The sequence below is a fragment of the Salegentibacter tibetensis genome (assembly GCF_020164485.1).
In the GTDB taxonomy this organism is placed as follows: domain Bacteria; phylum Bacteroidota; class Bacteroidia; order Flavobacteriales; family Flavobacteriaceae; genus Salegentibacter; species Salegentibacter tibetensis.
Genome location: NZ_JAIQZA010000018.1, coordinates 1 through 57671, shown reverse-complemented (window position 1 = coordinate 57671; position 57671 = coordinate 1). Strand labels below are relative to the sequence as shown.

The window sequence follows — 57671 nt, the reverse complement described above, 5'->3', positions numbered from 1 at the left end:
AAAATTGGGATAAAATTATAAATAGATGGAAATGAAAATGAAAGAGAGGGGTGAAAACAGTAAAGGAAACAGTGAATTGATGTTACAAGATAAGTTTCCCAGGTGCAACTTCGATAAAAGAAGATGGTCTTTGATTTTCTAAAGGAAATAGATAAAAAAGATTTTTTTATCTTTGAAAACAACATAAAAATGCGGTATGTCTTATATAGATTTTAAGGAAAGTTCAAGTCTTAACTGGGAAAAAGTTACAGAGGGTGTGGAGAAAAAAATTTTAAGAGCCGAGCCGGGAGAAAAAAGAGTGCTGTTACGTATTGCTGCTGGAAAATCGTATCCTAAACACGCTCACGATGTTCCCGATGAGGTTTTTGTTCTGGAAGGAATTTATGTAGATCCGGATGTGGAGAAAGGAAAGGAATTTGGACCTGGTTCTTATCTTTATTATTCTGCGGGTACTGAACATAATGCTACCAGTCCTAATGGCTGTACCATAATGGTTTGGAACAATTCTTAGAGCCTTAATAACCTTCATTTTATCTTAATTCAATATGCTATAGATGAAAAGTGCCGCCCTTAAAGTCTCATTAGCTCAAATCTTACCTGTATGGTTGTGTAAAAAACAAACTATAGAAAAAATAAAAGACCATGTAAATCAGGCGGGTAATATAGGATGTAATCTTATTGTTTTTGGTGAAGGTTTGTTGCCCGGTTATCCATTTTGGCTGGCTTTGGCAAATGGAGCAGAATTTAATTTGAAAATTCACAAAGAAATTCATGCGCATTACATCCGCAATTCAATAGGTTTGGAAGCTGGGGAGTTAGTGGTGCAGGGCGCTATTCCCGATTTGATGTAACTAAGTTGATGGTAAACCGGAAGCGACAATCTATTATAGAGATTAAAGATGGTGAAAAATGAGTCCTTTGATATTTGCGCGTAATATACTGTATATTCTATGACAATTTCCGGCCATTAAATCTAAAAGAATAACGAAATACGATTTTGGAAGAGATTAGGCGCTACGACCTTCACAGGAATAATCCATCAGAACTTCATTTTGAAATAAATGAAACTGAAGGCTATCTCAATAGAAATAAAGGAAAAGCTACCAAGCCTCACAGGCATAGTTTTTATCAGCTCATTTGGTTTAAAAATCCGGGGAAGCATTATGTAGACTATGAGGTAATAGAACATTCAGCCAATACATTCTTTTTTCTAAATATAGATCAAATCCATTATTTCTGTCCCGAATCTTCAAACAGCGGTTACCTGGTCCATTTTAATGATTTTTTTATTGAGCGGTTACATCCGGAGCTTATGGAGAAATTTTCTATTTCTATTTTCAATGAATTAGGGAAAAATCATATTACGCTTTCTGATTCTGAAGTAAAAAAACTCGCTTTGCTTATTATTAATATAGAAGAAGAACTTACCAAAAGAGATCATTCCTACCATGACCAGGTTCTCTATTATCTTTTGATAATTTTATTTGAGATTGAAAGACAAAAAAAAAGACAGGGGATGTTAAGCTTTGAAGCTGAAAAAGATTACTTATTGGCAATTTCCTTCAACCATCTGATCAAAAAGAAGATCGATTCCTTTCTGGGTATAGAAGAGTTTGCCTCTGAACTAAATACCAACAGTAAAAAATTGACTTCAATTTCTAAAAAATTTCTTTTAGATACCCCGGGAAATGTTATTAAAAAAAGAAAAATATTAGAAGCAAAAAGGATGTTGGCAAATCAAAGAATTTCAATTAAAGAGATAGCTTATTCGATAGGTTTTGACCAGCCAACCTATTTTACAAAGTATTTCAAAAAAGCCACAGGCTTTACTCCTAAGGAATTTCAAAATTCAATTCTTTAAATTACCATTACTTTCCGCTGTTTTACCACATAACTCATTCCAATTTTCGGAACTTACATCTAAATTAAAAAACATAAAAAAATGGCAAATCAAGCATTGATTATAGGTGGTACTACCGGAATGGGAAAAGCTACCGCAGAATTATTACTAAAGGATGGGATAGAAGTTATTATTATTGGCAGACCCAATAAAAACCTGGATAAAACCAAAGAAGAGCTATCATCTTTAGGAGAAGTAAAAACCATCGCTTTAGACCTTTCGAATTTAGCTTCTGTTCAGGATTTTTCGGGCTCTTTAAAAGATACTGCTCCTAATTTAAAATACCTCCTCAACGCTGCGGGTTATTTTAGTCCTAAGCCATTTTTAGAACATACAGAAGAAGATTATGATATTTACCATGACTTCAACAAAGCTTTCTTTTTTATAACGCAGGCTGCATCAAAAATAATGAAAGAGAACGGGGGAGGTTCCATAGTAAATATTGGATCAATGTGGGCAAAACAGGCAATTAAAGCCACTCCTTCCTCTGCATATTCAATGGCAAAAGCGGGATTGCATTCTTTTACACAACATCTAGCCATGGAGCTTGCAGAATATAAAATTAGGGTTAATGCTGTTTCTCCGGCTGTAGTTGTTACTCCTATTTACAGTTCTTTTATTGAAGAAGATAAAATTGAAGAAACTTTACAGGGCTTTAATGATTTTCACCCAATAGGAAGAGTTGGAAGGCCAAACGATATAGCTAAAACCATTCAGTTCTTACTACTCGATAATAGTTCCTGGGTAACCGGGGCTGTATGGGACATCGATGGCGGCGTTATGGCCGGAAGGAACTAGAGCTGTATTACTGTCTTTTTTACCCGGATTATGAAAGAGATTTTCTAATCAAAAGTCCGGGATTCTATGCCTGGGATTAAAGGAAATAAAATAAAATGGGAGGGGGACTTCCCATTTTTTATGTTTGATAATCGCCTGGAGACTTGTAGCTTTATAAAAAATGAAATCTTCAGGAGAATTAAATACATTGACTATGCAATTCATTCATTCAAATTTATCTGGTGCCGGGGCATGGAAGAATAACCTGTCCATTTTTTGTTTATGTTGGATGATGGCTTTATTGCTGTTGGGCGCCTGCCAGTCTAAAACCGATTCTGATTCTGAGCTTCTGAAAAAAGCGTTGGCTTACCATGATCCGGAGGGAAACTGGACAACGCTTAAAACACGCTTATATTTAAGCAGTGTTGATAAAACCGGCCAGGAGAAAAACTTTGAAATAGAGCTTGACAACTCCACAGGATATTTTGCCCACATCAGTCGTCAGGATGGTAAAGAAATAGTGAAAGGCTATGCAGATGGCAAAGAGTTTTACCTGTTAGACGGCAAGCAGGAAATAAGTGAAGAAGATCGTAAGAAGTACGAACTTACTTCTGAATCGCTGAAGTGGGTTCACAGTTTTTATCCGTACCTCTATGGGCTACCGATGAAACTAACCGATGAGGGTGTCAAAGTTAGGGAAGCTGGCAAGGTCGAGGAAATAGAAGGAAATAAATACAAGACATTAGAAGTAAACTTTGATCCATCTGTAGGCTCTGATAACTGGTTTTTCTATTTTGATTCAGAATCTAATGCAATGAAAGCATATCGCTTTAATCACGGAGAGCCGACGAGCGGGGAATATATTTTGCTGGAAGAGGAGGAAATTGTAGAAGGCATTAGAATGCCGAAAGTGCGAAAGTGGTATTGGAACAAAAACAATGAGTACATCGTCACCGACACTTTAATTAAATCTGAACCGTTGACCTCTTATAGGATTTAAATTGCCTTACGTAATTCTGTTCCGGAACTGAACTTCATTCTTTTCCAGCTTGCATGGACTCCAGCAGACAGACTGCTGCATCGCATGCAGCCTGATAATCTTAATCTATGGTTAAATCTCCTCCTTTATGTTTTCGCTAACAACTGGATGGTAGAAACTTTCAACAGTGCAAAGGCCGTAATTCAATTTACAGATATAGAAGCAGGTGTGGTCACCGGAAAAAACTCCTTAAACGGGTTACAGCTATTCAAATTTCTTACCACGAAGCCGAAGCGGGAAGTATTTATGCCATCACCAGGTGAAGGATGGAGCCGCGAAAATTACAGTAAACCCAGATCAATTCGATGAAGTTTCGTCAGATATGTAGATGAAAAATTTAAGTACAGCAGGGAAAAGGCTAGGATTATATCAAAACTGATAATTCAGAAGCTTGGTAGTCCTTTTTTATATTCTTTATTCATTATTTGAAATAAACTATGCCTCTTCAAAATACACGGTCAGGTGTTTACTCCATTGAATGAAGAAACAGTTAGTATTTAAAATTATACATCGTACATAAACCTCCTTGAAAAAATTGCTAAAAAACAGCAGTTAGAATTATTACAAATACCGGTCTTTATGGGGCTCGAAATAATGAATTTATTCCTCAATTTGCTCATGAAATGACAGCAGAAGATCTTGCTGAAATGTGGATTAATGAATACGAGAATGGCATTGATAAAACTTCTATTAAACCTGGATTTATTAAAATTTCTGTTGATAATTCTGATTCCCTAAGTACAATACACCAAAAATTAGTAAAAGCTGCCGCCCTTACTCATTTGGAAACAGGTTTAACTATAGCATCAGATGGGAACTCGAAGAGTTTATGGCCGCAATTGAAAATTCTTAAAGAAAATGGAGTTTCACCAAAGCCTAACGCAGAGCAGTTGAATGATATCAAAACAATGGTTGAAGATGGAGATATCAAGCCAATAGCAGATCTCATTTATTCTTTTGAAGATGGGATCGACGCCTATGAATACTTAGCTACCGGAAGAGCACAGGGGAAAGTAATCATAAGTTCATCCTAAATATTCCAAGGATTGGATAGAAATAGGTCACCGAATTGGTCTCGATTTATTTGAAATCTCTAAAATCAAAAAACCCCGTAAATCCTGGGATTTCGGGGTTTTTGATGCCATTTGATTGGCAAAAAGTGGAGTCGGAGGGGTTCGAACCCTCGTCCAAACAAGCAATTAAATTGCCTTCTACACGCTTAGTCTTCGTTTGGTTGTCGATGCAAAGCCGGCCGAAAACCACCAACTTTACACGTATCCTCACTTAGATTTTAGAACTACATCAAGGCCCTGCAGTTCCTAGAGTTACTTTATCGGTGCCTCAGGTGCGGGCGCCGTAAATCAAGGCTCCCGCGAGACATCTTGGCTCCCTACCTTGTAGGGACTAAGCAAATCCTACTGTGATTCGGATTATGCAGCCAAGGCGTAGTTATCTTCGCCGTTTAAAAAAGTGTGAAATATGAGATTTACGAGCTATATCCCAGCGCTCGACGTGCTTACAACTCAATTAGACTCGCTGTCAAAACCAAGTCGACCCCATAAATAAAGAACATTGTCATTCCCACAGCCTGTGCTGAATTCATTTCAGTAAAGGCGGAAATCCAGTCATTTCAGTTATTCTTAACTGATCTGAGCCTGCAAAGATACAATTTTAAATTCATATCTTTGAAAGACACTATCAAAGGAACAAAACCCATACCAGACATGATAAAATTTGCATTGATTAAAGAAGAAAAGACACCACCAGATAGACGCGTGGTTTTTTCTCCCAGTAAACTCAAGGAACTCGTAGAAAAGTTCCCCAAAGCAGATTTTAAAGTACAAAGTTCTGATATTCGAATCTTTACAGATCAGGAATATCTGGATGCCGGTTTTGAGGTTACAGAAGATATTTCAGATTGTGAGGTGATGTTGGGCGTTAAAGAAGTGCCTTTGCCTGCATTGATTCCGAATAAAAAATATTTTTTCTTTTCCCATACTATTAAAAAACAGCCGTATAACCGAGATTTACTAAGGGAGATTCTTAATAATAATATTGAGTTATACGATCACGAAGTTATTGTAAAAGAAAATGGAGCCAGGCTTATAGGATTTGGCCGTTACGCCGGGCTGGTAGGTGCTTATAACGGGTTTCGGGGAATAGGATTAAAAGAAGATTTATTTAATTTGCCTAAAGTAGAAAGCCTGCCAGATCTTGATGCCATGTTGGCAGAACTTGATAAAATTGAACTTCCTTCTATAAAAATAGTCTTGACGGGCAGCGGTAAAGTTGCAAAAGGTGCAAAGGAGGTTTTAGATCATATGGGAATTAAAAAACTGAATGTTACAGATTATCTTAAAACTGAAGATAAAGGACCGGTTTATTGTAATATAGATGTTTTAGAATATAACAAGAGAAAAGACGGCTCAAAGGGAAGTCAGGTGGAATTTTTTAAAGAACCCGGAAAATACGATTCCAATTTCAAGCGTTTTGCCGAAAACAGTGATCTATTTATTTCAGGACATTTTTATGGTGATGGTGCACCGGTATTTTTTACCGCTGAAGATGTTAAATCAAAAGATTTCCGTATAAAATATATCGCCGATATTTCCTGTGATATTAACGGTCCAATTGCCAGCACCATCCGTCCTTCAACCATCGCCGAGCCTTTTTATGGCTATAATCCTGAAACTGAATCTGAAGTAGATTTTCGGGAAAAAGACAGTATTTTAATAATGGCCGTAGATAATTTGCCTTGTGAATTGCCAAAAGATGCGAGCGAAGGTTTTGGTGAAATGTTTATGGAGCATGTGATTCGGGCCTTTTTTAATAATGATAAAGACGGCGTGTTAGATCGCGCCAGGATGACCCGGAATGGAAGATTAACCCCAAAATTCAGCTATTTACAGGATTATGTAGATGGTAAGCAATCAGAGCCAATTCCGCAAAATTCAGGGGCTGGTTCTGTCCAGTGATCTGATTTCTGCTTTGTATTCAGATGGTAAAATCAGCGATTTTAGAAATCCGTCTATTTTAATACTTCTGCTAATTTTATAGGCAGGGATAATAGGGCTTAATAAGGAAAATCTTCGCAGGTTTAAATAATCACGAACCTTGCGTGGGGTTATCAGTTTTTGTGTTTCCAGTAAAAGGTGGTAACGCAATGGTCCCAGATGTTTGCGGTATTGCTTGTAAAGGTCCCTTGTATATTCCCCGTACTGGAGGTTTTGCTCCAGATGCTCTTGCCTCATCTTTTCGAATTCCTTAAAATTTTGGGGCAGGTTTTTTAAATTCATTCTTTTGCCAACCCGCCAGAAGACATTAAAGACTTCCTCCTTTTCAGAAGGATTCAGTTTACGTTCCAGGATTTCGAAGGACATAATGGAATAACCTATAAGCATAAAAAGTACATCCCGGTAAGCCCAGTCTGGAATACTTTTTCCGCGTTTATTTTCCACTGAAGTGTGTATGGAACTTATATGATCTATTGCTTTTAGTGCAGACTGCTTTTCAGAAAAAACAATCTCCCGGGCATAACTAACTGTTGAAAAAAGTCTTCCCAGGGGATCCTTGGGTAGGCGACCAGTATAATAAAGCCAGTCTACGGCCTTATTGAGCGCAAATTCTGCTGAGGCACCGGCGAAAATAAAAAGAATGGTATCTCCTTTTCCCCAGATCTCACGCACGATCGATTTTTTGTCTACAAAGTAATCCATTCAGTTTAAATTTAATTTTCTGTAGCAGGATATCTAGCTCCCGGCGAAAGGAGTTCTGAAGATGCCAACAGCCAGTTCTGCCCAGATCACAAAAAATACTGCAAGAATGATTCCGCTGATAATAAGTCGGTTTTTGAAGCTTGAAACCTTCCTCAAAACGAAATCAATTCCCAGTCCGGTAACCAGGAGTAGGATTCCCATAATTATAAAGTCTGAAGCAGTCCATACCACTTCTGTGCTAAACTGCATGGCGATAAAGGGAATTAATAAAAGTGCACCTACGGTAAGTACGATAATTAAAAATCTTTTAGTTTTCATAATGATTGATTTAATTGATTAATAGTGGTTTTAAGTACTTTGAAATTCAAAGTGAAATGATAAAAAAATAGAATTATAGTTTTTGATTCTTTTGATTTAGCAAGTTTTCAATCGCGTCTATATGCTTTTTAAAATCTTTCCGGCCCGAACTGGTTGCACTGTAACGCGTATTGGGTTTTCGGTCTATAAAAGATTTTTCAACTGTTACATAACCTTCCTTTTCTAAAGCCTTGATATGGCTAGCAATATTGCCATCTGTAACCCCCAGTAGTTCTTTAAGACTGTTGAAGTCGGCAAAATCATTTACCATCAGTACACTCATAATTCCCAGGCGTACCCTGTGATCAAAGGCTTTATTTATATTACTTATTATATTCTTCATTAAGCATTTTTTCTGTCATACTTATTGTACATCCAGATACCGTAAACAATATGAAAAAGGCCAAAACCGACCGCCCAGAAATATAATCCATAGCTTAAAAACTGGGTAGCGATGAGGCCCAGGATCAAGTTTGAATATCCCAGACTTCTAAGATCGCTAAAGGTATACTTACTGGCGTGAATAAGGGCCAGCCCGTAAAAAATAAGCATACAGGGCGCTATAAGTCCAACGAGGCCATATTGTAATAAAACAAGACAGAAAATTCCGCCCGCGGTTAGAGGCGCAAAGAAGTTAATAAGCAATCGTTTACTGGTACTATCCCAAATTTTCTCTTCGCTATTTTTTGCTTTTCGGGTTGTGAGGAATACTGCTGTTCCAATCGCCAGAACAAGAACGGCGATGGCCACAAACAATAACTGCATAATTAATTCCCTGTTCATCGAGTCTGCAATTAGCATATCTACATCTGAATCCTGCTCCGATAATAAATCTTTTGCGATTACAGCTCCTATAATAGCATAAAAACCAGCAAAAACACCGGCGAGTCCACTTAAGGAGATAAAACGCGAGGACCGATTCATCATTTGTTTGATGTCGCTGAGGTCTTTAATATACTTTTCGTTCTCCATTATAAAGTACTTTGAAATACAAAGTAAAATAAAAAACTTCAATTATCATATAATATTATCAAAATATTAATTAGTCTAGTTAGTTTATTATTTATTCCGAACTTTATAAAAAATCAGAATTATGCGAACTCAAATTTTATTTATTCTCTCCTTTTTCATCTTTTCAGGATCCATCCTTTATAGCCAGGAGGTAAAAGTGATGAGCTACAACATCAAATTCGCTAACGAGACTGATGGTGCTAATTCCTGGTCTAAAAGAAAAGACCATATAACCAATCAGATAAAATTCTATGAACCTGAAATTTTTGGAGTTCAGGAAGCTTTGTTGAGCCAGTTAAAGCATTTCAAAGCCGAAGTGGATAATTATAAGTATGTTGGAGTAGGGCGGGACGATGGGAAAGAAGCAGGGGAGTTTAGTGCGATTTTCTATAATTCTGAAGAATTTGAAGTTCTGGAAGAAAATACTTTCTGGCTTTCAGAAACGCCTGAAAAAATTTCCGTAGGATGGGACGCCGCGATGGAAAGGGTTTGCACTTATGCAAAATTCAAAGAGAAAAATTCAGGAAAAACATTCTGGGTTTTTAATACGCATTTTGACCACGTAGGAGTAAAAGCAAGAGAAAACAGTGCAAAACTTATTTGGGAAAAAATTTCAGAATTAAATAATGAAAACCTACCGGTAATATTAATGGGCGATCTTAACCTTGAACCGGAAACCAGTGCAATTCAATTTTTAGCTAAGAAAATGAATGATTCTAAAACTATAGCCAAACTCGATTTTGGCCCCGAAGGTACTTTCAACGGCTATAATTTTAAAGAGTCGGTTACCCGCCGAATTGACTATATTTTTACCAGTAAAGGCGATATTGAGGTTAAAAAATATGCGATTTTAAGTGATTCAAAAGATCTCAGGTATCCTTCGGATCATTTACCCGTTTTCATTAACATAGAGTTTAAATAGGCAGAATCCGGCATTAAGCAGGGTCCTGTTTATGGTGCTTTCTATATGAGCGGTGAATTTGTGAGATTTTCAGGGGCTCTCACAGATTCAAGTTATTTTTATTTTGTTTTTTGAGGAATTAAAAAATCTTAGGCATCTTAAAACGTTAATCGATAATCCACATTTTTAAATTTCTGCAGAGAATTCTGATATCGCTTTCAATTTTAAAAGTTATTTTTGTTTCCCAAAAAAATCACAATGTTTAGTAAGAATAGGATGAACGGATTGGGGATTAATTTTCCCCGGTTCTTCCTGATAAATATCGCTTTTCTTTTTTTGTACGTTTTTCCTCCTGTTTATGGGCAGGAGAAAACCAAAAATGATAGTATCCCTGCGGTGCCAGAACAAGAAATGGAAGTGGTTTCTGTTTTTTTGGATTGCGACAGGTGCGATAATTCATTTATACGTCAGGAAATAAATTATATCAATTTTGCACGTGATCCAAAATTGGCCCAAATACATCTTTTTATAACAAGTAACACCACCGGCAGCGGTGGAAGACTATTTACATTATCTTTTATAGGTAAAAAAGAATTTGAAGGAACCGATAATACACTTTCTTATACTTCTACTCAATTAAACACACGGCAGGAAGAAAGAAGTGGGCTTACTACTATGATAGAGCTCGGATTGATCCCTTACGTAGCTCAAACCTCCCTTGCTAACTATATTAATATAGAGGTTTCAAATCGCCCTGAGCAGGAGGAAGAGGTAGAAGATCCCTGGAATAACTGGATATTTGAAGTTTACGGAGGATTATCATTTGAAGAAGAAACCAGTCAAAGTTCTCTCGATATTAGATACGGTCTTTTTGCCGATTATGTGACAGAAACCTGGCGTATTAGGCTCCGTCCATATTTTAATTATAATCAACGGGATTATATTAGAAATGAGGAACAGATTAGGAGTGTTATAAACAGGGATGGATTCCAGGGTAGAGTGGTGAGAAGCATTAGTGATCACTGGTCTCTTGGAGCATTTGCAAATATCAATATTAATACTTTTGAAAATATTAAATTTGGATATAGGGTAGCTCCGGCTATAGAGTATAGTTTACTCCCCTATAAACTGGCTCTGCGAAAGGAATATACTATTGCCTATAGTTTGGGCTACGTGGATCGTAAGTATTTTGAAGAAACCGTTTTTGATAAAACAGAAGAATCTTTATATAATCAGTCTCTCAAAATTGGAGTTCGAGTACTGGAACCGTGGGGATCTGTAAGAGCAGGTATTGAAGGCTCTCACTTTTTGCACGATTTAAGCAAATATAGAATTTCTGTCGATGGCCGGGTTTCATTGAGGGTTTTTAAAGGATTTTCGGTAGATTTCACTTCCAGCTATGATTATGTGCAAGATCAATTATCCCTGCCTAAAGGAGATGCTTCTCTGGAAGATGTATTACTGCAGCAAAGACAATTGGCTACAACTTATGGTATCTCTTTATCCGTGGGTCTTAGTTACAGTTTTGGATCTGTTTATAATAATGTTGTAAATACGAGGCTGTAACTTTAGATTAACCAATGCTTGTTGCAATTAGTTATTAAAATACATCAGATTATCTGCAGGTTTTAGAGGAGTTGGAATAGATAGAAAGATGTACTAGGTAGTTTTTGAAAAACCTCATCCTGAACCTGCCCGTCTGTTCAGGCGGGATTTATTCGGAGATCTAGCACAATAATTATTAGTGTCATATTAGAGTCCCGAAGCAATTTCGGGGCTGAAGTCTAAAACAATCTCAAAGTTTCGGGATAGCTTGACCATAATAATCTCTCGATTAGAATCACCAAACCTATTTAGAAACCCATAAAGGTAATTCAGGGTTTTCCCCAAATAGTTCTTCGGTCACACTTCCTACTAAAAGGTTGGAAATATTATTAGCACCTTTATCGGCCACGATTAAAACATCTACATCATTTTTATTCGCAAAATCCAGTAAATTACTTGCCACACTGGAATCTCTTCCCGGAATAATTCTGGAGGTTATTTCACCTTTAAAATCTAATTTGCTCATAAACTTTTCGCTTTTCTGCTTTGCATGTTTTTCAATTGTTGGGACCATATCTTTTATAGAAACATAGGGTGAAAACTGCACCGGTACCGAATAAACATGAGCTGCTGTTACGGGTGCCGAGGTAGCTTTTTGAAGCATTTGCGCTATATTGAATATTTTTCGGGATTCACGAGAAAAATCGGTGCCGGCCCAAATATTTTTAATTTCCGGGGGGAAATCCCTCGGGATAGATAAAATATCACATTTAAGCAGCCTAAGCAACTTATTGCTGATAACCCCGGTGCCTTTTTTATTATTCTTGTTTCCAACTATCACCAGATCTATATAATATTTATTAACGATATAACCTATCAGGGATTCGGTATAAGGATCTTCAGAAATAAGTACCTCCCAATCGGCTTTACTGCTAAAATGGGTTTCCACTTTTTCGTTCAGTTCATCTCCAATAAGTTCATCCAGGTTAATATCTTTTAACTGTTCTTCAAAAAGCGAAGAAATTTCATACTTCTTGATATTATGCACAAAATACATCTTATCAACCTTTAATTTATCGGCCAGGAAAGAGGCGTATTTTATAAGGGAATTGTCTATTTCTGAAAGGTCCAGGGCAACGAGAATATTAGTGAATTTTTCCATAATACCTGTTTTTAGTTTTGTTCTTTATTTTTTCCGAGATTTCTTTTTTTAACGATATCATTTACGATCTCCTCATAATTCTCTATTTCTTTTTGTTCTTTTTTATCCTTAATTTCAACAAGATCTTCCTTTAATCCTTTATACAGCGAGTAACACATAATTAGCAGGATAACCGCAAATGGTAGACCAGTTACAATAGTAGCTGTTTGTAAGGCCTGTAAACCTCCACCAATTAGGAGTACTGCCGCTACTGTACCCTCGGTTACCGCCCAAAATACACGTTGTCCCTTTGGAGCATCTATTTTTCCTCCGGAGGTTAAACTATCAATAACCAATGAACCTGAATCTGATGAAGTAACAAAGAAACCGGCAATTAGAATTACTGCCACAACATTTATTACCATGGAAAGCGGATAATCTTCAAAGAAAACGAAGAGGGCAGTGGCAATATCATCATTAACCGCATTTATTATACTCATATCTCCACCCAGAGCCTCCTGAACTGAAACACTGCCAAAGGCTGAAAGCCAGAAGAAGGTAACCAAAGAGGGTACTAATAAAACACCCAGTACAAACTCTCTAATAGTTCTACCCTTAGAAATTCGTGCAATAAACATTCCTACAAACGGCGACCAGCCAATCCACCATCCCCAGTAAAATACAGTCCAGTCGTTTTGCCAGGAACCACCGGTAAAAGTTTCGCTCCAGGTAGAAATTTCAATGAAATTGTATAAATAGCTTCCGGTGTTTTCAACAAAAGATCTAAAAATAAATACAGTAGGCCCCAGTATTAGTGCTAATCCCAGCAAAACCAGGGCAACCCTCATATTCCATTCGCTTAGAAACTTAACTCCTTTATCTACACCTAATACTACCGAAATTGTAGCAATAAGAGTAATTCCAGCAATCAAAAGGACCTGGGTGGTAATACCGCTGGGTACATTGAAAACGTGATCCAGACCTGAAGCTATTTGCTGCACTCCAAATCCAAGAGACGTTGCCAGCCCAAATAAAGTAGCTAAAACCGCGAAAATATCTATGGCATCTCCAATCTTTCCGTAGATTTTATCTCCTAAAAATGGATAAAAAATAGATCTGATGGTAAGGGGTAAGCCCCGGGTATAGGTGAAATAGGCAAGTGCCAGCCCAACTAAAGCGTAAACGCCCCAGGCGTGAAAACCCCAGTGTAAAAAAGTGAAATTCATAGCTTCCTGAGCTGCTGCTGCAGTTCCAGGTTCGGCGGTGGGCGGAGTGGTGAAATGCATTACAGGCTCTCCCACGCTAAAGAACAATAATCCGATTCCCATCCCGGCACTAAACAGCATTGCAAACCAGGAAAGTGTTTTAAATTCGGTTTTTGCTTTATGTCCGCCTATTCTAAGTTTGCCAAAGGGTCCCAGTGCGAGATAGATGAGAAATATTAAAAAAATATTTACACACAGAATAAAAAACCAGTCGGCATTATTGGCAACGGCGTTCTGAATATCTGAAAATGCTGATTCTGCCTGTTTCTCGAAAATAAGGGTCAAGGCGATACTCACAATGATAATAAAAGAGGAAATGAAGAAAACGGGTCCGTTTACTTCCAATCCAAATATTGATTTTTTCTCATCGCTTCTGGTAACTTTCTTTGTCATACAATTGGTTTTCAGAAATTAAATTAAAAATAGTAGCCTATATTGATGTTAAATCTTGCTTCCCATTTAGCATTGGGATTACCGGCTGCAAAATCATCTACAAAATTACCTCCCAACCAGGAATGATTGTACCCCGCAGCGTAATCTATATAAGTATATACCTGCCCCGCGGTAACCAATACTCCTGTAACGTTCATATAAGAGTCTGTAAAACTGCTTTTATGTTTTTGCATATAACCAAAATCGTTGTAGAATTCCAGGTTGGAAATAGGCCCCAGGTTTACTGGAACATTTCTGGAGATTGCGAGGGAATATAAATTAAAGTCGGCAGCAACCTGGTAGGGAGCACCATAAGCTCCAAAACTTAGGGCATCCCTGCTTTCTCCTTCAGCATTTATAGGATTGTGGGAAGCCGTTAAAGCCTGCGCTTTTAAATTCCAGCGGTTTTGAGTGATTTCGTAATGTGCGGCTAAACCGTAATGATTTCCGGTTTCCTGGGTGTCTAAATTATAAAGTCCGCCGTATTGTGCTGAAACCCCTAATCTATTTGCTGCTTTATTTCCAAATTTATAAACGAATTTTCCGTTAAATTGGTTCACTTCTTTGTTTCTGCCAACTACATCATAGGAATATCGGCTGGTGGAAGATTCGGTGTCACTTCCAAATCGTAATTCTTCAGAGTTTTTAAAGAATGCAAAGTGATATTCATATTTTACACCAGCGTGAATATATTTTACACCCATATCATGATCGTCTTCCAACCCCATATAATAAGTTAAGTTGAAGAACCAATTATGGGAGTTATATTGCTGAATGCCAAAAGGGACTTGCGTTAACCCAATCTGAATTTCGTCTATCTCGTTAAATTTATATCCCATCCATCCCTGTTTCATCACACCACCTCCAAAAGCATCAGAATAAAGACGATATTCAGCATTTAAGTAAACGCCTTTGTATTTCGCGTTAAAGTTTACTCTAAAGATATCGTAACCAAAATCACCACCACGGCTTTTTTGGCCATCCTTCCAGGAAGATAAGTTATAATTATAACGCAGCGCTCCGCCAACAGAAACTTCAGGTTCTTCCTGGGCTGTTAATGGAGCTATTATAAAAATACAGAAAATAGCCAAAAGTAGATTATAGGAAAAGGCACCCCGGTTCCTCATTAAGATTATTTTGATTGTTTAAATTTCAAATTAACTTAATTTATAATGAAAACTGGTTACTGGCTTAATGATTAACTTATATTTAATTATTAAATTCCTAACTAAGAGAGTTATAAGCTATATTTATCTACAAGTAGATATCAAAAATATTGCAGTTTTTATTGAAGTTTTCCCACTATTGATATTATACTGGTTCCAACTTTGTATCTGTTATTCGAGTGGAAAATTTGTTGGAAATCACCTGCTTTTCTTTAGAAAGAGAAAGCTTAGTTGCGAAAATTACTTTGAAAATTTATCAAACTAATTCTACTGTTTAAACCTATGGAAATCTCTATAATTTACTTACTGTCTTTCTTATCGCGACTAAATTGCTTAGTAATTTTTCTAAATGTTTTAAGTCTAACATATTAGCGCCATCACTTTTCGCATTTGCAGGATCAAAATGGGTTTCAATAAATAAACCGTCTACTTTATTTACCACGCCTGCACGTGCAATGGTTTCAATCATTTCCGGTCTTCCCCCGGTAACACCGCTGCTTTGGTTAGGCTGTTGCAATGAATGCGTGACATCTAAAACAGTAGGAGCAAATTCACGCATTGTGGGAATTCCTCTAAAATCTACGATCATATCCTGGTAGCCAAACATTGTCCCTCGATCGGTAACCATTACCTGTTCGTTATTACAGTCTGTTACCTTTGTCACGGCGTGTTTCATGCTTTCGGGACTCATAAATTGTCCCTTTTTTAGGTTGACCACTTTTCCGGTTTCTGCAGCTGCTACTACCAAATCTGTTTGCCTAACCAAAAAAGCAGGGATTTGCAGAATATCTACGTATTCAGCAGCCATTTTCGCGTCGCTTACTTCGTGAACATCGGTTATGGTTGGAATTTCAAAAGTTTCTGAAACTTTACGTAGGATTTTTAAGGCTTTTTCATCGCCAATTCCGGTAAAACTATCAATTCGGCTGCGGTTTGCCTTTTTAAAAGAACCTTTAAAAACATAAGGAATCTCCAGTTTATTGGTGATTTCCACCACTTTTTCGGCTATTCTAAGCGCCATTTCTTCGCCTTCAATAGCACAAGGGCCGGCAAGTAAAAAGAAGTTGTTGGAATCTGTGTGTTTTAGTTGAGGTATTTGGTCAAGTTTCATAAATAAGGAATTGAGATGACAAAGATAAAAGAATTAAGCGGTAGGAGCAATTCAAAAATTAGGTGTTTTCCCGAGTTTGATTTTTGTAAGATGACCCGAAATTCAAGAAGTTATTGTTGTAATTTTCCTTGTTAATTTTTAAAACAATGGAACTACAAAATCTTTTAATATCTGAACTTCAGCACGAAGTAGTAATCACTGAAAAATTTTTAAAGCGAATCCCACCGGATAAAATGGATTGGCGGCCACATAAAAAATCTATGAGCATACGGCAATTGGCAAATCATCTGGCTGAAATCCCGAGCTGGATTACCGCTACCATGGAAATGGATGAAATGGACATGGCCGGATATAAATCTCCGGATTTTGATACTGTTGAGGAAATGATTGAAGTATTACAAAATAATACTTCTGAAGCAGAAGCAGCTTTAAGAAAACCGGAAAAGGAATTTGAAAAAAACTGGAAAATGATCCAGGACGGAAAGGTTTTAATGGATATGCCTAAATACTCTGTGCTTAGAATGATGGTGCTTAACCAGTTGCCGCATCACAGGGCACAACTAGGGGTATGTTTTAGATTGCTGGATATTCCGGTGCCTGCTACCTATGGTCCCTCGGCCGACGAGAATTGAAATTGTTTTTAATTTCATAGCTTTGCAAAAATTTCAACTATGGGAGGATTAAAAGAACAATTTAGCAATTATTATACACCTAAGCGTTTGCTTATTAATGCGGTAATAATGACTGCAGCCACCATTTTCTTTATTTACCAAAGACCGGAAGAACCATTATTAAGCATTGGTTTTGGAACAATTGCCGCTATTTATTTTGGTTTTTTCGTTTACAAAAAGCTAAAACCCGCCTCCTAATTTCTCTGATTCTTTTGTTTTAGATTAACTTATTGATTTACAGTTTGTTTGTCCCTGGATATTTTATTTTGAATAAGTAGCATTAGATACTTGTTTCTTTAAAATAAGACGTACATTTGCAGCCTTAAAAATGAGGCGCTTATATGACAGCTATTAAAAACATCGCGATTATCGCGCACGTAGACCACGGTAAAACTACCCTGGTAGACAAAATTATGTATCACTGCCGTTTGTTCAGGGATAACCAGAACACCGGAGATCTTATCCTGGATAACAACGACCAGGAACGTGAACGTGGTATTACAATTACTTCAAAAAACGTATCGGTAGTCTATAAAGACACCAAGATCAATATTATTGATACTCCTGGCCACGCCGACTTTGGTGGAGAGGTAGAACGAGTATTGAATATGGCCGATGGGGTGCTATTACTGGTAGATGCCTTTGAAGGCCCAATGCCACAAACCCGTTTTGTATTGCAAAAAGCTATAGATCTTGGTTTAAAACCTTGCGTTGTAGTAAACAAGGTAGATAAACCAAACTGTACTCCAGATGAAGTACACGAAAAGGTTTTTGACCTTATGTTTGAATTGGGCGCCGAAGAATGGCAGCTTGATTTTCCAACTGTTTATGGTTCTGCTCTAAACAACTGGATGAGCGACGATCCTAACGAAAAAACAGAAAATATTGAACCGCTTCTTGATATGGTTTTGGAACACATTCCATCTCCTAAAGTACAGGAAGGTTCTCCGCAAATGCTTATTACTTCTTTAGATTTCTCTTCTTTTACCGGAAGAATTGCTATTGGGAGGGTTCAACGCGGGCATTTAAAAGAAGGAATGCAGGTTTCTTTAGTGAAGCGTGATGGTAGTATTAAAAAGACAAGAATTAAAGAACTTTTTATTTTTGAAGGTTTAGGCCGTAAAAAAGTAGAAGAAGTTCAGCTAGGTGATATTTGTGCTATTGTTGGTCTTGAAGGTTTTGAAATTGGTGATACCGTAGCCGATATTGAAAATCCTGAAGGTCTTAAAACCATCGCTATAGATGAGCCTACAATGAGTATGCTTTTCACAATTAACGATTCTCCTTTCTTTGGAAAAGATGGAAAGTTTGTGACTTCAAGGCATATTAAAGAAAGACTTACCAAAGAATTAGAGAAAAACCTTGCTCTTAGGGTAAAGGAAACCGATAGTGCCGATAAATTTTTGGTTTATGGCCGTGGAGTAATGCACCTTTCTGTTCTTATCGAAACGATGAGGAGAGAAGGTTATGAGCTTCAGATTGGTCAGCCACAGGTGATTATCAAGGAAATTGATGGTGAAAAATGTGAGCCGGTAGAAGAACTAACTATAGATTTACCTGAAGAAGTTTCAGGAAAAGCTGTAGAAATGGTAACGATGCGAAAGGGAGAAATGCTAAGCATGGAAACCCGTGGCGAGCGAATGATTATTCAGTTTTTGATTCCTTCAAGAGGAATTATAGGTTTGCGTAATCAATTGCTTACTGCTACGGCAGGTGAAGCTATTATGGCGCACCGTTTCAAGGAATATCAGCCATTAAAAGGGGGAATTCCACAAAGACAAAACGGTTCGTTGATCTCTATGGAACGCGGAAAAGCAATTCCTTATTCTATAGATAAACTTCAGGATAGAGGGAAGTTTTTCGTAGATCCGGGAGAAGAAATTTATGAGGGTCAGGTAATTGGTGAAAATTCACGTCAGGATGATATGGCGGTAAATATAACCAAGACCAAAAAACTTTCTAACGTACGTTCTTCGGGTGCAGATGATAAAGCTAAGATTGTACCTGCACTTAAATTTTCTTTGGAAGAAGCTCTGGAATACATTCAGAAAGATGAATATGTTGAGGTTACTCCAAGTCACCTAAGGTTGCGTAAAATCTACCTGACAGAAAACGAGAGAAAGAGAAATAAAATAGTTTAATCACTCAACTTTAAAGAGTTTGTTTGGATTGTCCTTTTCCGTCAACCTGAACTTGTTTCAGGTTCTAACATTTTAGATTCTGAAACGAGTTCAGAATGACGAGCTTGAGAACTTTTCAAACAAACTCTTCTTTTTTTATATGGAATTCCTGGGAATTAGTCTAACAGAATGGATAGGTTACCTGTCCTCTTTTTTCGTCGCGATTTCTTTCTTTATGAAAAATATCCTCAAGCTTAGAATTGTAAATAGCCTGGGCTGTATTTTCTTTATTATCTACGGAATTTTAATCAATTCCTGGCCGGTGATTATTACCAATGCGGTTATTGTAGGCGTAAATTTTTACTACCTTTTTATCAATAAAAAACCGCACAGGGTAAAAGCTGATGAGGTTCAGCCCTAAACAGATTTTTGAACAACCTCAAAAACACGTTGCCCATCACATTTTAAGGTTTTGGAAGGATATTTCAGCAATAAAGCATAATCGTGCGTAGCCATAAGGATGGTGTTTCCGTTTTTACTGATTTCCTGTAGCACTTCCATAACTTCTACTGAAGTTTGCGGATCAAGGTTGCCGGTAGGTTCATCGGCAAGGATGAGTTCGGGGTCATTTAAAAGAGCGCGTGCAATAGCAACACGTTGCTGTTCCCCGCCGGAGAGCTGATAAGGATATTTAAATCCTTTAGATTTCATCCCTACTTTATCCAGCACTTCATCTATTTTGCTATCCATACCTTTCTGGTCTTTCCAGCCTGTGGCTTTCAGCACAAAAAGCAAATTGTCTTTAATATTTCTATCGGTTAACAATTTAAAATCCTGAAAAACAACGCCAAGTTTCCTTCTAAGAAAAGGAATGTCTTTTTCCTTAAGCGTCCGCAAATTAAAATCTACTATAGTCCCTTCACCTTCATTTAGTGGTAAATCGCCGTAAAGAGTTTTCATAAAACTACTTTTTCCGGTTCCGGTTTTACCAATAAGATAAACAAATTCGCCTTTGTTTATGTGTACATCTACTTCAGATAAAATAAGGCTTTCACGCTGATAAATAGCAGCGTTCTTTAATTCCAGGACGGTATTAGACATAAAAGTTAAGGCTTTTCTTCAGTGTAAAAATATCGGTAAATATACATTTTTCAAAAGCCGCGGGTTTACTTTTTTTTACATTAACATAATTATCACTTTATATCGGCGTTAATAAAGCAAGGTTTAAATTATCTTTGAATCATCAACTTAAAAATCTATAAATGACACCTAACAAAATTATCCTGTTTGTTGTTTTAATATTCTTCTCTTTTCACGGAAATTCACAGCGGTCGGCCAATTATACTCACGATCTCGCTGAATTTAATAAAGCCCTTGAACTTTATAACAATCAGCAGTTTTTGGCTGCCCAAAACCTGTTCGATGAAGTTAAAGAGCAAACCGAAGACGAGAAAATTGAGGGAGATTGTGCTTACTATATTGCCAATGCGGCCGTAAGATTAAATCAACCCGGTGCCGATAGGTTAATGGAGCGTTTTGTAAGCCGTTATCCTACCAGCACAAAAACCAATTCGGCTTATCTTGATGTAGCCGATTATTATTTTCAGACCGGAAAATATTCCCTGGCCCGCAAATGGTACGATAAAGTTGATGAAAAGAGCATGAGCCGGGCAGACAGGGATCGCTATTATTTTAATAATGGCTATGCCTATTTCAGAGCAAAACAATATGATGAAGCTCGTAAGTATTTAGAAAGGGTTCGTAATTCTCAGGAATACGGTTCTCAAGCTAAATATTATATTGGTTATATGGCCTACGAGGGCGATGATTATGAACAAGCCAACGAATATTTTGAGGAGGTAAGTAGTAACGATCGATACAGTGAAGACCTTTCTTATTTCCAGGCCGATATGAATTTTAAACTGGGAAATTTTGAAGAGGCTATTAAACTTGCCAAAGAACAATTACAAAGTTCTAACCGCATAGAGCGTTCGCAATTAAATAAGATTATTGGTGAAAGTTATTTCAACTTAGAGCAGTATGAAGAGGCTTTGCCTTATCTAACCGAATATAGCGGGGACCGCGGGAGGTGGAATAATACAGATTATTACCAGTTGGGATATGCTTATTATAAACAAGGAGATTACGAAAAAGCGATCTCTGAATTTAATAAAATTATAGATGGGAGGAACGAGATCGCGCAAAACGCTTATTATCATTTAGCGCAATCTTATTTGGAATCCAATCAAAAGCAACAGGCCTTAAACGCTTTTAAGAATGCCGGAGAAATGGATTTCAATCCAAAAATCCAGGAAGATGCCTATATGAATTACGCTAAGCTGAGTTATGAGATTGGTAACAGTTATGAGAGTCCGTCCCAGGTTTTGATAAATTTTATTGAAAAATATCCAAATTCTGAAAACAGGGCGGCCATGGAAAGTTTGCTAATAGACTCTTTCCTTACCTCCGGAAATTTTGAAGAGGCTATGCGTTTGTTAGAAGACAATCGCAATTTCAGCGATAAACAAGCTTATCAAAAAGTAGCTTATTATTACGGACTTCAACTTTATGAAGATGGTGATTATGCAAAAGCTATAACTAATTTCGAGAAAGCGCTCTCTGAGCCCAGGGATCAACAGATAACTGCAAAAGCTACCTTTTGGAAAGCTGAAAGTGAATATAATATTAACCGAATAGATGAGGCAGTAATTGGCTACCGTGAATTTTCAGGGATGAATGCCGCACAGGGTACAGAGGAACTGGATAACCTGGATTATAACCTTGGATATGCATATTTTAAAAAGAATGAATATTCCAGAGCGATAGAATATTTTAAGCGTTATTCTGAAAATGGCTCTAATGATGTGGCCCGCCGGAATGATGCTTTGCTAAGACTGGGAGATACATATTTTGTAAGCAGCCAGTACTGGCCGGCAATTGAAGCCTATGATAAAGCACTTTCGCTAAGTGGAGAGAATGATTATGCTGCTTTTCAAAAAGCGATGAGCTACGGATTTATTGACAGAAGAGATACCAAAATTTCTGAACTTCGCAGCTTTATAAATCAGTATTCCCGTTCCTCTTTTAGGGACGATGCAATGTATGAGCTTGGAAACACTTATGTTTCAGCCAACAATACTAGCGAAGCTTTAACTTCTTACGATCGTTTAATCAGGGAAGTGCCACAAAGTGCGTTTGTACCCAAAGCGATGCTACGCCAGGCCTTGATTCATTATAATGCCGATAATGGAAACCGCGCGCTGGAAAGGTTAAAGAAAGTGGTTAGCGATTATCCAAATACACCCGAAGCCAAACAGGCAGTTTCTACCGCGAGAATGGTTTATGTAGATCTAGGCCGTACCGATGAATATGCCAGCTGGGTAAGAAATATAGATTTTGTTGAAGTAACTGATGCCGATTTGGATAACACTACTTACGAATCTGCCGAAAATCAATATTTTAATAATGAATATGACAGGGCGATTAGCGGATTTGAAAATTACCTGCAACGTTTTCCTAAGGGAATCCATTCTATAAACGCGAATTTCTATTTAGCGCAATTATATTTTAGAAATGGAAGCAAAGACAAAGCAGCAGCTAAATACCGTTTTGTAGCCGATAAACCTAAAAATGAATTTACCGAACAGGCACTTTCAAGGTTATCTGAAATCTTGCTGGAAAATGAAAACTATCGCGAAGCCGTTGGTTATTTGGAGAAGCTTGAAAAAGAAGCCAGCTCTGAGCAAAATGTAATTTTTGCACAATCTAACCTTATGAAATCTTACCTGGAATTAAATCAGCCGGAAAAAGCTGCTAATTACGCCGATAAGGTATTGGCTAATTCAGCATCAGATTCAGAAGCTAGAACCGATGCCCGTGTTATTGTGGCTCGTGCAGCTTTTGCTTCAGGAAATATGGGTAAAGCGAAAAGCGCATATTCCGAAGTGCAAAAAACAGCCAAAGGAGAATTGGCTGCCGAGGCTTTATATTATGATGCTTATTTTAAAAATGAAAGCGGAAACTTCGAAGCTTCCAATGCAGCGGTACAAATCCTGGCTAAAGATTTTTCCGGTTATAAACGTTGGGGAGCAAAAGGTTTGGTCTTAATGGCCGATAACTTCTACGAACTGGACGACACTTATCAGGCCACTTATATTTTGGAAAATGTAATTAAGAATTTCCCCAACTATCCTGAAATTGTACAGGAAGCAAAGCGGGAACTCTCCAGGATAAAGACAGAAGCGGCAAAAACCAATTCTTCAGTAGAAGCAAATAACTAATTCAACTTTCAATCTAACATTTAAGAATTTCTATATGCAAATGTTTTCAATAAAAAGAAGCCTGTTTTTAAGTACGTTTTTAATTAGTGGGGTTCTTTTTGCTCAGGATCCTATAGATAGCGAAACTGTAACGGTTATAAAGCCATATACCCCTACGGTGCAAGATGCTAACAAGATAAAGCAAACTCCCAGCCAGTCAGATTCTGTTAGGACAGAAAAAAGGCCGGTGCAATACAGTATATTTTCTGTTCCGGTGGCATCTACGTTTACTCCTGCGAAAGGACGTGCTACTACCGTAGAAAGGGAGAGACCGGTAAAGGTTTACGATAATTATGCGAGTCTTGGTTTTGGAAATTACGGTAACCTTCTAGCCGAATTTTACAGCAACCTGGAAGTAAGCCGAAGCGATAATTTTGGAATCTATTTAGATCATAATTCATCTCAAGGTGGTATTGAAGGAGTAGCACTGGATGATAAATTTTATGATACCGAATTAAACTTAAGCTATAATTCTAAAACACGTAATTTGGGATGGAAAACCGAAGTAGGGGCCCAGCACCAACTTTTTAACTGGTATGGATTACCGCAAAATGCTAATTTCAGTAATGCAGAAATAAATGCAATAAACCCTTCTCAGAATTATTTCTCAGCTTATGCAGGTGGGGAAATAGAACTTTACGATTCGTTTTTTGATAACGCAAAGGCAAAATTCAGACATACGGGTGATGCATATTCCACTGCAGAAAATCATTTTGATACCCGTGGTACTTTTGAAGTTAATATCGGTGATGAATTAATTACCACAAATATCTATACAGATATCGTAAATGGTCAAATGGGAGAGCAATTTCTGGCTACGGAAAATTATGAATATACCTTTATGAACTTTGGCATTAATCCCAGTCTATTAATTCTAAGGGACGACCTTACCTTAAATCTTGGTGTGGCTTTTTTCTATAGTCAGGATATTGAAAACAGCGATGGCAACTTTTATATCTATCCAAAAGTAACAGCAAGTTACAGGTTGGGCGGTGATTATTTTACGCCTTATGCCGGGCTGGAAGGTGGACTGCAACAAAACACCTATTACAGGTTTATTCAGGAAAATCCTTATGTATCTCCAAGCTTAGAAATTAGGCCAACCGACAATGAGTACAATGCGTACGTTGGGGCTAAAGGAAAATTGAGTAATAGTATTTCTTATAATTTTAAAACAGGCTATGAGTCGCAATTCAACAAAGCATTGTTTAAGCGAAATGCGCAGGCGAACGATTTAATGGCTGAAAATTATGCTTACGGGAATTCCTTTGAAGTAGTTTATGATGATGTAAAAACCCTGTCGGTTGCCGGAGAAGTAAATGTTGATGTAAACCGAAACTTTCGTCTTGGAATTAATGCTGAATACTTTAATTACAGCACAGACAACGAAGTAGAAGCCTGGAATCTTCCAGATTTTAAAGCCTCATTAAATGCCGATTACCAAATTAACGAGAAGTGGTACACAGGAGCTAACTTATTCTATATTGGCGAGCGTTTTGATCAGGAAAGGGTAGCTTCAGCAGGAGAACCAACAATGAGTACAGTTACACTTGACAGCTTTTTTGATGTGAATGCTCATTTGGGCTACCGCTTTAATGAAAGACTTTCGATATTTGCAAAAGGAAGCAACTTGTTGAACAATGATTACCAACGTTGGACAAACTTTAGGGTTCAGGGATTACAGGTTCTTGCCGGAGCAACTTATAAATTTGATTTTTAGTAAAAAAAATATTCATAAACTTTTAAAGAGGCTGTCTGAAAAGATCTGGTTTCGTCAAGCTGAACTTGGTTCAGCTTCTAACATATTTTGATTATCAACATCTTAGATTCTGAAACCAGTTTAGAATGACGATTTTATAAACCTTTTCAGACTGCCTCTTTTGCTTTATTCACAATATAATTTACGAGATGTGATTATGTAGAAGTCTTTATTTCAGTAGTCTAAGGGTATGTTCTATGTAAAATTCCTTAACAATAACACAACATTAGAAATTCAAAATTAACATTAGAACTAACTAATATTGTACCCAATTTTCAATATGGTGTTCTGTGAAGGCCAATTTTAAAAACAACAAATCTATTAAAACAGCTACTTAAATGGCAAAAGGCAGTAAGTTTCAACGTAGTGACCGGTCCCGTCCCTATTTGAACGTCCTGGACTTTATGGTTCAGGAAAAAACATTTCTATCGCTTATCATTGTTGGTATTATTGTAGCAGGAATTTCTACAGGTTATGGTCGTGCGGCGATGTGGGTTGGTTTTTTCTTCGCTGCTTATGCGGCTGTGGCCAACGACAGTATACAATCTCTGGGGACATTTATTGAAAGTAATAAAAATAAAAAGTGGTGGGTGCTTTGGTTGTTTACAGGGGGTATTTTTCTTGCAACCGTTACTTTTAGTTGGATTTATTATGATGGGGATGTTACCTATCAACGTCTTTTAAATCCCGATGGTACTTCAAATTATCCTCATCCTGAACAATTTAGTTTTTTCCAGGTAATCGCACCGCTGGTATTGTTGATTCTTACGCGTTTAAAAATGCCGGTTTCTACCACGTTTTTACTTTTGAGTGTGTTTAGTGCTGATACTTCAGGTATTACTTCGGTGGTATGGAAGAGTTGGACGGGTTATATCATGGCCTTTATACTTTCATTCCTGGTATGGTACCTTTCTTATAATTTTATTAAAAAATATTTTAAAAGCCGAAAAACCCACGTTGGTTGGACTATTGTGCAGTGGGTAGTTAGTGGTACTCTTTGGGCTGTTTGGGTAATGCAAGACGGTGCCAATATTGCCGTATTCCTACCTAGAGAACAAACATTAACTCAATTTATCATCTTTGCCCTAAGTATTTTCGCAGGCCTTGGCTTTCTATATTATTTACGTGGAGATAAAATCCAGGAAGTAGTAAGTGAGAAGGTAAGGATTTCTGATATTCGTGCAGCGACCTTAGTAGATTTAACTTATGTAATCCTGCTTATTTACAAGCTGTTTATTAGTACGGTACCAATGAGTACTACCTGGGTATTCCTTGGTATTATTGGGGGTAGGGAAATCGCGATAAGCCTGGCTAGAAATAAAAAAGGTAAAAAACATCGTATGAAAGCCGGTAGGATGATCTTTAAAGATTTCTCTTACGCGATGATTGGTTTATTTGTCTCTGTAGCACTGGCTGCTGCCGCAAACCAAAGTATTCGTGACCAGATCATTGATGCTATCTTTTAAGTCTGATAATTAAATAAACATACTAAAATGCGTCTTTAACGGGCGCATTTTTTATTTTTATCCAAAATTGAGAATAATGAAAAAAATATTACTGTTTAGTCTTTTTAGCATCCTGCTTATTTCCTGTAATTCTGAAGATAAAGAGAAAGCTGATCTTTTAGTTTTTAATGCTGAAATTTATACTGTAGACGATAATTTTAGTACTGCGGAAGCTTTTATTACAAAAGATGGTAAATTTCTTGAAATTGGTACTGCTGAAGCTCTTGAGGAAAAATATCAAGTGACAGAAAAACTCGATGCCGGAGGTAAAAGTGTTTTTCCGGGTTTTATTGATGCCCACGCCCATTTTTATCGCCTGGGTTTACAGCAGCAACGCGTAGATCTTGCTGGCACAAAAAGTTTTGATGAGGTGGTACAACGCATCGTTGATTTTCAGAATAAACGTAGTGTAGATTTTATTACCGGCAGGGGATGGGATCAAAACGATTGGGAAAACAAAGATTTTCCTACTAAAGATACTTTAGATCATTTATTTCCAGACACCCCAATTGCCGTAACCCGTATAGATGGCCACGCACTTTTAGTGAACCAGGCTGCTATTGATAAAGCCGGAATCACTACTGAAACCCCTTTTGATGGTGGCGATATTGAACAAAAAGACGGTAAACTTACCGGTATTATTATAGATAATCCTATGAGCCTAATTGCCGATGCGCAACCTGCACCATCTATAGAAGAGCAGGTGAATGCCTTACTTGACGCTCAAAAAATTTCTTTTGAATACGGCTTAACAACAGTTGTGGATGCCGGAATAGATCGGGAAACCATAGAGCTAATGGATAGCCTGCATAAAGAAGAAAGTCTAAAGATCAGGTTATATGCAATGATTAGTAATACTAAAGAGAATCTTGATTTTTACCTTGACAAAGACCCTATAAAAACAGAAAGATTAAATGTGCGCTCGGTTAAATTTTATGGTGATGGCGCACTTGGTTCAAGGGGTGCTGCTTTAAAAGAGGAGTACAGCGATCGTGCAGGCCACTACGGAGCTTTGCTTTCTCCGGTTGAAGATTTTAAAAAAACAGCAGAGCGTGTGGCTGCTTCAAAATTTCAGCTGAATACCCACGCTATTGGAGATTCTGCTAATTACCTGGTTTTAGAAACTTATGATGAGCTTTTAAAAGACGATAAAGATCGGCGATGGAGGGTAGAGCACTCGCAGGTTATAGATCCATCAGATTTTAAATATTTCAGCAAAAATATTATTCCATCTATACAGCCAACACACGCTACCAGCGATATGTATTGGGCTGAAGATCGCCTGGGGGAAGAAAGGATGCAAGGTGCATATGCTTTCAAGAAATTACTTGATCAGGCCGGTATCGTTGCTCTAGGAACCGATTTTCCTGTAGAAGAGGTGAGTCCGTTTCTTACTTTTTACGCTGCGGTGGCAAGACAGGATACCGATAACTATCCCGAAGGAGGATTTATGAAAGAACAGGCTTTATCTCGCGAAGAAACTTTAAAGGGAATGACGATCTGGGCGGCTTTCGCTAATTTTGAAGAAGACGAAAAGGGAAGTATAGAAGCAGGAAAATTTGCTGATTTTATAATATTGGATAAGGATATCATGAAAATTGAGGCTTCAGAAATCCCTGAAATTAAAGTTTTAGAGACTTACGTTAATGGCGAAAAAGTATACTAAACCGGTTACGCTAAAAAAGATATCTTTGCATCTTAAAAATATAAGAAAATGAACGACGGATTATATGCTAAATTTCATACTACTAGAGGTCTTATTTTAGTGGAATTGGAATACGAAAAAGTGCCCGGAACGGTAGGAAACTTTGTAGGTCTTGCCGAGGGTGAGCTGGAGAACGATGCTTTTCCGCAGGGTAAACCTTATTATAACGATCTTAAATTTCACCGGGTGATTCCTAATTTTATGGTTCAGGGCGGTGACCCGCAGGGAACAGGAGTTGGTGGTCCTGGTTATAAATTTGAAGATGAAATTCACCCCGATTTAAAACACGATTCCCCCGGAAAACTTTCTATGGCCAATGCCGGTCCCGGAACCAATGGGAGTCAGTTTTTTATTACTCATACCGAAACTCCCTGGTTAGACGGGAAACATACTGTTTTTGGCAGTGTGATTGAAGGTCAGGATGTAGTGGATAGTATTAAGCAAGGCGATAAGATTGAGAAGCTTGAGATCGTTAGAGCCGGGGATAATGCGCAGAATTTTAATGCTGTAGAATCTTTCAGGCAGTTTGATGGCGCTAAGGCCAAAAGAGAGGAAGCCGCAAAACAAAGGGAAGAAGAATTGCTTGGAAAACTATCCCAGGGTTTTAAAACCACAGAAAGCGGACTTCGATATAAAATTGAAAAAAAGGGAGAAGGCGCGAAACCGGAGAAAGGACAAACCGTTTCAGTACACTACAAGGGAATGCTTACCGATGGAAGTGTTTTTGATTCTTCTTATAAAAGAAATCAGCCGCTGGAATTTCCGGTAGGGGTAGGGCACGTAATCAGTGGATGGGACGAAGGTATTCTATTGCTAAATGTTGGAGATCAGGCCCGTTTTGTAATTCCTTCACATTTGGCTTACGGAGAGCGTGGTGCAGGTGGCGTTATTCCACCAAACGCAGCTTTGGTTTTTGATGTAGAATTGGTTGCGGTAAAGTAAGAAACCCACTAACCCCCAATGGGGGAATTTTTTAAATAGAAAAACACCTCACAGGTTTTTAAAACTTGCGAGGTTTTTTTTATATCCGTCATTCTGAATTTATTTCAGAATCTAGGTTCTTAAACTTACTTAGAATCCGGTTGTGGCGTCATTCTAAGGTATGGTTTTACCTCTTTAAAACCTTTAGGGAACATCTCTTTGGCATCTTCATTAGAAACCGAAGGGCTAATCACTACGTCTTCTCCCTGCTTCCAGTTAGCCGGCGTAGCCACTTTTTGGTAAGCAGTAAGTTGTAATGAATCAATTACCCTTAGTAGTTCATCAAAATTCCTACCGGTACTGGCAGGGTAGGTGATCATTAGTTTTATTGTTTTATCTGGACCAATTACATAAACCGAACGTACGGTTAGGGTATCATCTGCTTTTGGGTGGATCATCCCGTAAAGCTTAGAAACCTTTTTGTCCTCATCAGCGATAATTGGGAAATTCACCGTAGTGTTTTGAGTTTCGTTGATATCTTCAATCCAGCCTTTATGAGATTCTACCCCATCTACACTCAGTGCCATTACTTTGGTATTTCGGGCTTCAAATTTATCTTTATATTTCGCCACAGTACCTAATTCTGTAGTACAAACCGGCGTATAATCTGCAGGATGCGAAAATAAAATTCCCCAGCTATCTCCTAAATAGTCATAAAAATTGATTTTTCCTTCTGAAGTTTCAGCATCAAAATTTGGTGCTTTGTCTCCTAATTTTAATTCGCTCATAATGCTATATTTTTAGTGATTCAATATAAAATTAAAGAATAATTTTCAGTAGAAACCTACCAAACCAATAGGATTTGTTTGCATTGTGATAAAATTAACTGATAGCTGCTTTTTAAATTTCCGCTTGAAGATCTAAGAATATTAGGATTCGGGTGTGTATTTCCATTTTATATTACAGCCCATACTGGGCTTCTGATTCTCTGGAACTTTTTTATTTGAAAGTACAGCATCCATAGCATCACGCAGGTGTCGGCCATTAACCGGGATTCCATTTCCGGGTCGCGAATCGTCCAGCTGCCCGCGATAGATTAATTTAAGATCATCGTCAAAAAGATAGAAATCTGGTGTGCAGGCGGCTTTATAAGCCCGCGCCACTTCCTGGGATTCATCGAAGAGATAAGGAAAAGAGTATTGATGCCTCCTGGCAACCTCATTCATATTCTCGGGATGATCTGCAGGGTAGTTTTCTACATCGTTACTCATAATGGCAGCAAACCCAAATCCCAGTACGCGGTAGTCTCCGGCTAGTCTCACTATTTCCTCGTTTACATGTTTCACGAATGGACAGTGGTTACTTATAAACATAATTAAAGTACCTTTTTTACCCCTGATATCTGTTAGGGAATATCGATTATTTGTGATTACATCTATAAGGTTAAAATCGGGTGCCGGTGTACCCAGCTCTATCATATTTGAAGCGGTTCTGGCCATCTCTCTTTTCTTATAAATTTACAAATTCACTTCGGAATATGGACTTTTTTTCTAATTTGGATTAAAAATTAGACTATGAAAATTTCCTGGAAGGATTTTGAGAAAGTAGAAATGCGAATAGGAACCATTATGGAAGTTTCAGACTTTCCTGAAGCTAAAACTCCGGCCTTTAAAATGCTCATTGATTTTGGCGATGAAATTGGAATGAGAAAAACTTCGGCACAAATCACCAGGCGCTACAAAAAAAAAGATTTGCTCAACAGGCAAATAGTTGCCGTTGTTAATTTTCCGAAGAAACAAATCGCTAATATTATGAGCGAATGCCTGATTTTAGGAGCCGTAGGTGAAGGAAATGATATCGTGCTTCTCAATACAGATTTTAAAGTAGAAAACGGTTTACGTGTAGGCTAAACTAAATTGAGTTCCTGTTTTTTCATATTTATTCACATAAGCTCCAATGCAATGCGGTCTTATGAGGATAGATAAAGAAACTGGCTTCTTTCAGCTCATACGCAGTTTGAACTTATCATTTTGATGCTTATTCGTTTAAAAACCTAAAAACCAGGTTTCTTGTGGTTTCTGCAGATATCCAAAAGCCACTCCCATCACCGGGATCTGCCAGGGTTTCGGTTAATTTCCATTTCCTGGTAATTTCTTCTCCGGACTATTTATTAAAGTAATTGGTTCTATTATATAAATGCACACAAACAGTAATGCTTGCGTGCATATTATCAAATTTTACATCTCATCACCAAAAAAGATGGCATTCATTAATAATTTATTTGTTCCAAACCAGAAAGCCCTGAAGTTGGTATTATCGGTAAATAGAATAACGTTACCGCGTCCCATTCCTTTATGTTTAAATGGAACTGTACCTGCAATAGAATCTAATCTCGGTGCGCTAATATAACCGCTTAGCAACGGATCTTCAGTATACTGAATCGGGTTATTATAGCTTTGTTTATCGGCTTCAACAAAGATCGTGGTATTTCTAAAAAGTGGAAGTTTATCATTGGTATACCCAAAATTAACCGGGTGGGACCGATCTATATTCGCTTCAAAGATAGCGCCGCCAATTCCCTGTGCACCTCTAAAATCTCTTTGTTCTTCGAAACTAATATCTTCGGCTACCAGGCTGTCTTTCTTAATTTCCAGTTCCATAAAATCTTCCTTCTCAAAAAGTTGGGCGGCATTGCGGTAACCAATTAAAGTCCCCCCATCACGAATCCATTCTTTTAATTTGTCTAAATCTTTGCTTTTTAAAGCGCTGCTCCCGGAATTTGGAAGAATAATATCGGTATATCGGCTCAAATCTGCTCTGGAAAATCTTCTTGTGTCCAGTTTGGTGATTTTCATATCATAGCGCTGATCAAACAGATGCCAGATCTCACCGGCGTCGTAAGGAGTAATGCCTTCACCTACGATTAAAGCTACTTTTGCAGGTTTAAGTGCCCTAAATTGGTTACTTCCCAGGTTAACACCTTGTGTTAGGCCGGTGCTAATGGCATCGATTTGCACGTTAGATTTTTCTGCTACCTTTTGCAGAAATTCGTGCATTTCATCTGCATCCAATTCTTGATTTTGAACTGGTACTAAGATTGTTCCATAGTCATACTCTCTATTCGCTAAAGAAAAAGGCTGCATTCCCACTTTTGCACGGAGGCCTTTTTCCAGGATCATATTTAAAGCTTTTGGCGAATAGAAATCGTGCCATTGCATTACATAAGCATAACTGCTTTGCTCCGGTGACTGAATTTCCGGCTTTTGCAGATCTTCTATCTTTTTCCCGGCTTTATTCATCTTCACATCTTCAGCAAAATCAAGGTTGAAAGCCAGTGGAAGGGTCCAGGCCGAAATATCATAGAATAAACTGTCTTGAAATTCTGTTCGACGTTCAAACATAGCCTCCACCAATCTATGTTGACGCTGATTTTTAGGAACTACATAAGCAGAATTCTTTTTGAAATTCTTCCCATCAGTTTCAAAATCTTCTTCAATTTGGTGGATCTCTATTTTATGTTTCTCGAGTATTTTTGCTAATTCGTAAGCTGAAGAAGCATCCTTTTCACTTCCGAATACATAAGCACCATTTTCAGCAGAATTACGTGCGTTTTTATAAAAATTGCGCTGATAATTCAGGATGGTTTCGCGCATATTTTTAGCTGCTTCCAAAGTAGAAAGCGCAGCGGTAAATTGATTTCTAATGGTAAATGGGAAAGTAAGCACGCCGTTATCGGTCTCCTGGGCGTGACCACGGGAACTTCCCTGTTCAAAGAGAATTCCTATACTTCCGTTAATATCTGGGAAAGTAGAGCCTTTTCCATAGTAAAAATCGTCGTAGTTTTCTTCCGTATAATAAAAGGAGCCTAATTCGTCAAAAGCTTCGGCATGATAGGTCCCTATTTCCCTGGTAAGGTCCTGGTTAATATTAGGTGTAAGCGGGTGTGTTCTTGAAGGGATTCCTGGTTGGAAGAAAAAACTGGAATTGGAGCCCATTTCATGATGATCTGTCAAAATATTTGGCATCCACTTATGAAAAGTTTCAATGCGTGCCTGAGATTCCGGTAATTGAACCGGCAACCAATCACGGTTCATATCAAACCAGTAATGATTAGTTCTACCACCTGGCCAAATTTCGTTGTATTCACGATCTTGTGGGTCGGGATTTATATTCTCACTTTTATTAGTATTGGCCCAATAAGAAAAACGCTGTAAACCATCAGGATTAAAGGAAGGATCAAAAAGAATTACGGTGTTTTCCATCAATTCTTCTATTTCTTCACCTTCAGCCGCAGCTAGATAATACGCTGCTAGAAGCGCTGCGTTAGATCCACTGGCTTCATTGCCGTGAATAGAAAATCCCTGATTCACCACAATAGGCATTTCTTCGGTATTAAGAGAAGAAGCATTTTCCTGAGTGAGGGCAAGATGATTTTCTCGAATTTCCTCCAGGTTATCGTGGTTTTCTTCAGAAGTGATAGTAAGGAGAATTAGCGGACGACCTTCGTAGGTTACTCCCCGGTTTTCTATGCTGATTCTTGGAGAAACTCTGGCTAATTCCCTCATATAATTTAAAAGTAAATCGTGGGTAACATGCCATTCTCCAGGGATGTAACCAATAATATCTTGTGGTTTTGGGATTTCCTCATTGTAGCTCACATCTTGTGGGAGGTAATAATCCAGACTAAGATCTTCTTGCTGGGCAAATGAGTTAAAACAAATACAGAAAATAAGAAAGGGAAGTAGTTTTTGCATGATATTTTGTTTGGGTTGTAAATATAAAAAAACCGTCCGGAAAATATCTAGACGGTTTTATATAATCTTAAAAGTAATTTTTAAATGTCGTCGAAACTTACATCGGTAAATTTTTCTGGAGAAACTTCTTTAGAAACTCCGTTTTCAGATGTTTCATATTCTTTTTTGAAGTCCTTTTGGTGACGCTCGCTTATTACTTCTTCTCCTTTTTCATTAAGGATAAAATCGGTCATTTTCTGAAGAATTTCATTGAAACCAGCAAAATCTTCTTTATATAAATAGATCTTGTGTTTTTTGTAGAAAAAAGAACCATCATCGTTGGTGAATTTTTTGCTTTCGGTAATAGTCAGGTAATAATCGTCTGCACGTGTGGCCCTAACGTCAAAAAAGTAAGTCCTTCTGCCGGCCCTTAGCACTTTAGAGAATATTTCTTCTTTCTCCATCATTCCCTTGTCGCTCATAAAATAGATTCTTTAATAGTTTTGTTTTAGTACTGTTCAAAAATCTAAAAATTTTTAACATCTAGCAAAAAAAATTCACATTTCTTTTTCATTTAGCTGTTTTGCGTATAATTCTTTGTAATAGCCTTGTTGGTTTATTAATTGGGTATGAGAGCCTTGTTGAACAATTGCTCCGTCTTCCAGAATTATAATCTTATCGGCATTTTTTGCTGAAGAGATCCTATGGCTGACAATTATGGTAGTTTTCTCTTTTGAAATTTTAAATAAATTACTCAGGATTTCCTCTTCGGTTTCGGTATCTACTGCTGAAAGGCAATCATCAAATAGCAGGATTTTTGGATCGTGAATAATAGCACGGGCAATAGAAACCCGCTGCTTTTGTCCGCCGGATAATGTGATACCGCGTTCTCCTAAAACAGTGTCATAACCTTTGCTGAAACCAACGATGTTTTTATGTACCGATGCATTCTTAGCGGCTTCAAAAATTTCTTCGTCACTGGCATTTGTTTTCCCGAATTTGATATTGTTTTTTATGGAGTCGCTGAATAAAAATGCATCCTGAGGAACGTAACCAATGCTGTTCCTTAAACTATCCAGGTTGAGGTCTTGAATGTTTTTGCCGTCTAAACAAATCGCTCCCTTATCAACATCATATAGCCTGCCAATAAGTTCCAGGATGGTAGATTTACCTGCACCGGTCTTCCCAATAATAGCAAGTGTTTCCCCGCTGCTCACTTCAAAAGAAATATTTTTAAGGGCGGTGATATTCGTGTCATCGTAAGTGAAATTTACATTTTTAAAGGCAATGCTTCCGTGAATTTCATCGGGCGTTTCTTTTTGATTGGTGATTTCAGGTTTTTCATCTAAAAATTCGTTTATGCGTTCCTGAGAAGCATCAGCTTGCTGCACTAAAGAAGTCACCCAGCCAATGGAGGCAATGGGCCAGGTAAGCATGTTTACATACAGGAGAAATTCAACAATAACTCCAATATTTTGAATTTCGCCATTTATATATTGGTTACCACCAACATAAATTACCAATACGTTACTAATCCCTATTAATAACACCATAAGAGGAAAGAAAAAGGCCTGAACTTTTACCAGGTCAATATTTTTGTCCCGGCTTCCGTTGGCCAGGTCAACAAAATTATGATTGATCTGGTTTTCCATCCCGTAGGATTTTATCACGGCAATTCCGCTAAAGCTTTCCTGAGTAAAAGTATTAAGTCTGGAAAGATATTGCTGCACCACGGTACTGCGTTTATGAATGGCCACACTTATTTTGTAAATAGAAAATGCCAGAACGGGGAGCGGCGCTACCGTATATAAAGTAAGCTCTGGCGCTGCCTGAACCATAAAAATTAAAACAACAACGGTAGAGGTAAAAGTGGTGACCGTATACATAATGGCCGGGCCAAGGTACATTCGCACTTTGCTCACATCTTCGCTAATTCGATTCATCAGATCGCCGGTGCGGTTTTTTTTATAAAAATTAAGTGAAAGATCCTGGTAATGCTGGTAGATCTCGTTTTTAAGATCAAATTCAATATAGCGGGAAACCACAATAAAGGTTTGCCGCATTAAAAATGTAAGAAATGCCGCGACTAAAGTAGCTCCTATTATTAGCGCAATATTTATAGCGAGTTCAGTTTGGAGTACTTCCATTGTACTTATCTCGCCATTTATATATTGCTCTATCGCATCAGTAGAATCCCCGATTAAAGGAATATAATATAGAGCGAAAATACGGGCAACTATGGTTATTACAAGGCCAATTAATAATTTCCATTTATATTTCAGGAAATATTTATTGAGATGCTTAAGGTTTTTCATCTAAAGGGTAAAAAAGCTAGTTTTTGAGGATATGTTATTTTAACACGTTTTAAAAACCTCTTTGTTGAAATATTCTTTATTTTTGCATTGTGATTTTCAGAAATACGAAAACACTAATTTATAAAATGTAACAAGTTATGCAAGTTGATGTTCTAAATGCAAATGAACTTAAAAAGTCTGCACCGGTATTCGGTCAGCTCTCTTTTGACAACCACGAGCAAGTAGTTTTTTGCAACGACAAAGATACAGGTTTAAAGGCAATTATTGGTATTCATAACACGGTTTTAGGACCTGCCCTAGGTGGTACCAGAATGTGGAACTACAGCACTGAGTGGGAAGCATTAAACGATGTTTTGCGCCTTTCACGAGGAATGACTTTTAAAAGTGCGATTACCGGACTTAATCTTGGTGGCGGGAAAGCTGTAATTATTGGTGATGCTAAAACACAAAAAACTCCTGAACTTATGAGGAGTTTTGGACGTTTTGTAGATTCCCTTAGTGGAAAATACATCACAGCAGAAGACGTAGGAATGGAAACTGCCGATATGGATACCGTACGTGAAGTTACCAAATACGTAACCGGAATTTCTGAAGATAAAGGTGGTGCGGGAAATCCGTCTCCAATTACTGCTTATGGTGTTTTTATGGGGATTAAAGCCGCAGCTAAGCACAAATTTGGAAGCGATGACCTGGAAGGAAAATCTGTTTTGGTTCAGGGAATTGGTCACGTTGGTGAAACCCTTGTAGAACATTTAACTCAAGATGGCGCTAAAGTTTTTATTAGTGATATTAACGAAGAACGTCTTGAAGCAGTAAAAAATAAATACGGTGCCATTATTTATCAGGGCGCCGATGTATATGGAGCCGAAGTAGATATTTATGCACCTTGTGCCCTTGGAGCCACGATTAACGATGACACGGTAAACCGCATTAAGGCTAAAGTTATTGCAGGTGCAGCTAATAATCAATTAGCCGATGAGCTTACCCACGGAAAAATCCTTAGAGAAAAAGGAATTGTTTACGCTCCTGATTTTCTAATTAATGCCGGCGGAATTATAAATGTTTACGCCGAATTGGAAAATTACGATAAGAAAGAAATTATGCGTAAAACCGAAAATATCTACAATACTACGCTGGAAATTCTTTCTAAGGCAGATAAGGAAGATATGACTTCACACTTCGCAGCGCTTAAAATAGCGCAGCAAAGAATTGATGATAGAAAAAAACAGAATTTGAAGTAGTCAATTTCAAAAGTTTGGTATTTTTGCAGGGCGAAAGAATATTCTTTCGCCTTTTCTAATTCTAAAAAGTTCTTTTACACTTATGTTGACAAGAAGACATATTCGGGTTAAAGTAATGCAATCACTCTACGCCTTTAACCAAAGCCAAAACGACAACCTGGGAACCGAGGAGAAATTCCTGCTTAAAAGTATGGAAGAGATGTACGATCTTTTTCTGGTACAATTAAGCCTTATTGCCGAACTGAAAGGCCAGGCAGAAAACTTTTTAGAAAAATCTCAACAAAAGCACCTTGCCACCAGCGAGGATAAAGACCCAAATAAAAAGTTTGTTTCCAATGCTATTTTTGAAATCCTGGAGCATAATGAAAGTTTGCAGGATGCCTTAGAATCAAGAAAAATAACGCATTGGAAAAGGGATGATGATTATGTGCAAATTATCTGGCAGAAATTAAAGAAGAGCGAGCTCTATGAAAATTATATGGAAACTCGCGACTCCAGCTTTAAAGAAGATAAGGCGTTTATTGTCGCTATTTTTAAAGAAGTTATCGCTCCAAACGAAAAACTTTACGATTATTTGGAAGATGCGAAGCTTACCTGGATAGATGACCTTCCACTTGTGAATACTGCGATTCTAAAATTTCTTCAGAAATTAAAGCCGAATTCTGCTGAAAATATGAAGCTTGGAAAGCTTTATAAAAATGAGGACGATAAGGATTTTGCTAAAGAATTATTCAGAAAAACTTATTTGAATGATGATGTATTGGCCAAAGAAATGCTTGGTAAAACGCCAAACTGGGATAAAGACCGAATCGCAGAAATTGATATGATTCTTATTAAAATGGCGATTTGTGAATTTTTAAAATTCCCATCGATCCCGGTAAAAGTAACGATTAACGAATACCTGGAACTTGCAAAAGAATACAGTACCCCGAAGAGTAGTATTTTTATAAACGGAGTACTCGATAAACTCTCTAAAGAATATCAGGAAGATAACAAATTAAATAAAGTAGGGCGGGGCCTTATGTAGTCAATAAATTTTCTTATTTTTAAAAATTAAATTATAAAGTTCACAATTATGAAAAATGGAATCTTAATGTTAGCTGCAGTAGGTGCACTGCTATTTACTTCTTGTAAAGACAACAACAATAACGCCTCAGAAAAAGTTAAGGCTGAAAATGTAGAAAGCGCTGCAGAGCGTGATGCAAAGGCTACTGTCTATCCAAAAATGGAATTCGAAGAATCAGAACATGATTTTGGGAATATTCCTAAAGGTGAAAATGTAGAACATAACTTCACTTTTACCAATACTGGCCAGGCGCCATTGGTGATTACCAATGCGAAAAGTACTTGTGGTTGTACAGTACCAACCTGGACAAAAGAGCCAATTCAACCTGGAGAGTCCGGCGAAATGTTGGTTAAATTCAACGGTTCTGGGAATGGGCAGGTAACCAAAACGGTGACAGTTACTGCTAACACAGAAGCTGGTACAGAGCGTCTTAGGATTAAAGCCTTTGTAGAAACCGATGAAAACGCTAGCTAGTAAATGGATCAATTAACAAATTTTGCCCCAATAATATTAATGTTTGTAGTGGTGTATTTTTTTATGATACGCCCGCAAATGAAAAAAGCTAAACAGGAACGCAATTTTGCATCGGAATTAAAACGTGGTGACCGCGTGGTGACCAAAAGTGGAATGCACGGCAAGATCGTTGACTTTAGCGAAAAAAATAATTCAGTGATTATTGAAACCGGAGCAGGAAAAATAACTTTCGATCGTTCTTCCATCTCTATGGAAATGAGTAAAAAACTTAACGAGCCGGCAAAACCAGAAAAGGAAAGTAAGGCCAAAGCCATTAAAGAAAAGAAATAGTTTTTTCTGTTTTAAATAATTTAAATTCCCCGAGGCAAAACCTTGGGGAATTTTATTTTTAGAAGGCTGCTGTTTGCAAGTTTTAAAGGCGTCATTCTGAACTTGTTTCAGAATCTCCAATAATGCCTCCTGGGTTTGTCCAGGCAGTTTACTTATATTTATCTGCAGTCAATTCAGCAATTTTCACAATTACTTCAGTGGCTTTTTGCATACTTTCTACCGGTACATATTCATACTTTCCGTGGAAATTATGACCACCGGCAAAAATATTAGGGCAGGGCAGTCCCATATAACTCAGTTGAGCCCCATCGGTTCCCCCGCGAATTGGTTTTAATAGCGGTTCAACATTCACTTCTTTCATCGCGTCTTCCGCAATTTCTATAATATGCATCACCGGTTCGATCTTTTCCCGCATATTAAAATACTGGTCTGTAATTTCTACTGAAATACAATCACTTTCATACTGGGAAGATATCTCTGAAGCCAGGTCCTGTATCATCTCTTTTCGCGCCTTAAAGTGCCCTAAATCATGATCCCGAATAATGTATTCTAATACGGTTTCTTCAACATCACCTTTCATTTCGCTTAGATGAAAAAATCCCTGTCTGCCTTCGGTATGCTCAGGTGTTTCCATTCTTGGTAGCGAGTTAATAAAATCTACAGCAATATACTGGCTGTTCACCATTTTATCCTTGGCATAGCCGGGATGTACACCTTTCCCCTTAACGCGAATAATAGCTTTTGCAGCGTTAAAATTCTCAAATTCCAATTCACCAATTTGGCTGCCATCCATAGTATAAGCCCATTCTGCGCCAAATTTTTCAACATCAAATTTATGTGCTCCACGGCCAATTTCTTCATCGGGGGTAAATCCTATACGAATCTTTCCGTGAGGAATTTCAGGATTATCCAGTAAATACTGCATTGCGGTCATAATTTCGGTGATCCCTGCCTTATCATCGGCGCTTAAAAGACTGGTGCCGTCGGTGGTAATTATGGTTTGTCCTTTGTATTGTTTTAGATCATCAAAATACTCAGAAGACAAAATGATGTTTTTTTCTTTATTCAGAACAATGTCGTTACCATCGTAATCTTCGATGATTTGGGGTTTTATATCAGTCGCATTAAAATCTGGAGAGGTATCAAAGTGAGAAATAAAACCAATAACCGGTACCTGATGAGGAACATTCGCGGGCAATGTAGCCATCACATAGGCGTGATCGTCTATATTCACCTCTGCCATTCCCATTTCCTTTAGCTCTTCGGCTAATTTCCGGGCTAAAACCCATTGTTTTTCTGTGCTGGGAGTGGATTTGCTTTCTGGGTCGCTTTGGGTGTCAATTTTTATATAGGTAATAAAGCGATCTATGATGCGCTGTTTGTTAATCATTTTGCTAAGCTTTTATTATTCAAAATTTATAAGCTATTTTGTAAAATTAATAGTCCTGGCAAATATAAATTAACCCTTATATCTATTCTATAAACTTATGAAAAAAATAATATATTTTGTAGCGATTATTCTTCTTGTTTCTTGCAAAGAGGAGCAGCCTCTAGCAACGCTTAAATCTAAAGATAATCTTGGTTTTGTAGCAGACAGCGCTATGGTAGTTTCTGCCAAGGAAGAAGCTTCTTCAATAGGACTTTTCATTTTGCAGCAAGGTGGAAATGCTTTTGATGCTATGGTGGCCACCGAGATGGCTTTAGCGGTTTCCTATCCTTTTGCCGGAAATTTAGGTGGCGGCGGATTTATGGTATATCGAAAAGCAGATGGAGAAATCGGTTCGCTGGATTATCGTGAGAGAGCTCCCTACCTGGCAACTAAAACCATGTATCAGGATAAAGATGGAAATGTGCAGCCAGAGAAGAGTATGTTCGGAGCACTTGCCGTTGGTGTTCCGGGAACTGTAGCCGGTATTTTTGCCACTCACGAAAAGTTTGGATCCTTGCCTATGGAAGAAATTTTAAAACCCGTTATTGCCCTGGCTCAAAAGGGTTTTGTAGTGACCGAAAAACAAAATAACACCCTGGCCAGGTACCGGGAGCAATTTCTTCAGGAGAATAAGGATACTATCTTATTTGCAAAGTCCTACAATTCTGGTGATACTATTAAAAATCCTCAGCTTGCAAATACGTTAGAACGAATTGTTCAAAATGGGAAAGACGAATTTTATGGTGGAGAAACGGGGAAAAAACTGGTAGCATACCTTCAGGAAAGAGGAGGTATTATGAGTATGGAAGATTTAAAGGAATATCAAACTCACTGGCGCGATCCTATTGAAGTAAAATATAATGACCTTAAAATAATTTCTATGCCGCCACCATCGAGCGGGGGCATTGTATTGGGGCAAATCTTAAAAATGCTGGAATCTTATCCTTTAGATGAATTTGGACATAATTCACTAAAAAGTATACAGGTTTTAACAGAAGCAGAACGAAGGGCTTACGCCGATAGAAGTTTTTATCTTGGAGATCCAGAATTTTTTGATATTCCGGTAGAAACATTGTTAAGCGATGAATACGTTTCTGGCCGAATGGATAATTTTAGTTTTGAACAGGCTACTCCATCCTCCAGTATTAGTTATGGGGAAATTCCGGGGTATGAAAGCGATGAAACCACACATTACTCTATAGTAGATCAATTTGGAAATGCCATAGCGGTAACTACTACTTTAAATGGAGCTTATGGTTCTAAAATGTTTATTGAAGAACTGGGATTTTTTCTGAATAACGAAATGGACGATTTTAGCTCTAAACCCGGAGTTCCTAATATGTTTGGACTAATTGGAGCAGAAGCGAATGCGATAGCACCGGGAAAGAAAATGCTAAGTTCTATGACCCCTACAATTGTTGAAAAAAATGGCGAATTTTATATGAGTTTAGGATCTCCCGGGGGCTCTACTATTATCACTTCAGTTTTGCAAACTATTCTAAATGTTGAAGAATTTGGAATGAGCATGCAAGAAGCGGTTGATGCTCCCCGATTTCACCATCAATGGTTACCCGATGAAATCCTTTTTGAGCCAAGGGCATTTGAAGCGCAAATACTGGATTCATTAACGCAAAAAGGCTATAATATAAATGAAGGAGAATCCAGGATAATTGGAAAAGTAGACGCTATAAAAGTTTTGCCCGATGGGCGACTGGAAGGAGGAGCTGATAAAAGAGGAGACGATTCTGCCAAAGGTTATTGAGAGAATAAAAAAGAATTTTGCAAATATGCATGGGGAGATTAGAAGTTAGTTCCATTTTTTATACGAAAAACTGGAAGCCAAACGAAATAATTTTCCTTTTAAAAAGTGATTTATTTTTTACTGGATCTAAAATAATCTCTCAGAGATTTTCGGGCTTTTTAAATTAAGTTATTTTTGCCCAAACCAATAACCATGTACAAATCTTCACTTAGGCCTTTATTATTCCGATTTGACCCGGAATGGGTGCATCATTTTACCTTTAAAACCCTGAAAAAAATTGGCAAAACTTCTGCTTTTAGAAGTTATGTAAGAAAGGAATTTCAGGTGGTAGATCCACGCCTGGAACGAGAAGTTTTTGGTTTAAAGTTTAAAAATCCGGTGGGTCTGGCGGCGGGATTCGATAAAGATGCGAAGCTTTTTCAGGAATTGTCAGATCTTGGATTTGGGTTTATCGAAATTGGAACCGTAACCCCAAAATCACAACCCGGAAATGAGAAAAAGCGATTGTTCAGGTTAAAAGAAGATAGCGCGATTATTAACCGCATGGGTTTTAATAATGATGGAGTAGAAGCTGCGGTTGAACGTCTCAAAAAGAATAAAAATGTTTTGGTTGGTGGTAATATTGGAAAGAATAAAATTACGCCCAACGAGAATGCGGTAGATGATTATAAGATATGCTTTGAAGCCCTTTATGATTATGTGAACTATTTTGTGGTAAATGTTAGTTCTCCAAACACGCCTAATTTGAGGGAATTGCAGGATAAGGAGCCACTTACCAATTTGTTGAATACCCTGCAGAGCTTAAATGCTGAAAAGCCAAAACAGAAACCGATTTTACTAAAAATAGCCCCCGATCTTACCGAGTCACAACTTTTGGATATAATAGATATTGTGAAGGAAACGAAAATTGCCGGGATAATCGCGACAAATACAACTATTTCGCGCGAAGATTTACAATCTGAAAACAAGAACGAAACCGGCGGACTAAGCGGGAAACCTTTAAAAAATCGATCTACTGAAGTTATTCGATTTCTTTCTGAAAAAAGCAATAAAGCTTTTCCTATTATTGGTGTAGGAGGAATCCATTCTGCTGATGATGCTTTGGAAAAACTTGAAGCCGGGGCCAGTTTAGTACAGCTTTATACAGGATTTATTTACGAAGGACCGGGACTTATAAAAAAGATTAATCAGGCAATTTTAGCCAGAAGCACTAAATAAATGAAGAAATTCTACCTTAGTTTTTTATTGCTAGTTTTAATTAGCCTTGATGCCTATAGTTTCTCTGAAACAACTTCGGAAGTGACCCATACAGTAATTAGGAATGGAATTAGTTTAGGAACTGTGGTAGCTGCAGTTACTTCCTGGGCGCGAAATCGATCAGTTTTATTAATGATTATCCACGGATTTTTTAGCTGGTTTTATGTGATCTATTTTCTGCTTACAAGAAAGAAATCTGAAAGAAGATAAATTTTGTTAGAGCAACTTATTCCCTTTTTAACTGCATCGGCGATTCTGACCATCTCACCCGGTCCCGATATTATTTTCGTGATGGTACAGGGAATGGCAAATGGAAAGAAACATGGAGTTGTTACTGCTCTTGGTCTTGCTGCCGGAATTATAATTCATGCCAGTCTGGTAGCTTTTGGGGTCTCTGCAATAATTAAAAGTTCTGAAACCTTATTTTTTGTTATCAAACTTTTTGGCGCTGTTTATCTGCTCTACCTTGCCTGGCAGGTTTTTAGAAGCGATCCTGAAATCGCGTATTCTGCAAAAGGAATAAAAAAGAAATCATTGTTTTCCCTGTTTAAGCAAGGTTTTATAATGAACGTTCTAAATCCTAAAGTAACCATATTTTTCCTCGCCTTCTTTCCGGGTTTTCTTTGGGAACCGGGAGGGAACACTGTGATGCAATTCTATATTCTTGGTGCGGTTTTTATGCTTTTAACAATGCTGATTTTTGGAAGCGTAGCATTATTGGCCGGGAAAATTTCTACCTACCTTAAAAATCATAAACATTCCGGTGTGGTTTTAAAATGGCTGCAAATAGTGGTTTTTATAGGAATCGCTACTTTTATAATTATCTAAAAGATTTCAATATTAATTCATTACAAGAAATTTAGTGGGAGTAGTGATTAAATGCTTTCAATTAAATAAAATGAATTAATTTCTAAGGGTTTTTAAATATTCCTTAAAATACTATCTTTGAAGGTATGGATAAAATCAAGCTTATTGAGTGTCCGCGAGACGCGATGCAGGGAATTAAAACCTTTATTCCTACCGAACAAAAAGTGCAGTATATTCAGTCTTTATTGCGCTGCGGATTTGACACAATAGACTTCGGAAGTTTTGTTTCGCCGAAAGCCATCCCGCAAATGGCTGATTCTGCCGAAGTTTTATCCAAATTAGATCTTAGCACCACAAAAAGTAAATTGCTCGCTATTGTTGCAAATACACGTGGTGCCCAGGATGCTTCGGTACACGAAGAAATTGATTATTTGGGCTATCCTTTTTCTATTTCTGAAAATTTCCAGATGCGTAACACCCATAAAACGATCGCTCAATCGGTAGAAATTTTGAGTGAGATCCTTGAAATTGCCGAAAAGACAGATAAAGAAGTTGTAGCGTATCTTTCTATGGGGTTTGGAAATCCTTACGGTGATCCCTGGAATGTTGAAATTGTTGGGGAATGGACCGAGAAATTATCTGGAATGGGAGTAAAAATCCTTTCTTTATCTGATACTATTGGAAGCTCCTCGCCTGAAATTATCGAGTATTTGTTTTCAAATCTCATCCCAGAATATCCTGAAATTGAATTTGGGGCTCACCTTCATACTACGCCTACAAAATGGCATGAAAAAATTGATGCTGCTTACCAGGCAGGTTGCTGTAGATTTGACGGGGCAATTCAGGGGTTTGGCGGTTGCCCAATGGCTAAAGATGAATTAACCGGTAATATGCCTTCCGAAAAAATGCTTTCCTATTTCAATTCAAAGAAAGCCGATTCTAATATTAAAATGACCAGTTTTGAATCTGCTTATAATGAGGCCTCTAAAATCTTCTCTCAATATCAATAGAAACTTATCGGCGGAAAATAAATCTTTATTTAAAATTATTCTTAATAATGATTGGCGTAAATAAAATTCGTTTATATATTTGCAGCCTAATATTTAATCAGTCTAAATAAAGTAAAAATGAAAAAGATTTTAACAACTCTTGCTTTTAGTGGTTTAGCATTCACTTCATGTACCTCAGATGATTCAGTTAATCCAGACAATATTAAAGAAAACCAAGTTGAAGTTCCTGCTCAATATTCTTTTGAGCGCAATGGAGAATCAACTGTTGCTTACACCGGTCAAACCCAGAGATTACAGATGGTTAAGGAATTGTTTTCTTCATTCCAGGATTTTGATAATGCTACTCAAAACAGTTTGTCTAATATGTTTTCTAATGAAAACGATCCATTTACAAGAGCTGAGCTGAATGAAACTTCTAAAAGTATAAAAAGCAAAGTGGCTGCTTCAAGATTGTATTTTTCTACAAATACAGTAGCGAGTAATGAGATAAAAGCCGATTTTGAAGATTTTATAAGCATCCAGGCAAACGAGGTTTTTCCTAATGAAAATGAACTTGCATCTCCCGGGAAAGCAGGACAAATCGCAGCTGGATCTTCAGAGCGCTATATAGATGGAAAAGGTTTAGAGGCCGATCAGGCTTTTGCTAAGGGATTAATTGGCGCCCTTGTGGCAGATCAAATTCTTAACAACTATCTTTCTGTTGCAGTGCTTGACGAAGGAGATAACCTTCTTAATAATGATGAAGGAAATGTAGAGGAAGGAAAAAACTACACTACAATGGAGCATAAGTGGGACGAGGCTTACGGCTACCTTTATGGAGATGCTTCAATTCCTTCTGAAGACCCTAACACTGTTTTAAACGAAAGTGATGACATCCTTTTATTTAAATATTTTGGAAGTGTAAATAATGATAGCGACTTTGAAGGTGTTGCTGAAGAAACTTTTGAAGCTTTTAAGATCGGTAGAGCGGCGATTGTTGCCGGGGATTATGACCTTCGTGACGAACAGGTAGAAATTATCCGTGAGAACATTTCAACCGTAATCGCAGTACGTGCCATCTATTATTTACAGGCCGGTAAAAATCAATTGGCTGACGGACAGGATGGCGTTGCTTTCCACTCTCTTTCTGAAGGCTATGGCTTTATTTATAGCCTTATGTTTACTCATAACCCTGAAACAGGTGCTCCTTATATTTCAGCTGAAAAGGTAGAGAATTACCTGGAACAATTAATGGCAGAAAATGGATTTTGGGATGTAACCCCCGAAACTCTTGATGCTATTTCTGAAGATATTGCTGCTGCTTTCGATTTTAACGTGGAGCAGGCAGCTCAATAATTTTTTACAAACAAACAAATCAGGGTTGAAGAATTTTCTTTAATCCTGATTTAATTTCACAATTATGTCTAAAAATTTAAGATTCCCAATTTTAATTTTGCTGATTACTATGTTCTCTTGTAGTGATGCAGAAGACGACACAGGAGGCGATACTACCGATTCTTTTGATCGCGGGAAAATGCTACAAAATTGGGCCGATAATATTATTATTCCTTCTTTTGAAACTTTTGAAGGGATTACTCAAAACCTTGAAGAGAAAACTCTTGCCTTTACTGAAGAGCCTACTGAGGCAGGTTTAACAGAATTACGTAGCGCTTATGAAGAAGGGTACCTTGGATTTCAAACTGTTTCTTTATTTGAAATAGGAGAAGCCGAAGCAGTTAATTACCGTGCTAATCTAAACACATATCCATTAGATGCAGAGGGCGTAGAAGAAAAAATTTCTGCTGATGAGTATAACCTGGAATTACCTTCTTCTTATGATGAACAGGGATTCCCTGCACTTGATTATCTCCTAAACGGCATTGCTGAAAGCGATTCAGAAATAGTAGAATTCTATACTTCGCACGAGAATGCAGAAGTTTATAAAAATTATCTTGAAAGTGTTTCAAAAAGAATAAATGCATTAACTAGTGTAGTTCATTCGGGATGGAAGAATTCTTTTCGAGATGATTTTGTTGCAAATACAGGATCTTCGAGTACTGGCGCAGTAGATCGTATAACAAATGACTATGTTCTGTATTACGAAAAATTCGTTCGTTCAGGAAAAATAGGAATACCTGCTGGTGCTTTCACAGGAAATCCGGTTCCAGGAGCTGTAGAAGCATACTATTCACCTTCGCTGTCAAAAGATCTATATCTTACAGCGTTGCAAACCACTCAGAATTTCTTTAATGGCCGTCATTTCGACGGAAGCCAGGATGGTCCCGGATATGACGATTATTTAGATTACCTCAACACCATTAAAAATGGGGAGGATTTAAGCTCACTTATAAATGGGCAATTTGTTACAATTAATGAACAGGCCGCAGTGCTGGATAACAATTTTGTGAGCCAGGTTGAAAATAATAATAATGATATGTTAGCTGCTTTTGATGAGCTACAACAAAACGTGGTTTTGTTAAAAGTAGATATGATGCAGGCGCTTTCTATAAGTGTGGATTATGTGGATTCAGACGGCGATTAATACTTCCGTATGATTCAGTGGATTACATCTTATTTTAACCGAAATACCCAGGCCGCTCCTTTAGCGGTCTTTCGGGTTTTTTTCGGTTTTATGATGTTGGCAAGTATAGTAAGATTCTGGTTAAATGGCTGGATCGAAAAATTATATATCCTCCCAAAATTCTCATTTTCTTACTATGGCTTTGAATGGGTGAAACCTTTGGGCAATTTCACTTACGTCATTTTCATTATCTGCGGGCTTTCGGCCTTTTTTGTAGGGATTGGTTATAAATACCGGCTGGCCATCATCACTTTTTTTCTCAGCTTTACGTACATAGAGTTGATGGATAAAACCACCTATTTAAATCATTATTATTTTATTAGTGTATTAAGTTTTCTGCTCATTTTCCTTCCTGCAAACGCCTATTTTTCTGTAGATGCAAAGAAAAATCCCGGTATTGCTTTTCAAAAAATTCCTCGCTGGTGTATAGACAGTATTAAACTGCTACTCGGGATAGTTTATTTTTACGCAGGTCTGGCAAAAATAAATTCCGATTGGCTTTTAAAGGCTATGCCACTAAAAATATGGCTTCCTTCAAAATACGATCTTCCTTTTTTAGGTGATTTGCTGCAACAGGAATGGGTACATTATGCCTTTAGTTGGAGCGGGATGTTCTATGATCTTCTTATACCATTCTTGTTGTTATATCGCAGAACCCGGCTTTTTGCTTTTGTACTGGTAGTGATCTTTCACGTCTTGACCAGGGTGTTATTTCCTATTGGTATGTTCCCGTATATCATGATTGTAAGTGCTTTAATCTTCTTTGATTCAGGAATACATCATAAAATCCTGGAAAAGATCTCCCGTTTTTTCGGAATTGTAAAAGCCTATTTTGACAATGGTAGGGAACTAAATTTTTATCCGAAGAAAAAGAAATTCCTTTTAAGTTTTTTAAGCCTGTTTTTTATTGTTCAGTTGTTGCTTCCCTGGAGATATTTGCTATATCCCGGTGAGCTATTTTGGACCGAGGAAGGGTTTAGGTTTTCCTGGCGGGTAATGTTGATGGAAAAAGCGGGGTATGCTCAATTAAAGGTTGTGGATGGGGAAACTGGGAAACGTTTCTATGTAGATAATTCTGATTTCCTGACTCCATTCCAGGAAAAACAAATGTCCACTCAACCTGATTTTATTCTTCAGTACGCACATTTCCTTGCAGATCATTTTAAAAAGGACGGTCACGAGAATATCGAAATTTACGTGGAAAGTTATGTAGCGCTTAACGGAAGAAAAAGTACATCTTATATAGATCCTGATACTAATTTGTTAGAGGAGAAGGACTCCTTTAAGCACAAAACTTTTATATTACCATTCAATGACCAAATTAAAGGCCTTTAGTTTCTTTTGTTTGATATTTCTAAGCTTTACCGGGATTTATGCTCAGAGTCTAAGGGGGAAGGTGATTTCTTCTGAAGATAATTCTGGCGTTCCATATGCTGAAATTTATAATAAAACAACCGGAAATCTTACTCTTGCTGATGAAACCGGGAATTTTACTATTGCAGCTCTGCCCCCGGCGAATTATAAATTTGTAGTTTATAGTTTTGAATATCAGATTGAAGAAAGGGAAATTGAAATTACTGAAAATACCGAAGTGACATTTTCTCTTCAACCCCTGTCTGAGAATCTTTCTGAAGTTGTGATTACTCAACGCCGTGAAAAATTATTTGCCTTAAGAAGGCTGAAAGAAGTAGAAGGCACAGCAATCTACGCGGGTAAAAAAAGTGAAGTGGTGTTGATGGACAAAGTAACAGGAAATCTTGCCGCTAATAATGCCAGGCAAATTTATAACCAGGTTGTAGGACTAAATATTTATGACAATGGTGATGCGGGCTTGCAATTAAACATTGGTGGAAGAGGCCTGGATCCAAACCGCACCCAAAATTTTAATACCCGTCAAAACGGATATGATATTTCGGCTGACGTCTTGGGGTACCCAGAGAGTTATTATACTCCCCCACCGGAAGCTTTGAGCGAGATACAGGTGGTACGTGGTGCTGCATCACTTCAGTATGGAACACAGTTTGGTGGCCTTATTAATTTCAGGTTTAAAAAACCAAATCCTGTTAAGAAATTCGAATTTATCAGTCGGCAATCCGTAGGATCTAACGATCTTTTTACCAGCTTCAATAGTGCGAGTGGAACGGTAGGTAAGTTTAGTTACTACACTTATTATAATTATAAATCGGGAAATGGTTTTAGACCAAATTCCCAATATGAATCTCATAATGCTTTTGCGCATTTGGCCTGGAAATTTAGCGATAAAACTCAACTGAGTTTTGAATATACCTGGCTGGATTACCTGGCCCAGCAGCCCGGTGGTTTAACCGATGCTCAGTTTTATGAAAACCCCAATTACAGCAACCGTTCCCGAAACTGGTTTGATGTTAACTGGAATCTTTTCGCTTTAAAGTTTAAGCATGAGATTTCAGATCGAACAGATTTTAGTCTTAACCTTTTTGGGCTTGATGCTTCACGAAAAGCATTGGGATACCGACAAAACAGGGTTTCTCAACCGGATGATCCGGAAGAACCAAGAGAATTGTTATTTGATGCTTTCAATAATTGGGGTGCTGAAGCCCGACTGCTTACCCGCTATAATTTTCTAGGAGAAGAATCGGTATTTCTAATAGGAAGCAAGTATTATAATGCTGATAATATACAAAGACAGGGGCCCGGAACCGCTGGTTCTAATCCTGATTTTAGTTTTGCCACCTCATTATATCCCAATTATTCGCGACAGTCTCAATTCCAATTTCCGAATAAGAACCTTGCAATTTTCGGAGAAAATATTTTTCATCTAACTAAACGTTTCTCAATTACTCCCGGTTTTAGGTTTGAATATATACATACTCAAAGCGAAGGAAGCTTTAAGAATATTTTTACCGATCTGGCCGGGAATGTTCTGCAAAATGAAACAATTCCGGACGACCGGGATTTTGAAAGAGGTTTTGTGCTCCTGGGTGTAGGAGCTGCTTACAAATTTACTCCGCAGTCTGAAATCTATGGTAATTTCTCCCAAAACTACCGTTCAGTTACTTTTAATGATATACGGGTTGTAAATCCGGTTTTCCAGGTTGATCCTAATATTACTGATGAGGAAGGATTTACTGCCGATTTAGGCTTTCGCGGAAGATGGAAGGATGTCTCTTATGACGCAGGAATTTTTGGACTTAAATATAATAACAGGATAGGAGAGGTGCTTAGAGCAGAAGAAAGGGAGAATGCCTCGGGAGAAATGGTAGAGACAGGGCGTTTGGTGCGTTTCAGAGGGAATATAGGAGATGCCTTTATTTACGGAATTGAGACTTTTGGTGAATGGAATTTAAAGAATACTTTGTTTGGCGAGAACGGAGACTATCTTGCCAGTATTTTTCTAAATGCTGCTTTCACCAATTCTGAATACACTTATTCTGAGCAAACAAATGTTGAAGGGAATCAGGTAGAATTCATTCCTGCGGTAAACATAAAAACCGGGTTAAGCTTTGGTTATGGAAACCTATTGGGGAGCTTGCAATATACCTATCTTTCGGAACAATATACCGATGCTACCAATGCTTTGCAGGATAGACGGGATTCGCAGAGAGGCATTGAAGGCGAAATCCCCGGTTATGGTGTAATGGACCTGTCTTTATCTTATTCTTACAAGCGATTTAAACTGGAAGCAGGCATAAATAATTTATTGAACAACAGTTATTTTACGAGAAGAGCAACAGGTTATCCCGGTCCCGGAATTATACCGGCGCAACCATTAACCTGGTATAGTTCCTTGCAGTTTAGACTATAGAATTATAATAGCATTTAGAATAGTAAGATAGTCAGTCAAAAAAATAGCTAGATTTTATTTAAACCTATTCTAAATAATTATATTTGCTCAAAATTTTAAAAAACCGGAAAATGAAAAAAACGTTAGTTGGCCTTTTGGCATTAACCTTAATGTTCTCCTGTAAAAATTCAGAGGAAAAAAATAAAACTTCTGAAAATGAAAAGCAGGAAGTAAATGTTTATACGCACAGGCATTACGAATCTGACCAGGAATTGTTTGAAATGTTTGAAGAGCAAACCGGAATTACCGTTAATGTAATCAACGCCAATGCCGACGAGCTTATTCAAAAAATGAGTATGGAAGGAGAGCAGTCTCCAGCAGATGTACTTATTACTGTTGATGCCGGCAGATTAGAGAGGGCCAAAAGCAGCGATCTTCTACAGGCTGTATCTTCAGAAATTCTGGAAGAAACTATTCCATCCCATCTTAAGGATGCCGATAATCACTGGTTTGGTCTTACTAAAAGAGCCCGGGTTATTGCCTATGCTAAAGATCGGGTAGATGAAAGTGAATTATCTACTTATGAAGATCTGGCTTCAGATAAATGGAACGATAAATTGTTGATTCGTTCTTCTGGAAATATTTATAACCAGTCTTTAATGGCTTCCATAATGGTTCATAACGGCGAAGAAGAAGCCAAAGAATGGGCCGAAGCTGTGGTAGAAAATATGGCGCGCGCTCCAAAAGGAAACGATCGTGACCAGGTAAAGGCCGTTGTTGCCGGAGAGGGTGATCTTGCCATAGTAAACACCTACTACATAGGTAAAATGCTAAATTCTGAAGATCCTGAAGAAGTGAAGGCTGGAGAAGAAGTTAAACTTTTCTTCCCAAATCAGGAGGGGCGTGGTACCCACATTAATGTTAGTGGTGCCGGTGTAGCAAAATATGCTCCTAATAAAGAAAATGCGATTAAGTTTATTGAGTTTTTAATTTCTGAAGAAGCGCAGAAAATATTCGCGCATTCTAATTATGAATATCCAGTAAATGAAGCAGTAACTCCTGCAGCTTTATTACAGGAGTGGGGAGAATTTAAAGAAGACACGCTTAATCTATCTACACTGGGAGAAAATAATAAAAAAGCAGTAATGCTATTTGATGAAGCAGGCTGGAAGTAGTGACATATTCTCAATAAAATCAAGGTTAAGGCGACTTAAAAGAGATACTAATCGATGGTCAATTTTTACATTGGCCATCGTTCTTTTTATTGCCCTGCCGGTAATTGCCATTGCGGTAAAACTATTAGAAGGCCCGGGAGAAACCTGGTGGCACCTTGTAGATAACCTTCTGGCAGATTATATTGGGAATTCCTTTTTCCTGATTTTTACCTGTAGTTTTTTGGTGCTAATTATGGGGGTAGGTACCGCCTGGCTGGTGGCCCGTTTTGAATTTCCTTTTAGAAAACAGCTAGAATGGTTGCTTATTTTACCGCTGGCTATTCCTTCTTATATTGTGGCCTATGCCTACGCCGGTGTCTTTGATTATGGGGGAAGCCTCGAGCTTATTCTGAGATGGCTAAACCTTGAATTTGTTCGTATAGACATTATGAATAAATTCGGACTGGCTTTTGTACTTAGTATTTCACTTTTCCCTTATGTGTATGTGAGTTCGCGCGCGTTTTTTTTAAATCAGGCCGGGAATTTACTGGAAGCCTCAACAATGCTTGGAGTAGGGGAGTTTAAATCTTTTTTTAGATTAATGTTGCCCCTGGCAAGACCGGCAATTATCGCCGGACTTATCCTGGTTTTAATGGAAGTTCTAAACGATTATGGCGCTGCTCAATATTTTGGGGTTAATACATTTACCACCGGAATCTTTAGAGCCTGGTTTTCTTTAGAAGAGCCCGAAACTGCAGTCTACCTTTCGGCTTTGCTAATTTTTATTGTTTTTGCCCTTATTTTGTTCGAAAAGTGGCAGCGAAAAAACATACAGGTTACCGGAAATAAAGCCTCTGGGCGTACCCATAGAAAAATGGGAACCAAACCAATGGAATGGTTAAAATTTTTCCTGGTTTTGATTCCCGTAATCTTAGGATTTTTTATTCCGGTAGGTCAATTGATTTACTGGGCGTTTTTAACAGCAGAGAAAGTATTTGATCTCGATTTCATTATGCTCTCGCTACAAAGTTTTGGTATTGCTTTAATCACCTCTTTGGTCACTGTTCTTTTTGCAACTTTACTTATTTATTTTGCCAAATGGAGTAGTATAAATGGCATTAAAAGTATTTCCAGGTTAGGGATTTTAGGGTATGCTATTCCCGGTGCAGTTGTAGCCATTGGGATCATGATTCCTACCCTGGCCTTTGATAAATGGTTTATCAATACTATGGATACGGTTTTTGGCGTAAAAACCGGTTTTTTATTCAACGGAACCCTCGTGGCACTGGTCTATGCATATAGCGTTAGGTTTTTGGCGGTAGCTTACAACCCTATAGAGTCTACAGCTTTAAAAGTAAGTAATAGTATTCCAGATTCTTCTAAAATGCTGGGGGTGGGGAATTTTAAAACTTTTCTTAAGATAGAATTTCCACTTATTAAAACAGGAATTTTAAGTGCGGTGATCCTGGTTTTTATAGATGTTTTAAAGGAATTACCCTTAACTTTAATCTTAAAGCCATTTCATATTAACACACTTGCCGTGAAAGCTTTTGAGTATGCAAGTGACGAAATGGTAATGGAGGCTGCAATTCCTTCTTTATTTATTATCTTCACGGCCACCATCCCCGTGATATTTTTAAACAAACTATTGATAAAAGAATAAGATGCTAAGCATAAATTCCATTTCTAAAAGCTTCGATAAAGGCAAAACTTTTGCCCTACAGGAAGTTTCTTTTAATTTAAAAGAAGGGGATGTATGTGCTATTGTTGGGGAAAGCGGAAGTGGGAAAACCACCCTGGTTAGGCTTATTGCCGGTTTGGAACGGCCCGATCACGGTAGTATTATCCTCAATAATAAAGAGCTCTCTTCAGTAAAAAAACTTGTACCGCCCGAAAAGCGTAAAATTGGATTGGTATTCCAGGAATATGCCTTGTTTCCACATTTCGATCTTCTTAAAAACGTTAGCTACGGAATTTCCAAACTGAAAAACAAAAAAGAACGGGCATTGGAAATGCTGGATCTGGTAGGGCTTAGCGGTCTTGAAAAACGTTATCCGCATCAACTTTCAGGTGGGCAACAACAACGCGTAGCATTGGCCAGGGCATTGGCGCCAAATCCATCTTTGTTAATCTTAGACGAACCTTTCAGCAATCTTGATGCTATGCTTAGAATGCAACTGCGTAGCCAGGTGTTTGAGATTATCAAAAAAACCGGGGTTACGGCAATTTTCGTAACTCACGATACGCAAGACGCACTTTCTGTGGCTGATGAAATCCTTATACTTCAGCATGGAAAAGTGATCCAAAAAGACCAGGCTTCAAATTTGTATATCAAGCCTAATTCGGTTTATGTAGCCTCCCTCTTTGGAAATACCATTCAGCTTAGTAAAGAATTACAAACGGCTTTTGATTGTCCTTTGAATCCGAATTGTAACCACGCCATTCGCAATGAAAACCTTAGTATTAATGAAGAATGTGAGTATGTAACTCACGCCAGGGTATTGAAAAAAACCTTTATGGGAAATGCAACCCAATTGCTGCTGAAATTAGATAACGGGCATCAAATTTCGGTAGTAACCAAAGATACCAATGTGGCAGATCGTATAAAAATTGGTTTTAATTCTACTGATGTACTGGAGTTTGCCGGATAAAAGCTTCCGCAGTAATTTTCTGAATACTAAACAGTTTTAAGCCAGTTTTTGCTATAAAAAGCGTACATTTGCACGCAATTAAATCTTTAATTGCTATGATCGCACACGAATCCAAAATTTTAGGAGAAGGCCTTACTTACGATGATGTACTGCTTGTTCCCGCTTACTCTGAAATATTACCTCGAGAAGTAAGCATTCGCACAAAATTCACCAAAAATATTTCTATAAACGTTCCCATTGTTTCTGCAGCTATGGATACGGTTACCGAATCCAGAATGGCCATTGCTATGGCCCGTGAAGGAGGAATTGGTGTTTTACATAAAAATATGACTGCAGAGCAGCAAGCGCTTAAAGTTCGAAAAGTAAAAAGGGCAGAAAGCGGAATGATTATAGATCCCGTTACTTTGCCTATTACAGCTAATGTGAGCGATGCCAAAGGCAGTATGCGTGAACATAGTATAGGCGGAATTCCTATTGTAGATGAAGAAGGGAAATTGCTGGGAATTGTTACCAACAGGGATTTACGTTTTGAAAAAAATAACAACAGGCCAATCGCTGAAGTAATGACTTCAGAAAACTTGGTAACTGTTGCTGAGGGTACTTCTCTGGATCAGGCAGAAGATATTTTGCAGGAATATAAGATTGAAAAATTACCGGTTGTTAACGATAATTACAAGCTGGTTGGGCTTATTACTTTTAGGGATATAACCAAACTTACCCAAAAACCAAACGCCAATAAAGATAGCTTTGGAAGGCTTCGCGTAGCAGCCGCCATAGGTGTAACTGCTGATGCGGTAGATCGTACAGAAGCTTTGGTAAATGCCGGAGTAGATGCTATTATTATTGATACCGCCCACGGGCATACCAGAGGTGTGGTTTCGGTTTTAAAAGATGTAAAAGCAAAATTCCCAGACCTGGAAGTAGTAGTAGGAAATATAGCAACTGCTGAAGCCGCTAAATATTTGGTAGAAGCCGGAGCAGATGCGGTTAAAGTTGGAATTGGCCCTGGTTCTATTTGTACAACGAGAGTGGTAGCAGGTGTTGGTTTTCCTCAATTTTCTGCTGTTCTTGAAGTTGCTGCGGCACTTAAAGGAAGCGGTATTCCGGTTATTGCCGATGGAGGAATTCGTTATACAGGGGATATTCCAAAAGCTTTGGCTGCGGGAGCCGATTGTGTAATGCTGGGCTCTTTACTTGCAGGAACCAAAGAATCTCCGGGTGAAACTATTATTTACGAAGGAAGAAAATTTAAATCCTATCGCGGAATGGGATCGGTAGAGGCGATGCAAAAGGGCTCTAAGGATCGTTATTTCCAGGATGTGGAAGATGATATCAAAAAACTGGTGCCCGAAGGTATTGTAGGGCGTGTTCCGTATAAAGGTGAGCTTGAAGAAAGCATCCACCAGTTTGTCGGTGGCCTAAAAGCGGGAATGGGCTATTGTGGCGCTAAAGATATTCCAACGCTTAAAGAAAGTGCTAAATTTGTGAAAATTACTTCTTCAGGAATTCACGAAAGCCACCCGCACGATGTAACTATTACCAACGAGTCGCCTAATTATAGTAGGTAGACTGTTGTTTTGAATTAAAAAGACCCCACAGGTTTTCAAAACCTGTGGGGTCTACTATTTTTAATTGGTCTCAAAAAAGGGATTTAAACCCTGCAATTTTATTGCAGCACTTTAGTATTGCGAAAAAATCTATATTTTCGAGCTATGAGTTATCAACGAAAAGGCTCACACACAGTCAGTCATTTGACTT

The 57671-nt window shown here is 37.9% G+C and carries 50 protein-coding genes, 1 other RNA gene and 1 pseudogene; 36 read left to right on the top strand and 16 right to left on the bottom strand.

Annotation, left to right across the window (positions count from 1 at the left end):
- Positions 1-196 precede the first annotated feature (196 nt).
- From LB467_RS10825 to LB467_RS19190, 6 genes and pseudogenes are all read left to right on the top strand, one after another.
- Positions 197-511, top strand: a complete 315-nt coding sequence (locus LB467_RS10825; RefSeq protein WP_224474052.1) for a cupin domain-containing protein — start codon at positions 197-199, stop codon at positions 509-511.
- Between the two features lie 43 nt (positions 512-554).
- Complete coding sequence (locus LB467_RS10820; RefSeq protein WP_224474051.1) at positions 555-851, top strand: nitrilase-related carbon-nitrogen hydrolase; 297 nt, start codon at positions 555-557, stop codon at positions 849-851.
- 146 nt (positions 852-997) lie between these two features.
- A complete protein-coding gene (locus LB467_RS10815; protein ID WP_224474050.1) occupies positions 998-1861 on the top strand; it encodes a helix-turn-helix domain-containing protein in 864 nt (287 codons plus the stop codon).
- 81 nt (positions 1862-1942) lie between these two features.
- Entirely contained in the window at positions 1943-2698 is a 756-nt protein-coding gene (locus LB467_RS10810) for an SDR family NAD(P)-dependent oxidoreductase (protein WP_224474049.1), read from the top strand.
- A gap of 160 nt (positions 2699-2858) precedes the next feature.
- Positions 2859-3677 carry a DUF6503 family protein gene (locus LB467_RS10805; RefSeq protein ID WP_224474048.1) on the top strand — a complete coding sequence of 273 codons (819 nt, stop codon included), beginning with the start codon at positions 2859-2861 and terminating at the stop codon, positions 3675-3677.
- Positions 3678-4258: 581 nt separating this feature from the next.
- Positions 4259-4750: pseudogene (locus LB467_RS19190) on the top strand (phosphotriesterase family protein); the annotation flags it as partial.
- Positions 4751-4873: 123 nt separating this feature from the next.
- On the opposite strand, the gene ssrA reads toward LB467_RS19190, so the two are convergent.
- Positions 4874-5274, bottom strand: a transfer-messenger RNA (tmRNA) gene (ssrA, locus tag LB467_RS10795).
- 166 nt (positions 5275-5440) lie between these two features.
- Here ssrA and LB467_RS10790 point away from each other — a divergent pair.
- Positions 5441-6691, top strand: a complete 1251-nt coding sequence (locus LB467_RS10790) for an NAD(P)-dependent oxidoreductase (RefSeq protein ID WP_224474077.1) — start codon at positions 5441-5443, stop codon at positions 6689-6691.
- Here the strand turns inward: LB467_RS10790 and LB467_RS10785 are convergent.
- The 4 genes from LB467_RS10785 to LB467_RS10770 form a co-directional block, all read right to left on the bottom strand.
- Positions 6668-7432 (bottom strand): oxygenase MpaB family protein, encoded by a 765-nt coding sequence (locus LB467_RS10785; RefSeq protein ID WP_224474047.1) that lies wholly within the window; start codon positions 7430-7432, stop codon positions 6668-6670. The two genes, LB467_RS10790 and LB467_RS10785, sit on opposite strands and share 24 nt — an antisense overlap.
- A 33-nt stretch (positions 7433-7465) precedes the next feature.
- Positions 7466-7750, bottom strand: coding sequence for a hypothetical protein (locus LB467_RS10780; protein WP_224474046.1), 285 nt, complete (start codon positions 7748-7750; stop codon positions 7466-7468).
- Positions 7751-7823: 73 nt separating this feature from the next.
- On the bottom strand, positions 7824-8132 hold the full coding sequence (locus tag LB467_RS10775; protein ID WP_224474045.1) for a winged helix-turn-helix domain-containing protein: 309 nt from the start codon (positions 8130-8132) through the stop codon (positions 7824-7826).
- Positions 8132-8761, bottom strand: coding sequence for a hypothetical protein (locus LB467_RS10770; RefSeq protein WP_224474044.1), 630 nt, complete (start codon positions 8759-8761; stop codon positions 8132-8134). The genes LB467_RS10775 and LB467_RS10770 overlap by 1 nt, the downstream gene beginning before the upstream one ends.
- Before the next feature lie 121 nt (positions 8762-8882).
- On the opposite strand from LB467_RS10770, the gene LB467_RS10765 reads away from it, so the two are divergent.
- Together LB467_RS10765 and LB467_RS10760 are read left to right on the top strand one after the other, a co-directional pair.
- On the top strand, positions 8883-9722 hold the full coding sequence (locus LB467_RS10765; RefSeq protein WP_224474043.1) for an endonuclease/exonuclease/phosphatase family protein: 840 nt from the start codon (positions 8883-8885) through the stop codon (positions 9720-9722).
- Positions 9723-9959: 237 nt separating this feature from the next.
- A complete protein-coding gene (locus tag LB467_RS10760; RefSeq protein ID WP_224474042.1) occupies positions 9960-11267 on the top strand; it encodes a hypothetical protein in 1308 nt (435 codons plus the stop codon).
- Between the two features lie 283 nt (positions 11268-11550).
- Here LB467_RS10760 and LB467_RS10755 read toward each other — a convergent pair whose 3' ends face one another.
- The 4 genes from LB467_RS10755 to kdsA form a co-directional block, all read right to left on the bottom strand.
- On the bottom strand, positions 11551-12408 hold the full coding sequence (locus LB467_RS10755; RefSeq protein ID WP_224474041.1) for a universal stress protein: 858 nt from the start codon (positions 12406-12408) through the stop codon (positions 11551-11553).
- A gap of 11 nt (positions 12409-12419) precedes the next feature.
- A complete protein-coding gene (locus LB467_RS10750) occupies positions 12420-14045 on the bottom strand; it encodes a BCCT family transporter (RefSeq protein WP_224474040.1) in 1626 nt (541 codons plus the stop codon).
- A gap of 23 nt (positions 14046-14068) precedes the next feature.
- Positions 14069-15211, bottom strand: a complete 1143-nt coding sequence (locus LB467_RS10745) for a hypothetical protein (protein ID WP_224474039.1) — start codon at positions 15209-15211, stop codon at positions 14069-14071.
- Positions 15212-15542: 331 nt separating this feature from the next.
- Positions 15543-16361 (bottom strand): 3-deoxy-8-phosphooctulonate synthase, encoded by an 819-nt coding sequence (gene kdsA / locus LB467_RS10740; protein WP_224474038.1) that lies wholly within the window; start codon positions 16359-16361, stop codon positions 15543-15545.
- A gap of 146 nt (positions 16362-16507) precedes the next feature.
- Here kdsA and LB467_RS10735 point away from each other — a divergent pair, with 146 nt between their 5' ends.
- The 4 genes from LB467_RS10735 to LB467_RS10720 all read left to right on the top strand — a co-directional run bounded on the left by LB467_RS10735 (position 16508) and on the right by LB467_RS10720 (position 19573).
- The gene (locus tag LB467_RS10735; protein ID WP_224474037.1) at positions 16508-16993 is read left to right on the top strand and encodes a DinB family protein; all 486 of its coding nucleotides are present in this window, start codon (positions 16508-16510) and stop codon (positions 16991-16993) included.
- A gap of 39 nt (positions 16994-17032) precedes the next feature.
- Positions 17033-17230, top strand: a complete 198-nt coding sequence (locus LB467_RS10730; RefSeq protein ID WP_224474036.1) for a hypothetical protein — start codon at positions 17033-17035, stop codon at positions 17228-17230.
- A 143-nt stretch (positions 17231-17373) separates the two neighbouring features.
- Positions 17374-19173, top strand: coding sequence for a translational GTPase TypA (typA, locus tag LB467_RS10725; protein WP_224474035.1), 1800 nt, complete (start codon positions 17374-17376; stop codon positions 19171-19173).
- Positions 19174-19312: 139 nt separating this feature from the next.
- Positions 19313-19573 carry a YgjV family protein gene (locus LB467_RS10720; RefSeq protein ID WP_224474034.1) on the top strand — a complete coding sequence of 87 codons (261 nt, stop codon included), beginning with the start codon at positions 19313-19315 and terminating at the stop codon, positions 19571-19573.
- On the opposite strand, the gene LB467_RS10715 is transcribed toward LB467_RS10720, so the two are convergent.
- Positions 19570-20253: a cell division ATP-binding protein FtsE gene (locus tag LB467_RS10715; protein ID WP_224474033.1), complete on the bottom strand. Its 684-nt coding sequence runs from the start codon at positions 20251-20253 to the stop codon at positions 19570-19572. The genes LB467_RS10720 and LB467_RS10715 overlap by 4 nt on opposite strands.
- 161 nt (positions 20254-20414) lie before the next feature.
- Between LB467_RS10715 and LB467_RS10710 the strand changes: the two genes are divergently transcribed.
- The 5 genes from LB467_RS10710 (at position 20415) to LB467_RS10690 (ending at position 29382) form a co-directional block, all read left to right on the top strand.
- Entirely contained in the window at positions 20415-23432 is a 3018-nt protein-coding gene (locus LB467_RS10710) for a tetratricopeptide repeat protein (RefSeq protein WP_224474032.1), read from the top strand.
- 40 nt (positions 23433-23472) lie between these two features.
- A complete protein-coding gene (locus LB467_RS10705; RefSeq protein ID WP_224474031.1) occupies positions 23473-25191 on the top strand; it encodes a porin family protein in 1719 nt (572 codons plus the stop codon).
- A 377-nt stretch (positions 25192-25568) separates the two neighbouring features.
- On the top strand, positions 25569-26696 hold the full coding sequence (locus LB467_RS10700; protein ID WP_224474030.1) for a hypothetical protein: 1128 nt from the start codon (positions 25569-25571) through the stop codon (positions 26694-26696).
- Positions 26697-26772: 76 nt separating this feature from the next.
- Positions 26773-28401, top strand: a complete 1629-nt coding sequence (locus LB467_RS10695) for an amidohydrolase (RefSeq protein ID WP_224474029.1) — start codon at positions 26773-26775, stop codon at positions 28399-28401.
- Positions 28402-28449: 48 nt separating this feature from the next.
- Positions 28450-29382, top strand: coding sequence for a peptidylprolyl isomerase (locus tag LB467_RS10690; protein ID WP_224474028.1), 933 nt, complete (start codon positions 28450-28452; stop codon positions 29380-29382).
- Positions 29383-29507: 125 nt separating this feature from the next.
- Here the strand turns inward: LB467_RS10690 and LB467_RS10685 are convergent, their stop codons facing one another.
- Positions 29508-30149, bottom strand: coding sequence for a peroxiredoxin (locus tag LB467_RS10685; RefSeq protein WP_224474027.1), 642 nt, complete (start codon positions 30147-30149; stop codon positions 29508-29510).
- A 141-nt stretch (positions 30150-30290) separates the two neighbouring features.
- Positions 30291-30860, bottom strand: coding sequence for a thioredoxin family protein (locus LB467_RS10680; RefSeq protein ID WP_224474026.1), 570 nt, complete (start codon positions 30858-30860; stop codon positions 30291-30293).
- A 75-nt stretch (positions 30861-30935) separates the two neighbouring features.
- Here LB467_RS10680 and LB467_RS10675 point away from each other — a divergent pair, with 75 nt between their 5' ends.
- Complete coding sequence (locus tag LB467_RS10675; protein WP_224474025.1) at positions 30936-31271, top strand: tRNA-binding protein; 336 nt, start codon at positions 30936-30938, stop codon at positions 31269-31271.
- A 327-nt stretch (positions 31272-31598) separates the two neighbouring features.
- Here the strand turns inward: LB467_RS10675 and LB467_RS10670 are convergent, their stop codons facing one another.
- The 3 genes from LB467_RS10670 to LB467_RS10660 all read right to left on the bottom strand — a co-directional run bounded on the left by LB467_RS10670 (position 31599) and on the right by LB467_RS10660 (position 36409).
- The gene (locus LB467_RS10670) at positions 31599-34115 is read right to left on the bottom strand and encodes a M14 family zinc carboxypeptidase (RefSeq protein WP_224474024.1); all 2517 of its coding nucleotides are present in this window, start codon (positions 34113-34115) and stop codon (positions 31599-31601) included.
- 80 nt (positions 34116-34195) lie between these two features.
- Positions 34196-34576, bottom strand: a complete 381-nt coding sequence (locus tag LB467_RS10665) for a PUR family DNA/RNA-binding protein (protein WP_224474023.1) — start codon at positions 34574-34576, stop codon at positions 34196-34198.
- Positions 34577-34651: 75 nt separating this feature from the next.
- Positions 34652-36409, bottom strand: a complete 1758-nt coding sequence (locus LB467_RS10660; RefSeq protein ID WP_224474022.1) for an ABC transporter ATP-binding protein — start codon at positions 36407-36409, stop codon at positions 34652-34654.
- Between the two features lie 137 nt (positions 36410-36546).
- On the opposite strand from LB467_RS10660, the gene LB467_RS10655 reads away from it, so the two are divergent.
- The 4 genes from LB467_RS10655 to yajC all read left to right on the top strand — a co-directional run bounded on the left by LB467_RS10655 (position 36547) and on the right by yajC (position 39520).
- The gene (locus LB467_RS10655; RefSeq protein WP_224474021.1) at positions 36547-37650 is read left to right on the top strand and encodes a Glu/Leu/Phe/Val family dehydrogenase; all 1104 of its coding nucleotides are present in this window, start codon (positions 36547-36549) and stop codon (positions 37648-37650) included.
- Between the two features lie 82 nt (positions 37651-37732).
- Positions 37733-38677 carry a transcription antitermination factor NusB gene (gene nusB, locus LB467_RS10650; protein WP_224474020.1) on the top strand — a complete coding sequence of 315 codons (945 nt, stop codon included), beginning with the start codon at positions 37733-37735 and terminating at the stop codon, positions 38675-38677.
- A gap of 48 nt (positions 38678-38725) precedes the next feature.
- Positions 38726-39190 (top strand): DUF1573 domain-containing protein, encoded by a 465-nt coding sequence (locus LB467_RS10645; protein WP_224474019.1) that lies wholly within the window; start codon positions 38726-38728, stop codon positions 39188-39190.
- A gap of 3 nt (positions 39191-39193) precedes the next feature.
- Complete coding sequence (yajC, locus tag LB467_RS10640; RefSeq protein ID WP_224474018.1) at positions 39194-39520, top strand: preprotein translocase subunit YajC; 327 nt, start codon at positions 39194-39196, stop codon at positions 39518-39520.
- A 148-nt stretch (positions 39521-39668) separates the two neighbouring features.
- Here yajC and pepT read toward each other — a convergent pair whose 3' ends face one another.
- Positions 39669-40910 carry a peptidase T gene (pepT, locus tag LB467_RS10635; RefSeq protein WP_224474017.1) on the bottom strand — a complete coding sequence of 414 codons (1242 nt, stop codon included), beginning with the start codon at positions 40908-40910 and terminating at the stop codon, positions 39669-39671.
- A 97-nt stretch (positions 40911-41007) separates the two neighbouring features.
- Here pepT and ggt point away from each other — a divergent pair, with 97 nt between their 5' ends.
- The 13 genes from ggt to guaB all read left to right on the top strand — a co-directional run bounded on the left by ggt (position 41008) and on the right by guaB (position 57481).
- The gene (gene ggt / locus LB467_RS10630; protein WP_224474016.1) at positions 41008-42711 is read left to right on the top strand and encodes a gamma-glutamyltransferase; all 1704 of its coding nucleotides are present in this window, start codon (positions 41008-41010) and stop codon (positions 42709-42711) included.
- Between the two features lie 192 nt (positions 42712-42903).
- Positions 42904-43929, top strand: a complete 1026-nt coding sequence (locus tag LB467_RS10625) for a quinone-dependent dihydroorotate dehydrogenase (protein ID WP_224474076.1) — start codon at positions 42904-42906, stop codon at positions 43927-43929.
- Entirely contained in the window at positions 43930-44178 is a 249-nt protein-coding gene (locus LB467_RS10620; protein ID WP_224474015.1) for a hypothetical protein, read from the top strand.
- A 3-nt stretch (positions 44179-44181) separates the two neighbouring features.
- Positions 44182-44796: a LysE family translocator gene (locus LB467_RS10615; RefSeq protein ID WP_224474014.1), complete on the top strand. Its 615-nt coding sequence runs from the start codon at positions 44182-44184 to the stop codon at positions 44794-44796.
- 125 nt (positions 44797-44921) lie between these two features.
- The gene (locus LB467_RS10610) at positions 44922-45785 is read left to right on the top strand and encodes a hydroxymethylglutaryl-CoA lyase (RefSeq protein ID WP_224474013.1); all 864 of its coding nucleotides are present in this window, start codon (positions 44922-44924) and stop codon (positions 45783-45785) included.
- Positions 45786-45902: 117 nt separating this feature from the next.
- A complete protein-coding gene (locus LB467_RS10605) occupies positions 45903-47120 on the top strand; it encodes a DUF4856 domain-containing protein (RefSeq protein ID WP_224474012.1) in 1218 nt (405 codons plus the stop codon).
- A gap of 64 nt (positions 47121-47184) precedes the next feature.
- Positions 47185-48306, top strand: coding sequence for an imelysin family protein (locus tag LB467_RS10600; protein ID WP_224474011.1), 1122 nt, complete (start codon positions 47185-47187; stop codon positions 48304-48306).
- Positions 48307-48315: 9 nt separating this feature from the next.
- Positions 48316-49680 carry an HTTM domain-containing protein gene (locus LB467_RS10595; RefSeq protein WP_224474010.1) on the top strand — a complete coding sequence of 455 codons (1365 nt, stop codon included), beginning with the start codon at positions 48316-48318 and terminating at the stop codon, positions 49678-49680.
- Positions 49658-52129, top strand: coding sequence for a TonB-dependent receptor domain-containing protein (locus LB467_RS10590; protein ID WP_224474009.1), 2472 nt, complete (start codon positions 49658-49660; stop codon positions 52127-52129). The genes LB467_RS10595 and LB467_RS10590 overlap by 23 nt, the downstream gene beginning before the upstream one ends.
- 110 nt (positions 52130-52239) lie before the next feature.
- Positions 52240-53283 carry a Fe(3+) ABC transporter substrate-binding protein gene (locus tag LB467_RS10585; protein WP_224474008.1) on the top strand — a complete coding sequence of 348 codons (1044 nt, stop codon included), beginning with the start codon at positions 52240-52242 and terminating at the stop codon, positions 53281-53283.
- A gap of 70 nt (positions 53284-53353) precedes the next feature.
- Positions 53354-54925 carry an ABC transporter permease gene (locus tag LB467_RS10580; RefSeq protein ID WP_317196365.1) on the top strand — a complete coding sequence of 524 codons (1572 nt, stop codon included), beginning with the start codon at positions 53354-53356 and terminating at the stop codon, positions 54923-54925.
- A 1-nt stretch (position 54926) separates the two neighbouring features.
- Positions 54927-55913, top strand: a complete 987-nt coding sequence (locus LB467_RS10575; RefSeq protein ID WP_224474007.1) for an ABC transporter ATP-binding protein — start codon at positions 54927-54929, stop codon at positions 55911-55913.
- Positions 55914-56008: 95 nt separating this feature from the next.
- A complete protein-coding gene (guaB, locus tag LB467_RS10570; protein WP_224474074.1) occupies positions 56009-57481 on the top strand; it encodes an IMP dehydrogenase in 1473 nt (490 codons plus the stop codon).
- Positions 57482-57671: the final 190 nt, after the last annotated feature.

Coding starts and splice junctions, on each gene's coding strand:
- LB467_RS10825 (WP_224474052.1), top strand. CDS start 197: ATGTCTTATATAGATTTTAAGGAAAGTTCAAGTCTTAACTGGGAAAAA.
- LB467_RS10820 (WP_224474051.1), top strand. CDS start 555: ATGAAAAGTGCCGCCCTTAAAGTCTCATTAGCTCAAATCTTACCTGTA.
- LB467_RS10810 (WP_224474049.1), top strand. CDS start 1,943: ATGGCAAATCAAGCATTGATTATAGGTGGTACTACCGGAATGGGAAAA.
- LB467_RS10805 (WP_224474048.1), top strand. CDS start 2,859: ATGAAATCTTCAGGAGAATTAAATACATTGACTATGCAATTCATTCAT.
- LB467_RS10790 (WP_224474077.1), top strand. CDS start 5,441: ATGATAAAATTTGCATTGATTAAAGAAGAAAAGACACCACCAGATAGA.
- LB467_RS10785 (WP_224474047.1), bottom strand. CDS start 7,432: ATGGATTACTTTGTAGACAAAAAATCGATCGTGCGTGAGATCTGGGGA.
- LB467_RS10780 (WP_224474046.1), bottom strand. CDS start 7,750: ATGAAAACTAAAAGATTTTTAATTATCGTACTTACCGTAGGTGCACTT.
- LB467_RS10775 (WP_224474045.1), bottom strand. CDS start 8,132: ATGAAGAATATAATAAGTAATATAAATAAAGCCTTTGATCACAGGGTA.
- LB467_RS10770 (WP_224474044.1), bottom strand. CDS start 8,761: ATGGAGAACGAAAAGTATATTAAAGACCTCAGCGACATCAAACAAATG.
- LB467_RS10765 (WP_224474043.1), top strand. CDS start 8,883: ATGCGAACTCAAATTTTATTTATTCTCTCCTTTTTCATCTTTTCAGGA.
- LB467_RS10760 (WP_224474042.1), top strand. CDS start 9,960: ATGTTTAGTAAGAATAGGATGAACGGATTGGGGATTAATTTTCCCCGG.
- LB467_RS10755 (WP_224474041.1), bottom strand. CDS start 12,408: ATGGAAAAATTCACTAATATTCTCGTTGCCCTGGACCTTTCAGAAATA.
- LB467_RS10750 (WP_224474040.1), bottom strand. CDS start 14,045: ATGACAAAGAAAGTTACCAGAAGCGATGAGAAAAAATCAATATTTGGA.
- LB467_RS10745 (WP_224474039.1), bottom strand. CDS start 15,211: ATGAGGAACCGGGGTGCCTTTTCCTATAATCTACTTTTGGCTATTTTC.
- kdsA (WP_224474038.1), bottom strand. CDS start 16,361: ATGAAACTTGACCAAATACCTCAACTAAAACACACAGATTCCAACAAC.
- LB467_RS10735 (WP_224474037.1), top strand. CDS start 16,508: ATGGAACTACAAAATCTTTTAATATCTGAACTTCAGCACGAAGTAGTA.
- LB467_RS10730 (WP_224474036.1), top strand. CDS start 17,033: ATGGGAGGATTAAAAGAACAATTTAGCAATTATTATACACCTAAGCGT.
- typA (WP_224474035.1), top strand. CDS start 17,374: ATGACAGCTATTAAAAACATCGCGATTATCGCGCACGTAGACCACGGT.
- LB467_RS10720 (WP_224474034.1), top strand. CDS start 19,313: ATGGAATTCCTGGGAATTAGTCTAACAGAATGGATAGGTTACCTGTCC.
- LB467_RS10715 (WP_224474033.1), bottom strand. CDS start 20,253: ATGTCTAATACCGTCCTGGAATTAAAGAACGCTGCTATTTATCAGCGT.
- LB467_RS10710 (WP_224474032.1), top strand. CDS start 20,415: ATGACACCTAACAAAATTATCCTGTTTGTTGTTTTAATATTCTTCTCT.
- LB467_RS10705 (WP_224474031.1), top strand. CDS start 23,473: ATGTTTTCAATAAAAAGAAGCCTGTTTTTAAGTACGTTTTTAATTAGT.
- LB467_RS10700 (WP_224474030.1), top strand. CDS start 25,569: ATGGCAAAAGGCAGTAAGTTTCAACGTAGTGACCGGTCCCGTCCCTAT.
- LB467_RS10695 (WP_224474029.1), top strand. CDS start 26,773: ATGAAAAAAATATTACTGTTTAGTCTTTTTAGCATCCTGCTTATTTCC.
- LB467_RS10690 (WP_224474028.1), top strand. CDS start 28,450: ATGAACGACGGATTATATGCTAAATTTCATACTACTAGAGGTCTTATT.
- LB467_RS10685 (WP_224474027.1), bottom strand. CDS start 30,149: ATGAGCGAATTAAAATTAGGAGACAAAGCACCAAATTTTGATGCTGAA.
- LB467_RS10680 (WP_224474026.1), bottom strand. CDS start 30,860: ATGGCCAGAACCGCTTCAAATATGATAGAGCTGGGTACACCGGCACCC.
- LB467_RS10675 (WP_224474025.1), top strand. CDS start 30,936: ATGAAAATTTCCTGGAAGGATTTTGAGAAAGTAGAAATGCGAATAGGA.
- LB467_RS10670 (WP_224474024.1), bottom strand. CDS start 34,115: ATGCAAAAACTACTTCCCTTTCTTATTTTCTGTATTTGTTTTAACTCA.
- LB467_RS10665 (WP_224474023.1), bottom strand. CDS start 34,576: ATGAGCGACAAGGGAATGATGGAGAAAGAAGAAATATTCTCTAAAGTG.
- LB467_RS10660 (WP_224474022.1), bottom strand. CDS start 36,409: ATGAAAAACCTTAAGCATCTCAATAAATATTTCCTGAAATATAAATGG.
- LB467_RS10655 (WP_224474021.1), top strand. CDS start 36,547: ATGCAAGTTGATGTTCTAAATGCAAATGAACTTAAAAAGTCTGCACCG.
- nusB (WP_224474020.1), top strand. CDS start 37,733: ATGTTGACAAGAAGACATATTCGGGTTAAAGTAATGCAATCACTCTAC.
- LB467_RS10645 (WP_224474019.1), top strand. CDS start 38,726: ATGAAAAATGGAATCTTAATGTTAGCTGCAGTAGGTGCACTGCTATTT.
- yajC (WP_224474018.1), top strand. CDS start 39,194: ATGGATCAATTAACAAATTTTGCCCCAATAATATTAATGTTTGTAGTG.
- pepT (WP_224474017.1), bottom strand. CDS start 40,910: ATGATTAACAAACAGCGCATCATAGATCGCTTTATTACCTATATAAAA.
- ggt (WP_224474016.1), top strand. CDS start 41,008: ATGAAAAAAATAATATATTTTGTAGCGATTATTCTTCTTGTTTCTTGC.
- LB467_RS10625 (WP_224474076.1), top strand. CDS start 42,904: ATGTACAAATCTTCACTTAGGCCTTTATTATTCCGATTTGACCCGGAA.
- LB467_RS10620 (WP_224474015.1), top strand. CDS start 43,930: ATGAAGAAATTCTACCTTAGTTTTTTATTGCTAGTTTTAATTAGCCTT.
- LB467_RS10610 (WP_224474013.1), top strand. CDS start 44,922: ATGGATAAAATCAAGCTTATTGAGTGTCCGCGAGACGCGATGCAGGGA.
- LB467_RS10605 (WP_224474012.1), top strand. CDS start 45,903: ATGAAAAAGATTTTAACAACTCTTGCTTTTAGTGGTTTAGCATTCACT.
- LB467_RS10600 (WP_224474011.1), top strand. CDS start 47,185: ATGTCTAAAAATTTAAGATTCCCAATTTTAATTTTGCTGATTACTATG.
- LB467_RS10595 (WP_224474010.1), top strand. CDS start 48,316: ATGATTCAGTGGATTACATCTTATTTTAACCGAAATACCCAGGCCGCT.
- LB467_RS10590 (WP_224474009.1), top strand. CDS start 49,658: ATGACCAAATTAAAGGCCTTTAGTTTCTTTTGTTTGATATTTCTAAGC.
- LB467_RS10585 (WP_224474008.1), top strand. CDS start 52,240: ATGAAAAAAACGTTAGTTGGCCTTTTGGCATTAACCTTAATGTTCTCC.
- LB467_RS10575 (WP_224474007.1), top strand. CDS start 54,927: ATGCTAAGCATAAATTCCATTTCTAAAAGCTTCGATAAAGGCAAAACT.
- guaB (WP_224474074.1), top strand. CDS start 56,009: ATGATCGCACACGAATCCAAAATTTTAGGAGAAGGCCTTACTTACGAT.